Origin of the sequence: Streptomyces sp. NPDC004126, assembly GCF_050275515.1 — a bacterium.
Lineage (GTDB): Bacteria > Actinomycetota > Actinomycetes > Streptomycetales > Streptomycetaceae > Streptomyces.
Genome location: NZ_JBNNPF010000045.1, coordinates 1 through 56,777 on the forward strand (window position 1 = coordinate 1; position 56,777 = coordinate 56,777).

Annotated in this window: 49 protein-coding genes (1 of these 49 running past the window's edge); 14 read left to right on the forward strand and 35 right to left on the reverse strand. The window is 72.7% G+C overall.

The window, feature by feature from the left end; translation table 11 throughout:
* Positions 1-853: urease subunit alpha (locus ACQKM2_RS31435; protein ID WP_427715846.1), on the reverse strand; the 853-nt coding region annotated here is incomplete at its 3' end.
* Between the two features lie 59 nt (positions 854-912).
* Positions 913-1,641, reverse strand: coding sequence for an urease subunit gamma (gene ureA / locus ACQKM2_RS31440; RefSeq protein WP_427715719.1), 729 nt, complete (start codon positions 1,639-1,641; stop codon positions 913-915).
* Positions 1,642-1,798: 157 nt separating this feature from the next.
* Between ureA and ACQKM2_RS31445 the strand changes: the two genes are divergently transcribed.
* Entirely contained in the window at positions 1,799-3,229 is a 1,431-nt protein-coding gene (locus ACQKM2_RS31445) for a cytosine permease (protein ID WP_427715722.1), read from the forward strand.
* A 36-nt stretch (positions 3,230-3,265) separates the two neighbouring features.
* Positions 3,266-3,421 (forward strand): hypothetical protein, encoded by a 156-nt coding sequence (locus ACQKM2_RS31450; RefSeq protein ID WP_427715724.1) that lies wholly within the window; start codon positions 3,266-3,268, stop codon positions 3,419-3,421.
* 79 nt (positions 3,422-3,500) lie between these two features.
* Here ACQKM2_RS31450 and ACQKM2_RS31455 read toward each other — a convergent pair whose 3' ends face one another.
* From ACQKM2_RS31455 to ACQKM2_RS31470, 4 genes are all read right to left on the reverse strand, one after another.
* Positions 3,501-4,586, reverse strand: coding sequence for a branched-chain amino acid aminotransferase (locus tag ACQKM2_RS31455; protein ID WP_427715727.1), 1,086 nt, complete (start codon positions 4,584-4,586; stop codon positions 3,501-3,503).
* Between the two features lie 225 nt (positions 4,587-4,811).
* Entirely contained in the window at positions 4,812-5,852 is a 1,041-nt protein-coding gene (locus ACQKM2_RS31460; RefSeq protein WP_427715730.1) for a 3-isopropylmalate dehydrogenase, read from the reverse strand.
* Positions 5,853-5,979: 127 nt separating this feature from the next.
* Positions 5,980-6,111, reverse strand: coding sequence for a hypothetical protein (locus tag ACQKM2_RS31465; RefSeq protein WP_260614121.1), 132 nt, complete (start codon positions 6,109-6,111; stop codon positions 5,980-5,982).
* Between the two features lie 264 nt (positions 6,112-6,375).
* Positions 6,376-7,260 carry a LysR family transcriptional regulator gene (locus tag ACQKM2_RS31470; protein ID WP_427715734.1) on the reverse strand — a complete coding sequence of 295 codons (885 nt, stop codon included), beginning with the start codon at positions 7,258-7,260 and terminating at the stop codon, positions 6,376-6,378.
* Between the two features lie 99 nt (positions 7,261-7,359).
* On the opposite strand from ACQKM2_RS31470, the gene ACQKM2_RS31475 reads away from it, so the two are divergent.
* Entirely contained in the window at positions 7,360-8,373 is a 1,014-nt protein-coding gene (locus tag ACQKM2_RS31475; protein WP_427715737.1) for an NADP-dependent oxidoreductase, read from the forward strand.
* Between the two features lie 119 nt (positions 8,374-8,492).
* A complete protein-coding gene (locus tag ACQKM2_RS31480) occupies positions 8,493-10,523 on the forward strand; it encodes a phosphocholine-specific phospholipase C (protein ID WP_427715740.1) in 2,031 nt (676 codons plus the stop codon).
* Here ACQKM2_RS31480 and ACQKM2_RS31485 read toward each other — a convergent pair whose 3' ends face one another.
* The gene (locus tag ACQKM2_RS31485) at positions 10,524-11,072 is read right to left on the reverse strand and encodes a GNAT family N-acetyltransferase (protein WP_427715742.1); all 549 of its coding nucleotides are present in this window, start codon (positions 11,070-11,072) and stop codon (positions 10,524-10,526) included.
* The gene (locus ACQKM2_RS31490; protein WP_427715744.1) at positions 11,069-11,782 is read right to left on the reverse strand and encodes a tyrosine-protein phosphatase; all 714 of its coding nucleotides are present in this window, start codon (positions 11,780-11,782) and stop codon (positions 11,069-11,071) included. Before ACQKM2_RS31490 ends, ACQKM2_RS31485 begins: the two co-directional genes overlap by 4 nt.
* A gap of 81 nt (positions 11,783-11,863) precedes the next feature.
* On the opposite strand from ACQKM2_RS31490, the gene ACQKM2_RS31495 reads away from it, so the two are divergent.
* Complete coding sequence (locus tag ACQKM2_RS31495) at positions 11,864-12,565, forward strand: nitroreductase family protein (protein ID WP_427715747.1); 702 nt, start codon at positions 11,864-11,866, stop codon at positions 12,563-12,565.
* Positions 12,566-12,572: 7 nt separating this feature from the next.
* Here ACQKM2_RS31495 and ACQKM2_RS31500 read toward each other — a convergent pair whose 3' ends face one another.
* The 4 genes from ACQKM2_RS31500 to ACQKM2_RS31515 form a co-directional block, all read right to left on the reverse strand.
* Complete coding sequence (locus ACQKM2_RS31500; RefSeq protein WP_427715749.1) at positions 12,573-12,803, reverse strand: hypothetical protein; 231 nt, start codon at positions 12,801-12,803, stop codon at positions 12,573-12,575.
* The gene (locus tag ACQKM2_RS31505) at positions 12,803-13,723 is read right to left on the reverse strand and encodes a hypothetical protein (protein ID WP_427715751.1); all 921 of its coding nucleotides are present in this window, start codon (positions 13,721-13,723) and stop codon (positions 12,803-12,805) included. Before ACQKM2_RS31505 ends, ACQKM2_RS31500 begins: the two co-directional genes overlap by 1 nt.
* A 265-nt stretch (positions 13,724-13,988) precedes the next feature.
* Complete coding sequence (gene pruA / locus ACQKM2_RS31510) at positions 13,989-15,620, reverse strand: L-glutamate gamma-semialdehyde dehydrogenase (RefSeq protein ID WP_427715754.1); 1,632 nt, start codon at positions 15,618-15,620, stop codon at positions 13,989-13,991.
* 30 nt (positions 15,621-15,650) lie between these two features.
* Positions 15,651-16,577, reverse strand: coding sequence for a proline dehydrogenase family protein (locus ACQKM2_RS31515; RefSeq protein WP_427715757.1), 927 nt, complete (start codon positions 16,575-16,577; stop codon positions 15,651-15,653).
* Between the two features lie 199 nt (positions 16,578-16,776).
* Here ACQKM2_RS31515 and ACQKM2_RS31520 point away from each other — a divergent pair, with 199 nt between their 5' ends.
* Positions 16,777-17,976 carry a PucR family transcriptional regulator gene (locus tag ACQKM2_RS31520; RefSeq protein ID WP_427715760.1) on the forward strand — a complete coding sequence of 400 codons (1,200 nt, stop codon included), beginning with the start codon at positions 16,777-16,779 and terminating at the stop codon, positions 17,974-17,976.
* Between the two features lie 80 nt (positions 17,977-18,056).
* On the opposite strand, the gene ACQKM2_RS31525 is transcribed toward ACQKM2_RS31520, so the two are convergent.
* Positions 18,057-18,641, reverse strand: a complete 585-nt coding sequence (locus ACQKM2_RS31525; protein WP_427715762.1) for a TetR/AcrR family transcriptional regulator — start codon at positions 18,639-18,641, stop codon at positions 18,057-18,059.
* 103 nt (positions 18,642-18,744) lie between these two features.
* Here ACQKM2_RS31525 and ACQKM2_RS31530 point away from each other — a divergent pair, with 103 nt between their 5' ends.
* On the forward strand, positions 18,745-20,283 hold the full coding sequence (locus ACQKM2_RS31530) for an MFS transporter (RefSeq protein ID WP_427715765.1): 1,539 nt from the start codon (positions 18,745-18,747) through the stop codon (positions 20,281-20,283).
* An 86-nt stretch (positions 20,284-20,369) separates the two neighbouring features.
* On the opposite strand, the gene serA is transcribed toward ACQKM2_RS31530, so the two are convergent.
* The 6 genes from serA to ACQKM2_RS31560 all read right to left on the reverse strand — a co-directional run bounded on the left by serA (position 20,370) and on the right by ACQKM2_RS31560 (position 30,205).
* Positions 20,370-21,959, reverse strand: a complete 1,590-nt coding sequence (gene serA / locus ACQKM2_RS31535; RefSeq protein ID WP_427715767.1) for a phosphoglycerate dehydrogenase — start codon at positions 21,957-21,959, stop codon at positions 20,370-20,372.
* A 293-nt stretch (positions 21,960-22,252) separates the two neighbouring features.
* Positions 22,253-23,254, reverse strand: coding sequence for a ketol-acid reductoisomerase (gene ilvC / locus ACQKM2_RS31540; RefSeq protein WP_405978458.1), 1,002 nt, complete (start codon positions 23,252-23,254; stop codon positions 22,253-22,255).
* Between the two features lie 141 nt (positions 23,255-23,395).
* The gene (ilvN, locus tag ACQKM2_RS31545) at positions 23,396-23,920 is read right to left on the reverse strand and encodes an acetolactate synthase small subunit (protein ID WP_007266740.1); all 525 of its coding nucleotides are present in this window, start codon (positions 23,918-23,920) and stop codon (positions 23,396-23,398) included.
* A 32-nt stretch (positions 23,921-23,952) separates the two neighbouring features.
* A complete protein-coding gene (locus tag ACQKM2_RS31550; RefSeq protein ID WP_427715771.1) occupies positions 23,953-25,845 on the reverse strand; it encodes an acetolactate synthase large subunit in 1,893 nt (630 codons plus the stop codon).
* A 228-nt stretch (positions 25,846-26,073) separates the two neighbouring features.
* The gene (locus ACQKM2_RS31555; protein WP_427715774.1) at positions 26,074-28,950 is read right to left on the reverse strand and encodes a putative bifunctional diguanylate cyclase/phosphodiesterase; all 2,877 of its coding nucleotides are present in this window, start codon (positions 28,948-28,950) and stop codon (positions 26,074-26,076) included.
* Between the two features lie 307 nt (positions 28,951-29,257).
* On the reverse strand, positions 29,258-30,205 hold the full coding sequence (locus ACQKM2_RS31560; RefSeq protein ID WP_427715777.1) for a 2-hydroxyacid dehydrogenase: 948 nt from the start codon (positions 30,203-30,205) through the stop codon (positions 29,258-29,260).
* Positions 30,206-30,289: 84 nt separating this feature from the next.
* Here ACQKM2_RS31560 and ACQKM2_RS31565 point away from each other — a divergent pair, with 84 nt between their 5' ends.
* The 3 genes from ACQKM2_RS31565 (at position 30,290) to ACQKM2_RS31575 (ending at position 32,965) form a co-directional block, all read left to right on the forward strand.
* Positions 30,290-31,297 carry an aldo/keto reductase gene (locus ACQKM2_RS31565; RefSeq protein ID WP_427715780.1) on the forward strand — a complete coding sequence of 336 codons (1,008 nt, stop codon included), beginning with the start codon at positions 30,290-30,292 and terminating at the stop codon, positions 31,295-31,297.
* Between the two features lie 217 nt (positions 31,298-31,514).
* Entirely contained in the window at positions 31,515-32,723 is a 1,209-nt protein-coding gene (locus tag ACQKM2_RS31570; RefSeq protein ID WP_427715849.1) for a PQQ-dependent sugar dehydrogenase, read from the forward strand.
* A gap of 50 nt (positions 32,724-32,773) precedes the next feature.
* Entirely contained in the window at positions 32,774-32,965 is a 192-nt protein-coding gene (locus ACQKM2_RS31575; RefSeq protein ID WP_427715783.1) for a DUF6191 domain-containing protein, read from the forward strand.
* Here ACQKM2_RS31575 and ACQKM2_RS31580 read toward each other — a convergent pair.
* The 6 genes from ACQKM2_RS31580 to ACQKM2_RS31605 all read right to left on the reverse strand — a co-directional run bounded on the left by ACQKM2_RS31580 (position 32,962) and on the right by ACQKM2_RS31605 (position 40,590).
* Complete coding sequence (locus ACQKM2_RS31580; RefSeq protein WP_427715851.1) at positions 32,962-36,030, reverse strand: helix-turn-helix transcriptional regulator; 3,069 nt, start codon at positions 36,028-36,030, stop codon at positions 32,962-32,964. The two genes, ACQKM2_RS31575 and ACQKM2_RS31580, sit on opposite strands and share 4 nt — an antisense overlap.
* Positions 36,031-36,110: 80 nt before the next feature.
* A complete protein-coding gene (locus tag ACQKM2_RS31585; RefSeq protein ID WP_427715785.1) occupies positions 36,111-36,305 on the reverse strand; it encodes a hypothetical protein in 195 nt (64 codons plus the stop codon).
* A gap of 158 nt (positions 36,306-36,463) precedes the next feature.
* Positions 36,464-37,072, reverse strand: a complete 609-nt coding sequence (locus tag ACQKM2_RS31590) for a hypothetical protein (RefSeq protein WP_427715787.1) — start codon at positions 37,070-37,072, stop codon at positions 36,464-36,466.
* A gap of 100 nt (positions 37,073-37,172) precedes the next feature.
* The gene (locus ACQKM2_RS31595; protein ID WP_427715789.1) at positions 37,173-37,727 is read right to left on the reverse strand and encodes a GNAT family N-acetyltransferase; all 555 of its coding nucleotides are present in this window, start codon (positions 37,725-37,727) and stop codon (positions 37,173-37,175) included.
* A 27-nt stretch (positions 37,728-37,754) separates the two neighbouring features.
* Positions 37,755-39,989, reverse strand: a complete 2,235-nt coding sequence (locus ACQKM2_RS31600; protein WP_427715791.1) for an MMPL family transporter — start codon at positions 39,987-39,989, stop codon at positions 37,755-37,757.
* Between the two features lie 208 nt (positions 39,990-40,197).
* Positions 40,198-40,590 carry a signal peptidase I gene (locus ACQKM2_RS31605; RefSeq protein WP_125822593.1) on the reverse strand — a complete coding sequence of 131 codons (393 nt, stop codon included), beginning with the start codon at positions 40,588-40,590 and terminating at the stop codon, positions 40,198-40,200.
* Between the two features lie 61 nt (positions 40,591-40,651).
* Between ACQKM2_RS31605 and ACQKM2_RS31610 the strand changes: the two genes are divergently transcribed.
* Both ACQKM2_RS31610 and ACQKM2_RS31615 read left to right on the forward strand, forming a co-directional pair.
* Complete coding sequence (locus ACQKM2_RS31610; RefSeq protein WP_427715854.1) at positions 40,652-41,464, forward strand: GNAT family N-acetyltransferase; 813 nt, start codon at positions 40,652-40,654, stop codon at positions 41,462-41,464.
* Between the two features lie 17 nt (positions 41,465-41,481).
* The gene (locus ACQKM2_RS31615) at positions 41,482-41,991 is read left to right on the forward strand and encodes a DinB family protein (protein WP_427715795.1); all 510 of its coding nucleotides are present in this window, start codon (positions 41,482-41,484) and stop codon (positions 41,989-41,991) included.
* A gap of 83 nt (positions 41,992-42,074) precedes the next feature.
* On the opposite strand, the gene ACQKM2_RS31620 is transcribed toward ACQKM2_RS31615, so the two are convergent.
* Positions 42,075-42,809 carry a siderophore-interacting protein gene (locus tag ACQKM2_RS31620; RefSeq protein WP_427715796.1) on the reverse strand — a complete coding sequence of 245 codons (735 nt, stop codon included), beginning with the start codon at positions 42,807-42,809 and terminating at the stop codon, positions 42,075-42,077.
* Positions 42,810-42,881: 72 nt separating this feature from the next.
* Here ACQKM2_RS31620 and ACQKM2_RS31625 point away from each other — a divergent pair, with 72 nt between their 5' ends.
* Positions 42,882-44,954: a penicillin acylase family protein gene (locus tag ACQKM2_RS31625; protein WP_427715799.1), complete on the forward strand. Its 2,073-nt coding sequence runs from the start codon at positions 42,882-42,884 to the stop codon at positions 44,952-44,954.
* A complete protein-coding gene (locus ACQKM2_RS31630; RefSeq protein WP_427715801.1) occupies positions 44,951-45,565 on the forward strand; it encodes a GNAT family N-acetyltransferase in 615 nt (204 codons plus the stop codon). Before ACQKM2_RS31625 ends, ACQKM2_RS31630 begins: the two co-directional genes overlap by 4 nt.
* Here ACQKM2_RS31630 and ACQKM2_RS31635 read toward each other — a convergent pair.
* From ACQKM2_RS31635 to ligA, 9 genes are all read right to left on the reverse strand, one after another.
* The gene (locus ACQKM2_RS31635) at positions 45,543-46,352 is read right to left on the reverse strand and encodes an alpha/beta fold hydrolase (protein ID WP_427715804.1); all 810 of its coding nucleotides are present in this window, start codon (positions 46,350-46,352) and stop codon (positions 45,543-45,545) included. The two genes, ACQKM2_RS31630 and ACQKM2_RS31635, sit on opposite strands and share 23 nt — an antisense overlap.
* Positions 46,353-46,420: 68 nt before the next feature.
* Positions 46,421-47,089, reverse strand: a complete 669-nt coding sequence (locus ACQKM2_RS31640; RefSeq protein ID WP_427715806.1) for an isochorismatase family protein — start codon at positions 47,087-47,089, stop codon at positions 46,421-46,423.
* 81 nt (positions 47,090-47,170) lie between these two features.
* Entirely contained in the window at positions 47,171-48,163 is a 993-nt protein-coding gene (locus tag ACQKM2_RS31645; protein ID WP_427715809.1) for a GlxA family transcriptional regulator, read from the reverse strand.
* A gap of 144 nt (positions 48,164-48,307) precedes the next feature.
* The gene (gene gatB / locus ACQKM2_RS31650; RefSeq protein WP_427715811.1) at positions 48,308-49,819 is read right to left on the reverse strand and encodes an Asp-tRNA(Asn)/Glu-tRNA(Gln) amidotransferase subunit GatB; all 1,512 of its coding nucleotides are present in this window, start codon (positions 49,817-49,819) and stop codon (positions 48,308-48,310) included.
* Between the two features lie 16 nt (positions 49,820-49,835).
* Complete coding sequence (locus tag ACQKM2_RS31655; protein ID WP_427715812.1) at positions 49,836-50,081, reverse strand: hypothetical protein; 246 nt, start codon at positions 50,079-50,081, stop codon at positions 49,836-49,838.
* Entirely contained in the window at positions 50,078-51,577 is a 1,500-nt protein-coding gene (gatA, locus tag ACQKM2_RS31660) for an Asp-tRNA(Asn)/Glu-tRNA(Gln) amidotransferase subunit GatA (RefSeq protein ID WP_427715814.1), read from the reverse strand. The genes ACQKM2_RS31655 and gatA overlap by 4 nt, the downstream gene beginning before the upstream one ends.
* Before the next feature lie 5 nt (positions 51,578-51,582).
* Positions 51,583-51,879 (reverse strand): Asp-tRNA(Asn)/Glu-tRNA(Gln) amidotransferase subunit GatC, encoded by a 297-nt coding sequence (gene gatC / locus ACQKM2_RS31665; protein WP_007266718.1) that lies wholly within the window; start codon positions 51,877-51,879, stop codon positions 51,583-51,585.
* Between the two features lie 310 nt (positions 51,880-52,189).
* Entirely contained in the window at positions 52,190-54,385 is a 2,196-nt protein-coding gene (locus ACQKM2_RS31670) for a putative bifunctional diguanylate cyclase/phosphodiesterase (protein ID WP_427715819.1), read from the reverse strand.
* 383 nt (positions 54,386-54,768) lie between these two features.
* A protein-coding gene (ligA, locus tag ACQKM2_RS31675) for an NAD-dependent DNA ligase LigA (protein WP_427715822.1) crosses the window boundary here: on the reverse strand, positions 54,769-56,777 show its 3' portion. It continues 199 nt past the right edge of the window; only the last 2,009 of its 2,208 coding nucleotides appear in the window; the start codon falls outside the window, past its right edge — the gene reads right to left on this strand; it ends in the stop codon at positions 54,769-54,771.

The following is a 56,777-nucleotide window of genomic DNA, read 5'->3' on the forward strand; positions in this document are numbered from 1 at the left end:
CGCCCGCCATCTTCAGCACGTTGGGCACGTGCCCGCCGCCGCAGCCCTCGATGTGGAAGGCGTGGATGGTGCGGCCTTCCAGGACGCGGAGGGTGTCCTCGACGGAGAGGCACTCGTTGAGGCCGTCGGAGTGCAGGGCTACCTGGACGTCGTGCTCCTCGGCGACGCGCAGCGCCGTGTCCAGGGCCCGGGTGTGGGCGCCCATGTCCTCGTGCACCTTGAAGCCGGACGCGCCGCCCTCGGCCAGGGCCTCCACCAGCGGAGCGGCGTCCGAGGAGGAACCGCGCGCCAGGAAGCCGATGTTCACCGGCCAGGCGTCGAACGCGTTGAAGGCGTGCTTCAGCGCCCAGGGGGAGTTGACCCCGACGCCCCAGACAGGCCCGAACTCCTGGCCGATGACGGTGGTGACACCGGCGGCGAGGGAGGCCTCCATGATGCGCGGGGAGAGCAGGTGGACGTGGGTGTCCACGGCGCCGGCGGTGGCGATCAGACCCTCGCCGGAGACGATGCTGGTGCCGGTGCCGACGACCACGTCGACCCCGTCGAGGGTGTCGGGGTTGCCGGCCCGGCCGATCGCGTGGATGCGGCCCTCGCGGATCCCGATGGACACCTTCCTGATGCCGAGGACGGCATCGATGACGAGGACGTTGCTGATCACGACGTCGCAGGTGTCGCGGACGGCGGCGCCCTTGAGGTGCAGGCCGTCGCGGGCGGTCTTGCCGAAGCCGGCCAGGAACTCGTCGCCGGGCTTCTGGGCGTCGTACTCGACGCGGACGGTCAGCCCCGAGTCGCCGAGCCGGACCCGGTCCCCGGCCCGGGGGCCGAAGACGGAGGCGTACTCGTGCGGGTCGATGTGGCGGCTGCTGCCGGGGGCGCAGTGCGCACTGTGGTCGGTGTGGGGGGTCTGGCGGCTCACGCCTGGTCTCCCTTCGGGTCGTCTTCGGTGGTGGCGGTGGTCGCGGTGGCGCCGAGGTAGCCGCAGGCGGCGGCGCGGGCCAGGGCCTGCTCCTTGGCTCCGGGGGCGTCCAGGGGTCCGTCCACCAGGCCGGCGAAGCCGATGGCGATCCGCTCGCCGCCGATCGGGACGAGACCCACCTCGCCCTCGCCGTGCGGGTCGAAGCGGACCGAGGAGCCGGCCGGCACGCACAGCCGCATGCCGTAGGCGGCGGCGCGGTCGAAGTCGAGCCGGGGGTTCGCCTCGAAGAAGTGGAAGTGGGAGGTGACGCTGACCGGCACGGACGCGGTGTTGCGCACCCGCAGGCGCAGCAGCGGTTCGGGCTGCGGCGCGCCGGGGCCGGGGACGACCGCGCCGGGGGCGTCGGCGCCGAGGGAGACGGCGCCCTGGATGGGCGCGGAGACCACCGCGAGGCGGGACCCGTCGTCGAAGACGGCCTCCACGTGCACCTCGGTGACCACGTCCGAGACGCCGGGCAGTACGTCGTCGGGGCCCAGGACGCTCCGGGCCTCCTCGATGGCCTCGGCCAGCCGCTTGCCGTCGCGCGCCGCCTCGCAGACCGTGTCCGCGATCAGCGCGGTGGCCTCGGGGACGTTGAGCCTGAGGCCCCGGGCCCGACGGGCCCTGGCCAGTTCCGCGGCGCTGCGCAGCAGCAACCGGTCGCGCTCCGTAGGGGTCAGCCGCACGCCGATCCACCACCTTTTGACTCGATGGGTTAGAGCATCACTCTAACTCTTCATTTCCGCGCAATGAAGCATTGACCTGGGACCAGGCCCTAGGTCACATTGAATGTCGCTCAAACGAATGCGCAACCACCCCCCGCCCTGCCAAGGGAGTCCCCCCATGCCCATCGAACAGCGCGGAGTCGACACCATCCCGGAGGAGGAGCGGACGAGCGGTCCCCGTGACCTGATCTCGATCCTCCTCGGCTCCAACCTCTGCCTCGGTGTGATCGTCTTCGGCTGGCTGCCCCCGTCCTTCGGGCTCGGGCTGGTGCCCTCCGTCACCGCCATCGTGACCGGCACTCTGGTCGGCATCGCCTTCACCGCGCCGCTCGCCCTGGTGTCGCTGCGCACCGCGACCAACCTGTCCACCTCCAGCGGCGCCCAGTTCGGCGTACGGGGGCGGCTGGTCGGCTCGGTGGTCGGCCTGCTGCTCGCCCTCGGCTACACCGCGCTCACCCTGTGGATCGGCGGCGACGTGATGGCCGGGACCCTGTCCCGGCTCACCGGACTGCCCGACACCGGCCTCACCCGGGCCGTGATGTACGGCGTGCTCGCCGCGTTCACCGTCGTCGGAGCCGTCTTCGGCTACCGGCTGCTGCTGCGCATGAGCAAGGTGCTGTCCGTCGCCATGGTGGTCCTGCTGGCCGTCGGCGTCATCGCCTACGCCCCCCACTTCACCACCGCCGCCCCGGCGGGCACGGAGTACCTGCTCGGCTCCTTCTGGCCGACCTGGCTGCTGGCCGCCGTCGCGGCCGGGCTCAGCGGGCCCGTCGCGTTCATCACCCTGCTCGGCGACTACACCCGCTACGTCTCCCCGCGCCGCCACGGCTCCCGCAAGGTGTTCTGGGCCACCTGTCTCGGGCTGCTGGTCGGCCTGCTGGTCCCGCAGCTCTTCGGCACGTACACCGCCCTCGCCGCCGGCGCCGGCACCGACTACGCCGGGCCGCTCGTGGCGGCCTCGCCCTTCTGGTACCTGGTCCCGCTGCTGGTGGCCGCCGCGGCCGGCTCGGTGGGCAACGCGGGGCTGATGCTCTACTCCATGGGCCTGGACCTGGACGCCATCGTCCCGAAGGCCACCCGCACGAAGGCCACCGTGATCGCCGCCGCCGTGGCCACCGCGTTCGTCTTCTTCGGCTCCTTCGAGTGGGACGTGCAGTCCGCGATGACCTCCTTCGTGCTGCTGCTCACCGCGATCGGCACCCCGTGGGCCGTGATCACCCTGATCGGCTTCGTACGCTGCCGCGGGGTCTACGACGCGGACGCCCTCCAGGTGTTCAACCGTCGGGCCCGCGGCGGCGTCTACTGGTACAGCGGCGGCTGGAACCTCCGCGCCACCGCCTCCTGGGCGGCGGGCGCGGTCGTGGGACTGGCGGCCGTGTCGACCCCGGTGTACGAGGGCCCTCTGCTGGCACTCACCGGCGGGGTGGACTGTAGTTTCATCCTGTCGGGGCTGGTCGGAGGCGCGGTGTACGCCGCGCTGACCGTCCGGCCGAAGGCGGCACCGGCCGCCGCACCGGCGGCGGAAGCAGTGATGGCGGCGGCCGACTAGGACAGGGGTCGCCGCGTACGACACGGGGAGAACGTCGTGGAAGAGCTCGCATACGTGGCGACGAAGTTCGTCAAGGGGATGGCCGGCCTGGCCTACCTGATAGGCGACGGCCTGTCGGCCCTGACCGGCTCGGAGGGCCAGTTCCAGCGCAGCGACAAGAAGACGGAAGACAAGAAGGACGAGGAGCGCTGACCACGCTCCTCCCCCACCGCAAGGCCGAAGGCCCCCGCGCAGCAGCGCGGGGGCCTTCGGGCGTCTCGGGGGATGCCCCTCAGCCGAGCGGGTGCATCCAGCCGTGGGTGTCGGCGGTGTGGCCGGTCTGGAGCTCCAGGAGCGCCTTGCGCAGCTTCATGGTGACCTCGCCGGGCTGCCCGTCGCCCTGGGTCCAGTTGGCGCGCTCGGACTTGACCGAGCCGACCGGGGTGATGACCGCGGCGGTGCCGCAGGCGAACACCTCGGTGAGGGTGCCGTTCTCGTTGTCGCGCTTCCAGTCCTCGGTGGTGATCCGGCCCTCCTCGGCGGTGTAGCCGAGGTCGCGGGCGATGGTCAGGAGGGAGTCGCGGGTGATGCCGGGGAGGAGCGAGCCGGTCAGCTCCGGGGTGACGATGCGGTCGCCGTACACGAAGTACAGGTTCATGCCGCCCATCTCCTCGATCCAGCGGTGCTCGACGGCGTCCAGCCAGACGACCTGGTCGCAGCCGTGCGAGGCGGCCTGGGCCTGGGCGACGAGGGAGGCCGCGTAGTTGCCGCCGGTCTTGGCGGCGCCGGTGCCGCCCTTGACGGCGCGGACGTACTCCTCGGAGAGCCAGACCGAGACGGGCTTGACGCCACCGGGGAAGTAGGCACCGGCGGGCGAGGCGATGACCATGAAGAGGAACTCGTTGGCCGGGCGGACGCCCAGGCCGACCTCGGACGCGAACATGAACGGGCGCAGGTACAGGGAGGCCTCGCCGGAGTCCGGAACCCAGGCGCGGTCCTGCTTGATCAGGGCGTCGCAGGCCTCGATGAAGAGGTCGGCCGGCAGCTCCGGCATCGCCATGCGGCGGGCGGACGCCTGGAAGCGCTCGGCGTTGGCGCGCGGGCGGAAGGTGGCGACGGTGCCGTCGGGCTGGCGGTAGGCCTTGAGGCCCTCGAAGATCGTCTGCGCGTAGTGCAGGGTCATGTTCGCGGGGTCGATCGCCAGCGGGGCGTACGGGACCAGCTCGGCGTCGTGCCAGCCGCGGCCCTCGGTCCACTTGATCGTCACCATGTGATCGGTGAAGTGGCGGCCGAAGCCGGGGTTGGCCAGGATCGCCTCGCGCTCCGCGTCGGACAGCGGGTTCGAGGAGGGCTTGAGCTCGATCGTGGGCGTCGTCATGAGTGCTTGTCCTTCACCGGTTGGGTATGGCGGACCGCGCTCATGCGTACTAGGACGTCCGAGCTTCCCCGTATTCCGCGGCCTCGCGTTCGATTATCGCGCGCGGGCAGGCTTCGGAGAAACGGGGCTTTAGCGGCCCAGGAGAGATGGTGGCACCGGGGGCCGCGCAGGAGAAGCCGCCAGGTCCCTTTGTGACCTGGCGGCTTCCTGGGTGGAACGGCCGGGTCAGCCGGCTACTCGCGCGGCGAGGGCGTCGCCGATCGCGTCGGTGGAGCGGAAGGTGCCGTCGCGCTCTGCCAGGTCGGCCGAGACGGCGTCCTCGATGCGGACGGCCTGGTCCTCGTAGCCGAGGTGGCGCAGCAGGAGGGCGACCGAGAGGATCGTCGCGGTCGGGTCGGCCTTGCCGGTGCCCGCGATGTCGGGCGCCGAGCCGTGGACGGGCTCGAACATGGACGGGAAGGCGCCGGTCGGGTTGATGTTCCCGGAGGCGGCCAGGCCGATGCCGCCGGTCACGGCCGCGGCCAGGTCGGTGAGGATGTCGCCGAAGAGGTTGTCCGTGACGATGACGTCGAAGCGCTCGGGCTGGGTGACGAAGAAGATCGTCGCGGCGTCGACGTGCAGGTAGTCGGTGGTGACCTCGGGGTACTCCTGGCCGACCTTGTCGAAGATGTTCTTCCACATGTGGCCCGCGTACACGAGGACGTTGTTCTTGTGGACGAGCGTCAGCTTCTTGCGGGGCCGGGCGTTGGCCCGCTCGTACGCGTCACGGACGACGCGCTCGACGCCGTACGCGGTGTTGATGCTGACCTCGGTGGCGACCTCGGCGGGGGTGCCGGTGCGCAGGCTGCCGCCGTTGCCGGTGTACGGGCCCTCGGTGCCCTCGCGGACCACGACGAAGTCGATCTCCGGACGGCCGGCGAGCGGGGTGGCCGTGTTCGGGAACAGCTTCGAGGGGCGCAGGTTGATGAAGTGGTCGAAGGCGAAGCGGAGCTTCAGCAGCAGGCCGCGCTCCAGGACGCCCGACGGGACCGACGGGTCGCCGATGGCGCCCAGCAGGATCGCGTCGTGCTGCTTGAGGGCCTCCAGCTCCGCGTCCGGGAGGGTCTCACCGGTGCGGTGCCAGCGCTGGGCGCCGAGGTCGTACTCCTTGGTCTCCAGCTTCACATCCTGGGGCAGGACCGCGGTAAGGACCTTGAGGCCCTGAGCCACGACTTCCTGGCCGATGCCATCACCGGGGATCACTGCGAGATTGATGCTGGTCGACATGTCGGAACCGTACTCCGTGTCCCAGCCCTCAGACATATGGCGTCCAGCATTTGGACCAACGGGGGTCCGCTGCGGGCGCGGTGCGCCGGGTGCGGGCGGGCTGGGCGGCGGAGCTGCCGTAGGCCGGTCAGTGGCCGGTCGAGCCGCCGTTGTCGCGGCGGTCCAGGGCGCGCTGGAGGGCGGCGGCGGCGTTCTTGCGGTCGGCGTCGGCCGGGGAGGTGTGGCGGACGCGGCGGGAGGCGGCGGTGGTGGGGGTCATGGTGATCGACTCCTTGGGATCACGGCGTGGCGTGGCCACGGATGAGGGGTGTTCCTTCAAGGCGCCGGAAGAGGCGGGGGGCGGTGCGCCGCAGGGGTTGCCTGCCAGTGGGCGCGCGCCCTCGACCGCCATTCGCAGGATCAGCGAGACGTTCGGCTCCTACAAAGCTAGGACAGGTCCGGCTGTATGTCTCCGCAATTACTCGGACTTCCTAGTATCTGAGACGGGAAACCCCCCGAAGGGACCCTTCCGAAGGTTCCGTTTTCAGGCCCTTGCAGCCCTGAGTTCCCTGATCAGAGCCCTGACAGCGAGAGTCGACGCCAATTCCGCCGTGGTGACGTATCCCACCTGCCTCACCGGCCTCCGGGGCCCCAGGGCGGTGATCTCGACGGTGTCCGGGGCCTCCCGCAGCGACAGCTCCGGCATGATCGCCATGCCCAGGCCCCGGCCGACCATCGTCAGCACCATGGCGTCGTCCTCCGCCTTCACGGTGGCCCGGGGGATCCAGTCCTGGGACCGCCACCAGGCCCGGGTGTAGGAGCCGCAGTTCTCGTCCCAGTCCAGCAGCGGCAGCGCCTTGGGGTCCGGGTGCCCGGCCGGGTGCACCAGGGCGTACGCCTCCTCCGCGAGCACCCCGGTCAGCAGCCCCGGCGGTACGTCCTCCCGCGCGCCCAGCGTCGCGATGCCCAGGTCCGCCCGGCCCGCGGCCACCTCCCCCGCCGTGCCTGCGCCGATCTCGCGCACCACCCTGACCTCGGGCCGGATGCCGGGGTGCAGCGCGGCGAGCCGCTCCAGCGCGGGCGGCAGCAGGTGCAGGGCCGCGCTGCGGAAGGCCGCGACGCGCAGCACCCCCTCCACCGCCTCCCGCCCGGCGGGGGCCCGGGCCGCGCCGCGCGCCTCCGCGCCCAGCACCTCGTACAGCCGCAGGATGCGCCGGCCCAGCGCGACGGCCCGCTCGCCGGCCGGGGTGGGCGAGGCCCCGGTGCGGCCGCGCTCGAAGAGCACCGCGCCGACCTTGCCCTCGCTGCCGCGCACCGAGTGCGAGACCGCCGACTGGCTGACCCCCAGCACGGCGGCCGCGGCGGAGAAACCGCCCGTGTCGGCGACGGCGACCAGGACCCGGAGTTCCTGCGGGGCGAGCTCGGTCACTGGTTCCCACCTCGGTGTATGAGCGGCGTTCATGGATGCGCGGCTTCCATGAGGGCAACCCCCTGCCCGGCTGCGGGATTCCTTCCTAGGTTCATGGCCATGAGCACCGACACCGCCTACGCCGTCCACCAGATCGCCCGCCCGACCGGCTTCCCGGTCGCCTCCGACTTCGCGTACGCCTCCTCCCCCGTCCCCGAACCCGCCCCCGGCACCGCCCTGGTGGAGAACCTCCTGCTGTCGGTGGACCCGTACCACCGCGGGCTGATGGACGGCGGCGAGGGCGGCTTCGAGCTGAACGCCCCGCTGGAGGGCCGCACGGTGGGCCGGGTGACCGCCTCCCGCGACCCGGGCCTGGAGGAGGGCGACCTGGTCTTCCACCGCGCCGGCTGGCGCACCCACTCCCTGGTCACCCTGGGCGCGGACGGCACCCGCAGGCTGCGGGGCCACGAGGGCGTCCCGCTGGAGGCCTACCTGTCCGTCCTCGGCGGCACCGGACTCACCGCCTACGCCGCCCTCACCCGGACCGCGGCCCTGCGCGAGGGCGAGGACCTCTTCGTCTCCGCCGCCGCCGGCGGGGTCGGCACCGCCACCGGGCACATCGCCCGGCTGCTCGGCGCCCGCCGGATCATCGGCAGCGCCGGCTCGGCCGCGAAGGTCGCCCACCTCACCGGGACCCTCGGCTTCGACGCCGCCTTCGACTACCACGACGGGCCCGTCGGCGAGCAGCTGGCGCAGGCCGCGCCGGACGGCATCGACGTGTACGTGGACAACGTGGGCGGGGAGCACCTGGAGGGCGCGATCGACTCCCTGCGCGAGTACGGCCGGATCGCCTGGGTCGGCGCGATCTCGATGTACAACGCGGACCGCTCCCCCGCCGCGCCCCGCAACCTCTTCGAGGTGGTCCACAAGTCGCTGCGCCTGGAAGGCGTATTGGTTCGAAACCACACCAATCTCCAGGACGAGCTGGAGGACTTCCTGGTCCCCCACCTGCGCAGCGGCCGGATCGGCACGGACACCACCGTTGTCCAGGGATTCGACCGCACGGTGGAGGCCTTCCTGGGCATGCTCCACGGCGAGAACACGGGCAAGATGCTCGTACGGACCGGGAGCTGAATCCGGCCATCCGGATGTTCACCGAGTTCTTACCGCACGGATGTAGACCTTTGCAGCGGCTGCCGCCACCCTTGCCGTCGATGTGCCAGAGGGGCACTTGAGTTGGAGGCGAGCAGCCAGTGACACCCATCAGCCGCAGGGGTTTCGTGGGGATCGGCGCCGGGCTCGTGGCGGGGGCGGCCCTGCCCACCGCCCTGCCGGGGACGGCGGCGGCCGCCGCCGCGACGGGCACGATCACCGACGTGAAGCACGTGGTGGTCCTGATGCAGGAGAACCGCAGCTTCGACCACTACTTCGGCAGGCTGAAGGGCGTACGCGGCTTCGGCGACCGCGCCGCAGGCAACATCCCCGGCGGCTGGGGCACCTTCAACCAGCCGAACTGGGGCGGCCGCCAGTACCCGTGGAAGCTGTCCGCCACCCCCTCGGCCGGCGGGGCCGACGGCCAGACCCTGGCCCAGTGCACTGGGGACCTGCCGCACAGCTGGACCTCGCAGCACGCCGCCTGGAACAACGGGCGGATGGACAACTGGGTCGCCGGCGTCGGCAAGACCCACACCCTCGGCTACCTGGAGCGGGGCGACATCCCCTTCCACTACGGCCTCGCCGACAACTACACGATCTGCGACGCCTACTTCTGCTCCACCCTCAGCGCCACCGGCCCCAACCGCACCTTCCTGTGGAGCGGGAAGATCGACGCGGGCAGCAAGGACGGCGGCGAGGAGTCCGGCCTGACCTGGGAGTCGTACGCGGAGGCCCTCCAGCGGGCCGGGATGAGCTGGAAGGTCTACCAGAACGCCCAGGACAACTACGGGGACAACGGACTGGCCTACTTCAAGAAGTTCACCGACGCCCGGCCCGGCGACCCGCTGTGGGACCGGGGCATGGCCTCGGTCCCCAAGGCCACCGGCTCCACCCCCGACGACATCGCCGCCGCGATCCGCGCGGACGTCGTCGCCGGGACCCTGCCCCAGGTGTCCTGGGTGGTGGCGAACGAGGCCTTCTCCGAGCACCCGTACGCCCCGCCCGGCGACGGTGCGCACTTCGTCGACCTGGTCTACCGCGCGCTCGCCGCGGACCCCGAGGTCTTCGACTCCACCGTCCTCTTCCTCAACTACGACGAGAACGACGGCTTCTTCGACCACGTCCCGCCGCCGGTCGCCCCGCCCGGCACCCCGGACGAGTACATCGACGGCGTCCCGATCGGGCTCGGCTTCCGCGTCCCCATGCTCGTCATGTCCCCCTGGACGCGGGGCGGCTGGGTCAGCTCCGAGGTCTTCGACCACACCTCGGTGCTGCGCTTCATGGAGAAGTGGACGACCGCGATCGGCACGCCCGCCCTCTGCCCGAACATCAGCGCCTGGCGCCGCAAGGTGACCGGCGACCTGACGGGCGTCTTCGACTTCGCGCACCCGGTGTACGGGGTCCCGGCGGGCCTGCCGTCCACGGCGAAGGTCATCGGCCAGTCCACCTGCGGCCCGCTGCCCAACCCGGTGCCGCAGAACAACGCCCAGCCGGCGCAGGAGCCCGGCACGCGGCCGGCGCGGGCCCTCCCCTACCAGGTGAACGGCAACCTGGACCGCTTCGAGTTCGGCCCGACGGGCAAGATCCTGGCCTGGTTCTCGATGACCAACGAGGGCCCGCAGGCGAAGCAGGCGGCGCACTTCTCGATCCACCCGCACCAGTACCGGGACACGGCCGCCTGGCAGTACACGGTCGAGCCGGGTGCCACCTCGGCGGACTGGTTCTCCATCGGCCTGGGCGCCGGCTCGGGCAAGTACGACATCTCCATGTACGGCCCGAACCGGTTCCTGCGCCGCTTCATCGGCGACGCGACCAAGGCCGGCAAGGACCTGGAGGTGGCCGCCCGCTACGCGGTGGAGTCCGGCACCGGCAAGATGGCCGTCTGGTTCAAGATGACGAACTCCTCCGCCTCCCCGGTCACCTTCACCATCCGCTCCAACGCCTACCGCACGGACGGCCCCTGGACCTACACCGTGCCGGCGAACTCCTCGCGCGAGGACTTCTTCAACGCGGTGGCGTACAGCAAGGGCTGGTACGACTTCACGGTCCTGGCCGACGCCGACGGCACCTGGTCGCGCCGCTACACGGGCCACATCGAGACGGGCGCCCCCAGCGTCTCCGGCTCCTAGCTACACCACGTCCCCGTCCCGCCAGTCGAAGTCGAGCCGCCCGGCGGAGACCGGCGCGACCCCGCCGGGCGGCGTCCACACGTAGGTCGAGCCCTCCTCCTCGGGCAGCCGCTCGGGGCCGGCCGGGCCGAGCACGCCGACCTGCCCGGGGTACGGCTTCCAGCCCCGGCTCTCGTACAGGGCCGCCCCCTCCTCGGACGCGGAGAGGGCGCCCAGTACGTAGGCCCGGGCGATCACGCCCTCCAGCGCGGCCATCACCGCCGCGCCGAGCCCGCGCCGGCGCCGGTCGGCGCGGACGGCCACGGCCTCCACGTAACCGGTCCGCAGGGCCCTCCCCTGGTGCAGCACCCGGCGCTGGACGAGGCTGCCGTGCGCGACGAGCGCGCCGTCCTCGTACACCAGGGCGTGCATCCCGCCGAGGGCGTGCTCGAAGTCCTCGTCGCCGAAGTCGCCGTCGAAGGCCCCGTCGAGCAGCTCCCGGACGGCGGCGAGGGCGTCCCCGTCGAGCTGGGAGGTGTGCGCGAGGCGGGTCCGCGTATCGTCGCTCATGCCCCCAGTCTGCCCCTCAGCCCCTGCAGTTCGGCGGCCGTCAGCCCGGCCCCGCGCAAGTAGGCGTCCGCATCCAGCCACTCCGCGGTCTCCCGGGCGAGGGCGTGCACGGTGGTGCCGAGGCCGGCCGTGTACCCATCGATCTCGGTGGCGTCGTAGGACCTGCCCCGGGCCGCGTACCGGGCCCGGACCCGCGGCTCGCTCAGCGCGTGGTCGTCGGCGATCTGCTCCGGGCCCGCCCCGGCCAGCCGCAGCAGGACGAGCGCGATGATCCCCGTACGGTCGCGGCCCAGACCGCAGTGGAAGACGACCCCGCCCGGCGGGGCTCCTGCGACGGCGCGGGCGACGGAGGCCACGCGGTCGGGGAAGCGCTCCAGGAAAGGCCGGAAATACGCGGGGGTGCCGAAGCCGGGAGTGCCCCACCACACGTCCCAGAAGTCCCGGTGCTCGATGCCGTCGAGCGGGATCCGCAGGGTGGTCAGCCCGGCCGGGCGCGGGGCGTGGTCCACCTCGGCCTCGCCGTCGTTGCGCAGGTCGATGACGGTCCGCACCCCGTGACCGGACAAAGTGGTCCAGCCCCGGGCGGTGAGCCCGTCCAGGCTGTCCGCCCGTATCAGCACCCCGGGCCGCAGCGCTCCCAGACCGCCGAGGTCGCGGGCGTTGAAGCAGCCCTCCCAGTCCACGAATCGACCGACGTTCGACACGGTCATAGCCCCCCTGTCAGTACACAACGGACATTGGTTCATGACGTTCCGCTGGCCTCGGGAGTTCCCCCGCTGGAAGATCTGCGCATGTCGCCTGAGACCCAGCAGTGGACCCCCACCCATGGCCAGCCCTACCGGCCCGTCGCCTACCGTCCCGCGCGCATGCCCGGCCCCGAATCCCTGGCCCGGGCGGCGGAGTTGCGGGCCCGGATGGACGAACGGCGGACCGTGCGCCACTTCTCCCCCGAACCCGTCCCGGAGCAGGCCGTCCGCGACGCCATCGCCTGCGCGGCCACCGCCCCCTCCGGTGCGCACCAGCAGCCGTGGACCTTCGTCCTGGTCAAGGACCCGGCCGTCCGGCAGCAGATCCGCGCCGCCGCCGAGCAGGAGGAGCAGATCTCCTACGACGGCCGCCTCGGCGACGAGTGGCTCGCGGCCCTGCGCCCCATCGGCACGGACGCGGTCAAGACCCACCTCACGGACGCGCCGGCCCTGATCGTGGTCTTCCAGCAGCGCTACTGGCTCGGCCCGAACGGCACGAAGCGCAAGCACTACTACGTCGACGAGTCGGTCGGCATAGCGGTCGGCATGCTCCTGTCGGCCCTCCACCTGTCCGGCCTGGCCGCGCTCATCCACACCCCGAGCCCGATGCGCTTCCTGGCGCACGTGCTGAACCGCCCGGAGAACGAGAAGGCCTTCGCGGTCATCCCGGTGGGCTACCCGTCCGACGACTGCGAGGTCCCTGACCTGATCCGCAAGTCCCTGGACCAGGTCCTCTTCGAGGTCTGAACGCCCGTCACGGCTCGGCAGTCGGCGATCCGGCCGCCGAGCCGCGCTCCGGCAGCGCCTGCTGCTCCGCCGAGGCCCCGCGCAGCACGGTCGCGAGCAGAAGGCAGACCTGCATCCTGTCTTGTGGTGTGCTGTCCGCCAGGAACGCCCTGAGCTGGCGGAGAATAAGGTAGTCGCGGGTGGTTTTGGCAACGATGGCAACTGCGGCAAACGCGAGGACGACGGCAAGGGCGGCCATCAGGCGTACCGCCGCTCGATGGACTCGGCAATTCGGCTGACCCAGTCACCCGAGAGCTCGGTGTGCGTGAGGTGGAGGCACCGCACGTAGACCTCTGCGCCCCCGAGGCGGATGACGCCCGGAATGCGCGGGTGCGGAGCGGCTACGCGCCCTGCGCCTTCCGCCACGGCGGCGTCCAGGCCACTGCGCATCAGTTTCTCCGTCACCGCAGACGCGGTCGGCCCGCAGCACCACTCAAGGACGAGATCCTGGTACTGGTGACAGTACGAGTTCACCCAGCCGTGTGCCTGTGCCGTGAGGTTGACCAGCTGGGGCCGCCGCAGCAACCGGCTGAGCAGGTAGTCCCTCGACCGAGGGTCCGGGCCGGCCATGGGGGTCCCCGTCCAGTAGGGCAGTTCCCCGCGCTCCGTCGCGTGCAGCGACCGGGTGGCGAACCGGCCAACGTACCGCAGGCCGTCGCCGTCCTGCGGCAGGCGTGCACTCGCGTTCGCGCCTTCAAGGCGGACGCGCCCGCCACCGACGACGTCCCGGAGGACCAGGCGCCCGTCCTCGGCTCCGACACGCAGGCCCGGCACTCCGCGCAGACCGCCGTAGTCCTCGTCGTAGCGCGGGAGCAACGCTCCCAGGACGCGTCGCGCCATGCGCTCATGCAGCTTCAGGGTGAGCCCCTCCGGTGCGGGTACGGCTGCCTTGACCCCGAGCACTGCTCCGTCGAGCTGGCTGTCGCGGAGGGCTTCGCCCACGGTCAGGGCGATCCGCGCCTCGAAGGCGCGCTGAGCGGGGTCCGCCGCGTCGGGCACGGGCTGGCGGCGGGTGATCAGGCCTTCGGCGGCCCATCGCCGCGTGGTGCGAAACGAGACTCCGGTGGCTTCGCTGCACAGCTCCGCGACACGATCCCTGTTCCGGCTGGTTCCGGGCATACGTCTCCTCCTGCGCCCCGCCCGGCTCGGCGACGTGAAGGTCCGACGTACCGCATGAATCCCCTGATACCGCTCGTACGGGGTCTCGTGAGAGAGCTTGGCTCCCCTCGGGCATGCCGGGGCCCGAGGACGCGGAGGCGGGTCGCCGTACGCGACAACTGGCAGCAGATTAGCAGCGTTTGGGTTCCCCATAGGGGAAATGGGACCGCCCCCGCTCCGGACTTGGGGGTACCGGAGCGGGGGCGGGGTTCAGCTGGGGGCCGGATCAGCCCATGTGCGGGTAGCCGTACTCGGTCGGCGGGACCAGGGTCTCCTTGATGGAGCGGGTCGAGGTCCAGCGGAGCAGGTTGGACGCCGCCCCCGCCTTGTCGTTGGTGCCCGAGGCGCGGCCGCCGCCGAAGGGCTGCTGGCCGACGACGGCGCCGGTCGACTTGTCGTTGATGTAGAAGTTGCCCGCCGCGAAGCGGAGCTTCTCCATCGTGTCGGCGGCCGCGTAGCGGTCCTGGGCGATGACGGCGCCGGTCAGGGCGTAGGCCGAGACGTTCTCCATCTGGGCCAGCATCGCGTCGTAGTCGGCGTCGTCGTACACGTGGATCGCGAGGATCGGGCCGAAGTACTCGGTCGTGAAGACCTCGTTCTCCGGGTCGGTGCACTCGATGACGGTCGGGCGGACGAAGTAGCCCTCCGAGTCGTCGTACGTGCCGCCGGCGACGATCGTGCAGGTCGGGTCGGCCTTCGCGCGGTCGATCGCGGCCTTGTTCTTCGCGAAGGAGCGCTCGTCGATGACCGCGCCGATGAAGTTGCCCAGGTCGCGGACGTCACCCATGGTGATGCCGTCGACCTCGGCCGCGAACTGCTCCTTGAAGCCGTCGTTCCAGATGGAGGCCGGGACGTAGGCGCGGGAGGAGGCCGAGCACTTCTGGCCCTGGAACTCGAAGGAGCCGCGGGTCAGGGCGGTCTTCAGGATCGCGCGGTCCGCGGACGGGTGCGCGACGACGAAGTCCTTGCCGCCCGTCTCGCCGACCAGGCGCGGGTACGAGCGGTAGTTCTCGATGTTGTTGCCGACCGTCTTCCACAGGTACTGGAAGGTCTTGGTCGAGCCGGTGAAGTGGATGCCGGCCAGCTCGGGGTGGTTCAGGGCCACCTCGGAGACCGCGATGCCGTCGCCCGTCACCAGGTTGATGACGCCCTTGGGCAGGCCGGCCGCCTCCAGGAGCTCCATGAGGAGGACCGCGGAGTGGGTCTGCGTCGGGGACGGCTTCCACACGACCACGTTGCCCATCAGGGCGGGGGCGGTCGGCAGGTTGCCGGCGATGGCCGTGAAGTTGAACGGCGTGATCGCGTAGACGAAGCCCTCCAGCGGGCGGTGGTCGCTGCGGTTCCACACGCCGGCGCTGTTCGCGGCGGGCTGCTCGGCCAGGATCTGGCGGGCGAAGTGGACGTTGAAGCGCCAGAAGTCGACGAGCTCGCAGGGGGTGTCGATCTCGGCCTGCTGCGCGGTCTTGGACTGGCCCAGCATCGTGGAGGCGGCCAGCTTCTCGCGCCACGGGCCGGCCAGCAGCTCGGCGGCGCGCAGGATGATCGCGGCGCGGTCGTCGAAGGACATGGCGCGCCAGGCCGGGGCGGCGGCCAGGGCGGCGTCGACGGCCTCCTGGGCGTCGGCCTGGGTGGCGTTGGCGTACGTGCCGATGACCGACTTGTGGTCGTGGGGCTGGACGACGTCGAAGCGCTCGCCGCCGCCCATCCGCTTGACGCCGTTGATCGTCATCGGGAGGTCGATCGGGTTCTCGGACAGCTGCTTCAGCTGGATCTCGAGGCGCGCACGCTCGGCACTGCCGGGGGCGTACGAGTGGACCGGCTCGTTGACCGGCGCGGGGACCTGGGTCACAGCATCCATGGGGCGATAACTCCTTGACCTGGTTCTTGGCTAGTTCTTGGTGATCATCGAGCGGAGGAAGAAGAGCAGGTTGGCCGGCTTCTCCGCGAGACGGCGCATGAAGTAGCCGTACCAGTCGGTGCCGTAGGCCGTGTAGACCCGCATGCGGTGCCCCTCGGCGGCGAGCCGCAGGTGCTCCTCGCTGCGGATGCCGTAGAGCATCTGGAACTCGTACTCGTCCAGCTTGCGCCCGGCCTGGCGGCCGAGCTCCTGCGCGATGGCGATCAGGCGCGGGTCGTGGGACCCGATCATCGGGTAGCCCTCGCCGTCCATCAGGATCTTCATGATCCGGACGTATGCCTTGTCGATCTCCGCCTTGTCCTGGATGGCGACCTCGGCGGGCTCCTTGTAGGCGCCCTTCACGATCCGGACGCGGCTGCCGGCGGCGGCCAGGCGGCGGGCGTCGGCCTCGGTGCGGAAGAGGTAGGCCTGGATCACGCAGCCGGTCTGCGGGAAGTCCCGGCGCAGCTCCTCGTGGATGGCGAACATCGAGTCGAGGGTGGTGTGGTCCTCGGCGTCCAGCGTCACGGTCGTGCCGATGGCGGCGGCGGCCTCGACGACCGGGCGGACGTTGGCGAGGGCCAGCTCGTGGCCGCCCTCCAGGGCCTGGCCGAACATGGAGAGCTTGACCGACATCTCGACGGTCTCGCCCAGCTCCAGCTCCTTGAGGCGCCCGATGAGCTCCAGGTAGGCGTCCCGGGCCGCGTGGGACTGCTCCACGGCGGTGATGTCCTCGCCGACGACGTCGAGGGTGACCTCAAGGCCCTTGCGGGTGAGCTCCTCGACGATCGGGATGACCTGGTCGACCGTCTCGCCGGGGATGAACCGGTTGACCACCGGCTTGGTCACCGGGGCGGCAGAGACGATTCGGCGCATCTTGTCGCTGCGCGAAGCGGCGAGGATCGCGGGACCCAGCACGGGGCACCTCCAACGGGTGGCAGAAGCGGACGAACGGACGCCGCAGGGGTGGGCCGCGACCGTAAGGAAAACGCAAGTAAAACCACCGTGAAACCTAAGGATCTCCACGATCCTCTGCCATCGACAGCTGTCACGCATCCGTGGCCCGGATCTCATACATCTGTCTGAAGGGCCCGTCGCGGGGTGGGAGAATGTCCGCGTGAAGGGCGATTACCAGGACCTGGTGGACGAGATCTCGGCGCTGCTCGGCGCCCCGGCGACGCTGGAGAACCGGGACTTCCGCCTCATCGCCTTCGGTGCGCACGACAGCGAGGACGACCTCGTGATGGACCCGGTGCGCACCCGCTCGATCCTGACCCGGCAGTCGACGGCGGCCGTCCGCTCCTGGTTCGAGGGCTTCGGCATCGCCCGCGCCACCGGCCCGGTGCGGATCCCGGCGGCCCCTGACGCGGGGGTCTTCCGGGGCCGGATCTGCCTGCCGGTGCGGTACCGGGGCATCGTCCAGGGCTACGTGTGGCTCCTCGACCAGGACCCCGGCCCGGAGCCGGCCGCCCTGGAGGCCGCCATGGAGGTGGCCCAGCGGATCGGGGTGCTGCTCGCCGAGGAGGCCAAGGCGGGCGCCGACCTCTCGCGGGAGTTCCTGGCGGTGCTCACCGCCGGCCGGGGATGGCAGCAGGACATGGCGGTGGCCGCGCTGCGGGTGGCGCTGGGGCCGGGGGCCGAGGGGCCGCACGCCGCCGTGTGCGTGGCCCCGTGGTCCGGGGAGGCTCCGGGGTCGGTGCCGGGGGCGGCGGCGGTGTGCGTGGTCCCGGCGGGCTCCGAGGACCGGGACGGCCCGGGCCCGGGGACGGGGGTGCTGGCGGTGCTGGTGCGGCTGCGGTCGGGGGACGCGCTCGGTCCGGCCCTGGCCGCGGTCGGGCGGCTGCTGCCCCGCGCGGCGGCGGGCTCCCCCGGGGGCCCGGGCCCCGCCACCGGGGGCGCCGGCGTCACCGCCGGGCTCTCCGACCCGGTCCGGGCGCTCGCGGAGCTGCCCGCGGCGTGGGCGCAGGCCACGGCCGCCGCCCGGGCGGCGGCGGCGCAGCCGGGTCTGGGCCCGGTGGCGCAGTGGTCGGGGATCGGGCCGTACCGGATGCTGGCGGCCCTGGGCGCCGGGCCGGCGGACGACCCGGCGACGCGCGCCCTGCTGGGCCCGGCCCACCGGGAACTGGCCCGCACGGCGGAGGTGTTCCTCGACTGCGCGGGACAGGCGGGCCGCGCGGCGGCGGAACTGGGCATCCACCGCCAGACCCTGTACTACCGGCTGGGCCGGGTGGAGCAGCTGACGGGGCTCGACCTGGACCTCGGCGAGGACCGGCTGCTGCTGCACATGGCCCTCAAGGCCGCCCGCCTGCGGGCCTGAGGCGCCCGCCAAGGCGCCGGGGGGGTGCCCCCTCAGGCGCCGGGGGGGGTACCCCCTCAGGCGCCGGGGGGGGTACCCCCTCAGGCGCCGGGGGGCGCCGTCACGGCTCCCGCGAGGCGGCGCAGCCCCTCGGTGAACTCCTCGGCGGAGGAGGCGGTTCCGGGGTCGAGCAGCCACTGGATCATCAGGCCGTTGAGCAGCGCCTGGACCACGGAGCCGAGGGTGCGCTCGTCGCGTTCGGTGAGCTCCTCCTCCGGGGTGCCGGTGAGGAGCGCGATCAGGCCCCGGCGGCCCTCGGCCTGGGAGGCGGCGAGCATCCCGCGCAGCTGCGGCAGCCGTTCGCCGCTCAGCGCGACCTCCATGCTGGCCGCCCAGACGGGGGCCGAGGCGTCGTGCTGCGCGAGGACGCCGTCCCACATGGCGCGCAGGCGCTCCAGTGAGCCGTCCTCACCGGGCAGGCCGGCCTGGAAGGCCGTCTCGCCCCACTCCTGCATCAGGGCGATGAACGCCTGGGTGAGCAGGGCGTCCTTGGAGCCGTAGTGGTAGCCGATGGACGCCAGGTTCGTACCGGAGGCGCCGACGATGTCGCGCGCGGTGGTGCGTACGAACCCCTTCTCGACCAGGCACTTCTTGGCACCTTCGAGCAGATCCTCTTTGTGTCCCATGACCGCCACCGTAGCAAGACAACCGTCCTAGACGAAGGTCCCACACGAATTTTCCATACACGCGTCATAGACAGTCGTTCCATACGCTTGTACGTTCCTGCTCATGACGAACCCCGCCGCCACGGCACCCCTCGCCGGCCGCCGCGAATGGACCGCCTTCACGGTCCTGCTGCTGCCCCTGCTCCTGGTCTCGATGGACGTCTCCGTCCTCTACTTCGCCGTCCCGGCCATCACCCGGGAGCTCGACCCGAGCGCCACCCAGCAGCTCTGGATCTTCGACAGCTACGCCTTCGCCCTCTCCGGCCTGCTGATCACGATGGGCTCGCTCGGCGACCGGATCGGCCGCCGCCGGCTGCTGCTGATCGGCGCCACCGCCTTCGGCCTCGCCTCCGTCGCCGCCGCCTTCGCCACCAGCGCCGAGATGCTCATCGCGGCCCGCGTCCTGCTCGGCGTCGGCGGCGCCACGCTGATGCCCTCCACCCTGGCCCTGATCCGCAACCTCTTCCAGGACGCCGGGCAGCGCGGCAAGGCCATCGGGATCTGGTCCGGCGCCATGACCGGCGGGATCGCCCTCGGGTCGGTGCTCAGCGGGGTGATGCTGAAGCACTTCCACTGGGGCTCGGTCTTCCTCGTCAACGTGCCCGCGATGCTGCTCCTGCTGGTCCTGGTCCCGGTCCTGGTACCGGAGTTCAAGGACCCGGCCCCCGGCCGCTTCGACCTGCTGAGCGTGCCGCTGTCCATGGCCGCCGTGCTCCCGGTGGTCTACGGGCTGAAGGAGATCGCCGCCCAGGGCTTCGAACCGCCGTACGCCGCCTGCCTGCTGGCCGGCCTGGCCTTCGGGTACGCCTTCGTCCGCCGCCAGCGCGGCCGCGAGGACGCGATGGTGGGCCGGGCGCTGTTCCGGGACCGCCGCTTCGGGGCGGGCATCGGCCTCAACTCCGTCGCCGCCTTCGCGATGATGGGCTCCGCCTACTTCACCACCCAGTACCTGCAGTCCGTGCTCGGCATGGGCACCCTGGAGGCCGCCCTGTGGAGCCTGGCGCCCTCGCTCCTCATCGGCGCGGCCGCACCCGTCTCCGCGGCCCTGGCGGCGCGGACGGACCGGTCCGAGGTCATCGCCGGCTCCTTCGCCGTCGCCGCCGCCGGGTTCGGGCTGATCTCCCTCGTGGGCACCGACTCCCTGTGGCTGCTGCTGGCCGGCGCCGGGGTGCTCGCCTGCGGCATCGTCAGCGTGATGTCGCTGGTCTCCGACATGGCCCTCGCCACGGCCCCGGCCGAGAAGGCCGGTTCGGCCGCCTCGCTGCTGGAGACGGGCCAGGAGTTCGGCGGAGCGCTCGGGATGGCGCTGCTGGGCAGCCTCGGCACCGCCGTCTACCGCGCCGACCTGGCGGGCGAGCCCGCCGCCGTACGGGAGACCCTGGGCGGCGCCGTCGCCGCCGGGCAGGCCGGGGGCGAGGCCGGCGGGCAGCTGCTGGCCCTGGCCCGGGAGGCCTTCGTGCACGGGATGCAGTACGCCGCCTGGGGCGGTGCGGTGCTGCTCCTCGCGGCGGCGGGGCTCGCCCTGGCCCTGGCCCGGGGCGCGGCGGGCCGGGCTCCCGCCGCGGCGGAGGGGGCCCCGGCCGAACCGGTGCGGGCGCGCTGAGCCGCGTACGGCTCGGACGGGGCGCGGGGCGCACGCGCGAGGGCCCGGGGTCGGCGACCCCGGGCCCTCTCACCTGTGTGCGACGGTCAGCCGAGGTTGACCGTACGGGCCGAAGCGGCGCCGATCTCCTCGGAGATGGCCGCGAGGACCTCCACCGGGACCTCCGCGTCGACGGTGAGGACGACGAGCGCCTCGCCGCCTTCCTCGGCACGGGCGACCTGCATGCCCGCGATGTTCAGACCGGCCTCGCCGAGCAGCTGGCCGACCTTGCCGACCACGCCCGGGCGGTCGGTGTAGCGCAGCACGATCATGTGGTCGGCCAGGGCCAGGTCCACGTCGTACTCGCCCACGCCCACGATCTTCTGGAGGTGCTTCGGGCCCGCCAGGGTGCCGGAGACCGACACCTCCTGACCGTCCGACAGGGTGCCGCGGACGGTCACCACGTTGCGGTGGTCCGGGGACTCCGAGCTGGTGGTCAGCCGGACCTCGACGCCGCGCTCCTGCGCGAACAGCGGGGCGTTGACGTAGGAGACCGTCTCGTCGACGACGTCCTCGAAGACGCCCTTGAGGGCGGAGAGCTCCAGCACCTTGACGTCGTGCTGGGTGATCTCGCCGCAGACCTCGACGTCGAGGCGGACCGCGACCTCGCCCGCGAGGGCGGTGAAGATGCGGCCGAGCTTCTCGGCGAGGGGCAGACCGGGGCGCACGTCCTCGGCGATGACACCGCCCTGGACGTTGACCGCGTCCGGCACGAGCTCGCCAGCGAGGGCGAGGCGCACCGACTTGGCGACCGCGATGCCGGCCTTCTCCTGGGCCTCGTCCGTGGACGCGCCGAGGTGCGGGGTGCAGACGACCTGGTCGAGCTCGAAGAGCGGGGAGTCCGTGCAGGGCTCCTTCGCGTACACGTCGAGGCCGGCGCCGGCGACGCGGCCCTCCTTGATGGCCGAGTACAGCGCGGCCTCGTCCACGATCCCGCCGCGCGCGGCGTTGACGATGCGGACGGAGGGCTTGACCTTGTGCAGGGCCTCGTCGCCGATGAGACCGAGGGTCTCGGGGGTCTTGGGGAGGTGCACGGTGATGAAGTCGGCGACCTCCAGCAGCTCGTCCAGCGTCAGCATCTTGACGCCCATCTGGGCGGCGCGCGCGGGCTGCACGTAGGGGTCGTAGGCGACGATCTTCATGCCGAAGGCCGACATGCGCTGGGCGACCAGGACGCCGATGCGGCCGAGGCCCACGACGCCGAGGGTCTTCTCGCTGAGCTCGACGCCCGTGTACTTGTTCCGCTTCCACTCGCCGTTCTTCAGGGCGGTGTTGGCCTGCGGGATGTTGCGGGCGGTGGCGACGAGCAGGCCGCAGGCGAGCTCGGCGGCGGTGACGATGTTGGAGGTCGGGGCGTTCACGACCATGACGCCGGCCTTGGTGGCGGCGGAGACGTCGACGTTGTCGAGGCCGACACCGGCCCGGGCGACGACCTTCAGCTTCTTGGCGGCGGCGATGGCCTCGGCGTCCACCTTGGTGGCGGAGCGGACGAGGATCGCGTCCACGTCGACGATCGCGGGGAGCAGCTCGGCGCGGTCGGCGCCGTTGACGTGCCGGATCTCGAAGTCCGGACCGAGCGCGTCCACCGTGGCGGGCGACAGCTCTTCGGCGATGAGTACGACAGGTTTCGAGCTCACGTGGGTCCTCACAAGTCCAGTGCGGACGGCCGTCCCGACGGCCGCAGGCGGTGGAGGGGGTAGCCGCGTGGAAGACGCACGACACTGTGGGCCTGACGCGTTGTGTTGAGCAGTGTAGTGGCGGATCGGGCGCTGATTTCCGCCTGTACGGAAGGATCACCCGTCCGGGATTGTCCGGGGTGGACAATCCGTCCTATCCGAGGGCTACATTCCGGTGATCTCCGGCGGTGCCGGAGGGGAGCGCGTGTGCGGCGGGGCCGGGACTCACCGTCCCGGCCCCGCCGTTCACGAGATCAGCTCTCGTCGCTGTCGACCCAGCTCATCAGCTTGCGCAGCTTCTTGCCGGTGGTCTCCAGCAGGTGCTCGGAGTCGGCCTTCTTGTACTCGTTGTACTTCGGCAGACCGGCCTTGTACTCGGCCATCCACTCCTCGGCGAACTTGCCGCTCTGGATCTCCTCCAGGACCTTCTTCATCTCGGCCTTGGTGGCGTCGGTGATGACGCGGGGGCCGGTGATGTAGTCGCCCCACTCGGCGGTCTCGGAGACCGACCAGCGCATCTTCTCCAGGCCGCCCTCGTACATGAGGTCGACGATGAGCTTCAGCTCGTGCAGGCACTCGAAGTAGGCGATCTCCGGCTGGTAGCCGGCCTCGGTCAGGGTCTCGAAACCGGCCTTGACCAGGGCGGAGGCGCCACCGCAGAGGACGGCCTGCTCACCGAACAGGTCGGTCTCGGTCTCCTCGGTGAAGGTGGTCTTGATGACGCCGGCGCGGGTGCCGCCGATGCCGGCCGCGTACGACAGGGCCAGGGCGAAGGCGCTGCCCGAGAAGTCCTGCTCGACGGCGGCGATGCACGGAACGCCGCGGCCCTCCTCGTACTGACGGCGGACCAGGTGGCCCGGGCCCTTCGGGGCGACCAGGGCGACGTCCACGTTGGCCGGGGGCTTGATGAAGCCGTAGCGGACGTTGAAGCCGTGGCCGAAGAAGAGCGCGTCGCCCTCCTTCAGGTGGTCCTTGATGGACGCCTCGTAGATCTCGGCCTGGAGCGGGTCCGGGGTCAGGATCATGATGACGTTCGCCCACTCGGCGGCCTCGGCGACCGGGAGGACCTTCAGGCCCTGCTCCTCGGCCTTGGCCTTGGAGCCGGAGCCCTCCTTGAGGCCGACGACGACGTCGACGCCGGAGTCACGGAGCGACAGCGCGTGGGCGTGGCCCTGGCTGCCGTAACCGATGACCGCGACCTTGCGGCCCTGGATGATGGACAGGTCGGCGTCGTTCTCGTAGAACAGCTCGGCCACTGGGATATCTCCTTGGTGCGCTGGTGTTGCTCCCACCGTACGGCGGGGAACGGAATAAGAGTTTCTCGGTCTCGCTATGCGGGCCGGCGTGTCAGCCGCCATGTCGTGGACCTGGCGCGGCCGGCCCGGCCGCCGCGGGGCTCAGGCGCTGCGTTCGAGCGAGCGCAGGCTGCGGTCCGTGATGGACCGGCCGCCACGCCCTATGGCGATGGTGCCGGACTGCACGAGCTCCTTGATGCCGAAGGGCTCCAGCATCTTGAGCATCGCGCCGAGCTTGTCGGCGCCGCCGGTGGCCTCGATGGTGACGGCCTCCGGGGAGACGTCGACGGTCTTGGCGCGGAACAGCTGGACGATCTCGACGATCTGCGAACGGGTCTCGTTGTCGGCGCGGACCTTCACCAGGACGAGTTCGCGCTCGATGGCGTTGGACGGCTCCAGCTCGACGATCTTGAGCACGTTGACCAGCTTGTTGAGCTGCTTGGTCACCTGCTCCAGCGGGAGGTCCTCGACGTTCACGACGATGGTGATGCGGGAGATGTCGGGGTGCTCGGTGACGCCGACCGCGAGGGAGTCGATGTTGAACCCGCGGCGGGAGAACAGCGCGGCGATCCGGGCGAGGATGCCGGGCGTGTTCTCGACCAGGACGGAGAGCGTGTGCTTGGACATGTGAGGCGTTCTCTCTCTCAGGCTCTCTCGGCTCAGTCGTCTTCGTTGTCGCCGAAGTCGGGGCGGACGCCCCGGGCTGCCATGACCTCGTCGTTGGAGGTGCCGGCGGCGACCATCGGCCACACCATGGCGTCCTCGTGGACGATGAAGTCGATCACGACCGGGCGGTCGTTGATCGCGTTGGCCTCGGCGATGACCTTGTCCAGGTCCGCCGGGTCCTCGCAGCGCAGCGCGACGCAGCCCATGGCCTCGGACAGCTTGACGAAGTCCGGGACGCGGGTGCCCATGCGGGGGGCGGCGGACTCGCCGAGCTGGGAGCCGACGGCCGTGTCGGTGCCCGTCTCGCCCGCGTGCAGGACGGTGTTCGAGTAGCGCTGGTTGTAGAACAGGGTCTGCCACTGGCGGACCATGCCGAGGGCGCCGTTGTTGATGATGGCGACCTTGATCGGGATGTTGTTCAGCGCACAGGTGGCCAGTTCCTGGTTGGTCATCTGGAAGCAGCCGTCGCCGTCGATCGCCCAGACCGTGCGCTCCGGCATGCCGACCTTGGCGCCCATCGCGGCGGGGACCGCGTAGCCCATGGTCCCGGCGCCGCCGGAGTTCAGCCAGGTGCGGGGCTCCTCGTAGTTGACGAAGTGCGAGGCCCACATCTGGTGCTGGCCGACACCGGCCGCGTAGATGGTGCCCTTCGGCGCGAGCTGGCCGATCCGCTCGATGACCTGCTGCGGCGAGAGGCTGCCGTCCTCGGGCAGGTCGTAGCCCAGCGGGTAGGTCTCGCGCCAGCGGTTGAGGTCCTTCCACCAGGCGGTGTAGTCGCCGGTGTTGCCCTCGTTCGCCTCCGCCTGGACGGCCTGGATCAGGTCGGCGATGACCTCGCGGGCGTCACCGACGATCGGGACGTCGACGGCGCGGTTCTTGCCGATCTCGGCGGGGTCGATGTCCGCGTGGATGACCTTGGCGAAGGGGGCGAAGCTGTCCAGCTTGCCGGTGACGCGGTCGTCGAAGCGGGTGCCGAGCGCGATCAGCAGGTCCGACTTCTGGAGCGCGGTCACGGCGGTGACGGCACCGTGCATGCCCGGCATGCCGACGTTCTGCGGGTGGGTGTCCGGGATGGAGCCCAGGGCCATCAGGGTGGTGACGACCGGGACGCCGGTGAGCTCGGCGAGGACCTTCAGCTCGGCGGTGGCGCCGGCCTTCATGACGCCGCCGCCGACGTAGAGGACCGGCCGCTTGGCGGCGGCGATCATCTTGGCGGCCTCGCGGATCTGCTTGGCGTGCGGCTTGGTGACCGGCCGGTAGCCGGGCAGGTCCTGGGAGGGCGGCCACGAGAAGGTGGTCTTCGCCTGGAGGGCGTCCTTGGCGATGTCGACGAGGACCGGGCCGGGGCGGCCGGTGGAGGCGATGTGGAAGGCCTCGGCGATGGTCTTCGCGATGTCCTCGGCCTTGGTGACCAGGAAGTTGTGCTTGGTGATCGGCATGGTGATGCCGACGATGTCCGCCTCCTGGAAGGCGTCGGTGCCGATCGCCTTGGAGGAGACCTGGCCGGTGATCGCGACGAGCGGGACGGAGTCCATGTGCGCGTCGGCGATCGGGGTGACCAGGTTGGTGGCGCCCGGGCCGGAAGTGGCCATGCACACGCCGACCTTGCCGGTGGCCTGGGCGTAGCCGGTGGCGGCGTGGCCGGCCCCCTGCTCGTGGCGGACCAGGATGTGACGGACCTTCTTGCTGTCCATCATCGGGTCGTACGCCGGGAGGATGCAGCCGCCCGGGATACCGAAGACGGTGTCGCACCCCACCTCTTCGAGAGAGCGGATGAGGGACTGCGCGCCCGTGACGTGCTCAACTGCGGTGGGCTGGTTCTGCCCACCCGTACGGGGCCGCGGCTGCGGATGGTGGGCCCCGGAGGCCTGCTCGGTCATCGGCATTCTCTTCTCGAAGCTGAGGGTTTTACGAGGAGCGGGGGGTGATCCGGATCTGGTCCGGACGCGTGTGCCAGTGCAACAAAAAACCCCTCGTGCCAGGTGGCAAGCGAGGGGAGCGCGTCGGTGGTGTCGAGCGGGGACATGCAGGCCCCAGCTTCAGCCGACGCGCTTTCCAAGTACGAGAATTCGGGTGCGCATGGCACTGACCCTCCCTCCGGCGGGAGGTTGATGTCAAGCGGGTGGGACGGGCGTCTCATTATTTGAGCCTCTACGGATGACCATCGAGCCACCGGACGAGCCGCCGGCCAAGGCGGGCTGGGCCGTACCGCCCGGTACTGGGAACGTACCCCGCACGAGCGCGCGCCGCAGCCTGTATTCGTCAAGCGGTCCGGAGAACGCCGCTCCCTGGCCGTGGGTGCACCCCATCGCGCGCAGCGCCAGCACCTGCTCGGGGAGGTCCACCCCGTCGGCCACGGACTGCATGCCCAGGTCGTTTGCGATACGCAACAATCCGGCCGTGATCTTGTGCAGCCTGGCCGATTCGACCACCCCTTCGACCAGGCCCCGGTCCAGCTTGAGCAGGTCCACCGGGAGCCTGCGGAGGGCACTGATGGCCGCGTAGCCGCTGCCGAAGCCGTCCAGGGCGATCCGTACCCCGAGCCGGTGCAGGGCCGTCAGACGGCGCTCCAGCTCGTCGAAGGGCACCCTGGGGTCGGAGGCGGCCAGTTCGAGCACGAGGGACCCGGAGGGCAGCCCGTGGCGGGTCAGCAGGGCCTCCACGCTGCTGCCGGGCGAGGAGCGGTCCAGCAGCCGCTGGGCGGTCATCCGGACGGCCACTGGTACGTCGCGCCCGGCGCGGTGCCGCTCGGCGGCCTGCTCGACGGCCTCCTCCAGGAGCCAACGGCCCAGTTCGGCGGTGCGCGAACCGTCCGGCCCGGCCGCCGGACCGCCCTCGCTGTGCTCGGCCACCCGGAGGAACTCGGCCGGGGTGAAGAGGATCCCCTGGGCGGAGCGCCAGCGGGCCTGCGCGGCGACGGCGGTCACCTCGCCGGTGGCCAGGCAGACCACGGGCTGGTGCAGCAGCGCGAACTCGCCCTCGTGCAGCGCGGTGCGCAGCCGCCCGGCCAGCTCGGCCTTGCGGACGACCTCGGCCTGCATCTGGGGCGCGTACAGCTCGACCCGGTCCTTGCCGCCCGCCTTGGCCCGGTACATCGCGAGGTCGGCGTTGCGCATCAGGTCCGAAGGGGTGATGCCGGGGTCGGCGAAGGCGACGCCGATGCTGGCGGCGACCCGGACCTCGCTCCCGGCGATGCGGTACGGCTGGGAGAGGGTGGCGCGCAGCCGGTCGGCGATGTCGTGGACCTGGCACTCGCGGGCACTGCGGTCCCGGCCGCCGTCGCCGAGGATCAGCGCGGCGAACTCGTCGCCGCCGAGGCGGGCGGCGGTGTCGCCGGCCCGGACGGCGTCGTGGAGGCGGCGGGCGGCCTCGACGAGGAGCTCGTCGCCGGCCTGGTGGCCGATGGTGTCGTTGACGGCCTTGAAGCCGTCGAGGTCGATGAAGAGCACGGCGGTGCTGTGGTCGCCGGCCCGGCGGCCGGTGAGGGCCTGGCGGACGCGGCGGGTGAACAGGGCCCGGTTGGGCAGGTCGGTCAGCGGGTCGTGCTCGGCGCTGTGCTGGAGCTGCGCCTGGAGGCGGACCCGCTCGGTGACGTCGCGGCTGTTGAGGATGAGGCCGCCCTGGTGGCGGTTGACGGTGGACTCCACGTTGAGCCACTCGCCGCCGCCCGACTCGAACCGGCACTCGATGCGGGTGGTGGGTTCCTCGGTGGGCGGGGCGGCCAGGAAGCGGCGCACCTCGTGGACCACCCGGCCGAGGTCGTCGGGGTGGATCAGGGCGGCGAGCTCGGTGCCGACCAGCTCCTCCGCCTCGCGGCCGTAGACCCCGGCGGCGGCGGGGCTGACGTAGCGCAGGGTGCCGGTGGGCGCGGCGATCATGATGACGTCGCTGGAGCCTTGGACCAGGGAGCGGAAGTGGTTCTCCTTCTGGGCCAGTTCCTGGGTGAGCGCGATGTTGTCGAGGAGCATGATGCCCTGCCGGATGACGAGGGCGAGGACGACGGTGCAGCCGGTGAAGACCACCATCCGGTCCACCTTCCGGCCGTCCACGACGTTGTAGAGGATGCCGAGGGTGCAGACGGCGGCCGCGAGGTACGGGGTGAGCGCGGGCAGCGAGCCGGTGATGGGGCGGCTGTGCGGGCGCTCCGGGCGCGGCGGGGCGGGGCGGGGCGCGGGCTCCGGCCGGCGGGCGCCCCAGGGGGCGTAGGCGAGCAGCAGCGAGCCCGCGAACCAGCCGGCGTCGAGGATCTCCCCGGAGCTGTAGGTGGTGTTGAGCAGCGGCGAGGTGAACAGGGCGTCGCTCAGGACGGTCAGGGCGAGGGCGGCGATCGCCGTGTTGACCGCCGAGCGGTTGTTCGCCGAGCGCCGGAAGTGCAGCACCAGGACCATGGAGACCAGCGCGATGTCCAGGAGCGGGTAGGCGAGCGAGAGTGCGGCGCGCGGCACGCTGCCGGGGGCGCCCGACTGGGCGGTGCGGGCGGCGTTGGCGAGGGCCAGGCTCCAGGACAGGGTCAGCAGCGAGCCGCCGATGAGCCAGGAGTCGAGGCCGAGGCAGACCCATCCGGCCCGGGTGACCGGGCGTTTGGCCAGGACGAGCAGGCCCACGATGGCGGGGGGCGCGAAGCAGAGGAAGGCGAAGTCGGCGAGCGAGGGCTCGGGGACCTTCTGGCCGAGGACCACCTCGTACCAGCCCCAGACCGCGTTCCCCAGGCCGCCCATGAGCGAGGAGAAGGCGAACATCAGCCAGGCGGGGCGTTCACGCCGGTCGATCGCGCGGGCGTAGTGGTAGCAGGAGACGGCGGCCAGTAATCCGGCGGCGCTGAGTCCGAAGTCGCCCATGATCTTGGCGAGTTCGTCCGACCCCCAGCCGAGGGCGGCTCCGACCGCGTAGCCGCCGCTGACCAGTGCGAGGAGGAGTTGCGCCGCGAGGCCCCGGCCGCCTCCGCCGGTGACCGGCGGCCGGGTCAGCAGCGCCGCCCCCGGGGCGCTCACCGGTGCCCCTCGCCGGCCGGTTCGGGTGCAGTCCAGTCTCGGCAGCGTCGCCTCCGGCGGCCCTGCCGCAGCGGATCCTTCGTCCATTGGCCGTGCATCGCCCGTCGCCCCCCAAAGTGTCCGATCACTCCCCAGCGCCAGACGTACGTGGCGCAGCCCCTTGTTCCGGACGATACACCACTTTCGTCACTCAGCGACATAGCTGCTCTACGCTCCGTCACCAAGAGGGGGGTCCTGGCCACCGGTCGCGCACGCTTCGTCGCCCAGCGTAGCGACGCGTGGCCCGGGAGTGCGGGACGCGCCGGCCTCAGTCCTTGATCAGGACGGTGTTGTGGACCTCCTCCCCCGCGGCGAACCGGGTGAGCTGGCGGGCCAGCAGCCGCTTCGCCCGGGGCTCGAACGCCGAGCTGCTGCCGCCCACGTGAGGGGTGATCAGGAGGTTCGGGGCGTGCCAGAGGGCGTGGCCGGCGGGCAGCGGCTCCGGCTCGGTGACGTCGAGCGCGGCGCGCAGCCGGCCGGACTCCAGTTCCGCCAGCAGGGCCGCGGTGTCGACGACCGGTCCGCGCGAGACGTTCACGAGGAGGGCGCCGTCCTTCATCCGCCCGAGGAAGGCGGCGTCGACGAGTCCCCGGGTGTCCTCGGTCAGCGGGGTGGTCAGGACGACGACGTCCGCGGCCGGGAGGAGTCCGGGGAGGTCGGCGAGGGCGTGGACCGGCCCGTGCGGGGCGGTGCGGGCCGAGCGCGCGACGCGGGTGACCGGCCCGCACTCGAAGGGGACGAGCCGGTCCTCGACGGCCGCGCCGATCGCCCCGTAGCCGACGATCAGGACGGACCGGTCGGCCAGGGCGTCGTAGAAGCCGCCGCGCCACTCCTCGCGGTCCTGGCCGCGCACCATGCCGGGGATGCCGCGCAGGGAGGCGAGGACGAGGGTGAGGGCGAGCTCGGCGGTGCTGGCCTCGTGGACGCCGCGGGCGTTGCACAGCCGTACGCCCGGGCGGAGGTCGCCGAGGCCGGGCAGGACGTGGTCGATGCCGGCGGTGAGGGTCTGCACCACCCGCAGGGCGGGCATCCGGGCGAGCGGGCGCAGGGTCACCTCCTGGGACTTCATGTAGGGGGTGACGTAGAAGACGCAGTCGGCCGGGTCGGCCGGAAAGGTGTCCTCGCCGTCCCACTGGCGGTAGCGGAAGCGGTCGGGGAGGCCGTCGATCTCTCCGGGCGGGAAGGGGAGCCAGACGTCCCCGGTCGTTGCAGTCATGATCCCGAGGCTATGCGAAGGGAATTGGATCAAGCCGTTAGTTTGAGGGCCGGACCGGGAGCGGGCCGGAAGGGGGACGCAGGGGTGGAGCGCAGGTCGATCGGGTCGGGACCGCTGACGGTGGGCGCCATAGGACTCGGCTGCATGCCGATGAGCTGGGCCTACGCGCCTTCGCGGCGGCGGGGCGAGGATTCGCTGCGGACCCTGCACACGGCGCTGGACCTCGGGGTGAACCTGCTGGACACGGCCGATCTGTACGGGCCCTACACCAACGAGCTGGTGCTGGGCCGGGTGCTGCGGGAGCGGCGGGCCGAGGCCTTCGTCTCCGCCAAGGTGGGGCTGCGGGCGGGCGAGGGGCACGTGGTGGCCGACGGGCGGCCGGGGTACGTGCGGCGGGCGTGCGACGCCTCGCTGCGGCGGCTGCGGACCGACGTCATAGACCTGTACCAGCTGCACCGGGTGGATCCGGAGGTGCCGGTGGAGGAGACCTGGGGCGCCATGGCGGAGCTGGTGCAGGCGGGGAAGGTGCGGGCGCTGGGCTTCTGCGCGCTGGGCGCGGGGGCCGGGCCGGGTGCGGGACGGCGCGGGGACCGGGGGTACCGGACGACGCTGCGGCAGCTGGAGCGGGTCCAGCAGGTGTTCCCGGTGACGGCGGTGCAGGCGGAGCTGTCGGTGTGGTCGCCGGAGGCGGCGTGGCAGCTGCTGCCGTGGTGCGCTGCGCGGGGTGTGGGGATGCTGGCGGCGATGCCGCTGGGCAGCGGGTTCCTGACCGGGACGCTGACGCCGGGGCAGGGTTTCGAGGAGGCGGACGTACGGGCGCGGCACCCGCGGTTCACGGCGCACGCGATGGCCTCCAACCAGGTGCTGGTGGCGGGGCTGCGGCGGGTGGCCCGGCGGCACGGGCCGGAGGTCACGGCGGCGCAGGTGGCGCTGGCCTGGGTGCTGGCGCAGGGGCCGCACGTGGTGCCGGTGCCGGGCGCGGAGCGGGCGCACTGGGCGGCGGAGAACGCCCGGGCGGCGGAGGTGCGGCTCACGGGCGCGGAGCTGGCCGAGATAGCGGCGCTGCCGACGGCGGTGGGAGCCTGGGACTAGGTACCCGTTTCCGCTGCCCGCCCCTCGGGTCCACTCGATCGGGTGTACGAGGGGCGGAACTTCGGGACCGGCCGGGTCTGTTGAGTGGGGTGAAGGGCAGGACTGGAGGCACCGGACAGGGGACGGACGACCGGAGGGGAGCGGGACGATGCGGTACGGGCAGTACGGGGATGACGGGCACGACGGGCAGTACGGGCGGTTCCACAGGGGCGGGGCGCTGCGGGGCCGGCCGGGGTACGGGGAAGGCCGCGCGCGGCGCCGGGGCGTGCTGGCGGGGCTCGCGCTGGCCGGGTGCGGCGCCCTGCTGGCGGCGGGCTGTTCCCCGCCGGGCGGCGAGCGGGCCGGGCCGGGCGGTTCCCCGCCGGGATCGCCCGCGGCCGGGGCGGCGTCCCCGGGGGCGTCGGGGCCGGCGGACGCGTCGGGGGCTCCCGCGAAGGGGTCGGTGACGGTGTCGGGCGAGGTCGCCAAGGGCCTGGAGTCCCCCTGGGGCGTGGCACCGCTGCCCGGCGGGGACCTGCTGGTCGCCTCCCGCGACAAGGGCACGGTCAGCCGGGTGCGGACGGACACGGGCGCGGTGACGCAGGTCGGCGAGGTGCCCGGGGTGGCCCCGGGCGGGGAGGGCGGCCTGTTGGGTCTCGCACTGTCCCCGGACTTCGCCTCGGACCGGATGGTCTACGCGTACTTCACGACCGAGTCCGACAACCGCATCGCCCGGATGCGGTACGACGAGCAGAGACCGGCCGGTCAGCAACTGGGCGCGCCCGACACGGTGTTGCGGGGGATCCCGAAGGGACTCATCCACAACGGCGGCCGGATCGCCTTCGGCCCCGACCGGATGCTCTACGCCGGCACGGGCGAGACGGGGAACACGGGGCTGGCCCAGGACAGGAAGTCGCTGGGCGGGAAGATCCTGCGGATGACGCCGGACGGGCGGCCGGCGCAGGGCAATCCGGAGGCCGGGTCGGTCGTCTACTCCTACGGGCACCGCAATGTGCAGGGCCTCGCCTGGGACAAGGACAAACGGCTCTGGGCGTCCGAGTTCGGCCAGCGCACCTGGGACGAGCTGAACCTCGTCGAGCCCGGGGGCAACTACGGCTGGCCGGAGGCGGAGGGGAAGGCCGGGAAGGCGGGGTTCCGTGATCCGGTGGCGGTGTGGAAGACGGACGAGGCCTCGCCGAGCGGGATCGCCTGGGCGGAGGGCTCGATCTGGATGGCCGGGCTGAAGGGCGAGCGGCTGTGGCGGATCCCGCTGAAGGGTGCCGCCGCCGCGGCGGAGCCGGAGGCGTTCCTCCAGGGGAAGTACGGCCGGCTGCGCACGGTGGTGCCCCTCGAAGGGGACCAGTTGCTGCTGGTCACGAGCGAGACGGACGGGCGCGGGTCGCCGGAGCCCGGCGATGACAGGATCCTGAGACTGACGGTGCGGTGACCTGAGCGGCTCCGGAGGGGGCGGAAGGCAGGGCGAGCGCGGTGTTCAACATGATCGAGGAACTCTTCAACCCGGGACGCAAGCACGCGCACGAGGAGAAGAAGCGGCTGGAGCTGTCCCGGACCGACGTCGGTGACGGCGATCCGGGACGGGGTCCCATAGACCTGGACTCCGGCAAGGTGCTCATACGCCCGGCCGACGCCCCCGAGCCGGGCGGGGCCGACGGGGGCGGGGAGCCCTAGCGGCGTCCTCCCGGGGCCGCGGGGGACGCCGCCGGGGCGAGCGGCGCGGTGAAGAGGTGCAGCCGGTGTGCGAGGGCCGCGGCCTCGCCCCGGCTCGCGACGCCGAGCTTGGCCAGGATGTTGGAGACGTGCACGCTGGCCGTCTTCGGGGAGATGAAGAGTTCCTCCGCGATCCGGCGGTTGGTGCTGCCGGCCGCGACGAGCCGCAGGACGTCCCGCTCGCGGCTGGTGAGCCCCAGGGCCTCGATGGGGTCGGTGTCCGGGACCGGTGCGGCCGGGTGGGCCTCCTCGGCGGTCAGCGGGAGCCGGGCGCGCTGGGCGAGCAGGGCCAGGTCCTCCCGGAGCCGCCGGGAGCCGAGCCGGTCGGCGGCGGCGTGGGCGTCGCGGAGCAGGTCGGCGGCGGTCTCGCGGTCCCCTCCCGAGACGAGCAGCGCCTCGGCGAGCCGGTGGCGGGCGCGGGCGAGCAGGTACGGGCGCTGGAGGGGGCGTGCGGCGGCCTCGACCGCGGTCCAGTCGGCGACGGTGTCCCGGGCCTCGGCGCGGAGCAGTTCGGCCCGCAGGTACTCGGCGTGCGCGACCCAGACGGGGACCGGGGTGGCCAGGGTCCGGGCGGCGGTGCGCAGCACTTCCAGGGCGGCGTCGCGTCCGGCGTCGGCCACGGGCAGGCCCCGGGCGTCCGCCTCGGACGAGGCGGAGGCCAGCAGCAGCGGCCAGGCGTAGCGGTGCTGGCCGAGCGGGAAGCCGTGGGCCACGGCGTCGGCGGTCTCGGCGCGGACGTCGGCGATGCGGCCCTCGCCGTCGGCCAGGCCGATGGCCAGCCGGTAGAGCGGGAGCCGGTGCTGGGGCTGGCGGTCGTGGGTGCCGAAGTGGGCGTGGGCGGCGGCGAGCTGCTGGGCGGCCTCGGCGAGTTCGCCGCGGGCCAGGGCGAGGTAGGCCAGGCGGGCGGAGGCGGAGCCGCGCGGGGCGGCGCTCTGGCCGACGCGCAGGGTGCGGCGGGCGGCCTCGGCCGCCTCGTCCCAGCGGCCGAGGCTGTACAGGCTCTCGGCCATGTTCCCGCAGACCCAGGCCTCGGTGTCCAGGAGCCGGGACCTGCTGACGAGTTCGACCCCTTGTTCGGCCAGTTCCACGGCTTCGCGGGACCGGCCCATGGCTTCGAGTTGAGAGGTGATGTTGACGTGAGCGCGACCCGCGACCACGGTGAGCCCGAGTTCGGTGGCGCGGTCCTTGACCGCGTGCAGTTCGGCGAGGCCGGTGGTGCCGTCGCCGGAGTCGGTGAGCAGGCAGCCGTAGGTGATCCGGGCGTTGAGTTCGGTCTCCTCGGCTCCGATCATGCGGGCGTACTCCACGGCCCGTTCGGCGGCGGCGAGGTTGCCGGGGCCCGGGTTGTGGAGCATGCCCCAGCCCGCGGCCCGGACGAGGACGTCGGCGTGCACCTGGGACGGGGGCAGCCCCTTGACCAGTTCCTGGGCCGTGGCGATCTCGTGCCAGCCGTCGCCCCGGCCGAGGTTGGCGACGAGGCGGGAGCGCTCGGTCCAGAACCAGGCGGCGCGCAGCGGGTCCTCGCCGTCCTCGTCGAGGGTGCGCAGGGCCAGTTTGGTGAGTTTCAGGGCGCGTTCGCGTTCGCCGCCGAAGCGGGCGGCGACGGTGGCCTCGGCGAGCAGGTCGAGGCGCTGGAGCGGGGTGGTGGCGGGGTCGCAGCCGCAGGGCGGGTAGACCTCGGTGTAGTCGGCGGGGCGCAGGCCGGCGCGGACCTCGCCGGGGGTGCTGTCCCACAGGTCCATGGCCCGTTCCAGCAGGCTGAGCTGCTCGGAGTAGGCGTGCCGGCGGCGGGCGGTGACGGAGGCGGCGAGGACCGCGGGCAGGGCCTTGGCGGGGTCGTTGGCCGCGTACCAGTAGTTGGCCAGCCGGATGAGCCGCTCTTCGGCGCGAACCAGGGACGCGTCGTCCTCCACGGCCTCGGCGTAGCGGCGGTTGACGCGGGCGCGCTCGCCGGGCAGCAGGTCGTCGCTGACGGCCTCGCGGACCAGCGAGTGGCGGAAGCGGTAGCCGTCGCCGTCGCTGGTGGCGAGGAGGATGTTGGCGCCGACCGCGGCGCGCAGGGCTTCGATGAGTTCGTCCTCGCCGAGCCGGACGACGGCGCGCAGCAGGGCGTACTCGACGGTGGAGCCGCCTTCGGCGACGATGCGCACCACGCGCTGGGCGGCGTCGGGCAGTACCTCGACGCGGACGAGCAGGAGGTCGCGCAGGGATTCGGTGAGGCCGGTGCGGCAGCCGCTCTCCTGGGAGGCGACGAGTTCCTCGACGAAGAAGGCGTTGCCGTCGGAGCGGTCGAAGACGGAGTCGACGAAGCTCTCCTCGGGCTGCGAGGCGAGGATCCCGGCGAGCTGGCGGCGCACCTCGGCCCGGTTGAAGCGGGGCAGTTCGATGCGGTGGACGGTGCGGAGCCGGTCGAGTTCGGCGAGCAGCGGGCGCAGCGGGTGGCGGCGGTGGACGTCGTCGGCGCGGTAGGTCGCGACGAGGACGAGCCGGCCGCGGGCGAGGGTGCGGAAGAGGTAGGCGAGCAGGTGCCGGGTGGAGGTGTCCGCCCAGTGGAGGTCTTCCAGGACGAGCACGACGGTGCGGTCGGCGGCGAGGCGTTCCAGCATCCTGGCGGTGAGTTCGAAGAGCCGGGCGGTGCTCTCCTCGTCGTGGGGGCCGCGGGGGGTCTCGCCGAGTTCGGGGAGGATGCGGGCGAGTTCGTCCTCCTGGCCGGCGGCGGCTTCGGCCAGTTCGCCGGGGAGCAGGCGGAGCAGGGTGCGCAGGGCAGTGGAGAAGGGGGCGAAGGGAAGTCCCTCCGCCCCGATCTCCACACAGCCTCCGACCGCCACCACGGCGCCGCGGCGGGCGGCCTCCGTGAGGAACTCCTCGGTCAGGCGGGTCTTGCCGACTCCGGCTTCTCCGCCGATGAGCAGGGCCTGCGGCTCCTGGGCGGCGGCGCGCCCCAGGGCGTCGACGAGGGCGGCCAGTTCGTCGGCTCGGCCGACGAACACCGGGCTGACAGATCTGGTCTCCACGCCGCCGAGCATCGCACACAGGTCCGGTCCGGCGGCAGTCGTTATCGCTGCGCTTGTCATCTCGCCTCGGCTCCCGTGGTCCGCGACGCGGGTTACGCGGCGCGGGTGAAGAGGCCGCGGTGGCGACTCACCGTCCTTTCGGATTCCTGGCTCCGAGAGGTGCGGGCGGCCTTCTTGGCCTCCCTGACGGCCCGGTACCGGTCGGCCTCGCGGATGAGGTCGGCGCGGCGGGCGGTGGCGATCTCGTACTCGAACATCTCGTTCTCCCTGGTTGCTTTCTCGGGCACCTCGTTCGGTGTGATCCAAGATTCGCGTCCCAGAGGGGTGCGGCACATGGGGCTCATGCCGCATCTCCGCGGTGCCGGGGGCCTTAGGCCGGGGTCCGGGGGGCCTGAGTCGGCCTGGGGCGGCCTAAGGCGGGGCGGGAGATCGCGTAAGGCGGTGCCTACTGGGCGGCCGTGGGGAGCGGGAAGAGCAGGTCGAAGTACATGAGGCCGAAGAGCAGGACCCCGAGGAGGCCGAGGGCCACGGCGGCCCAGGAGACGGAGCGGACCCAGGCGGGGTGGACCCGGCCGGGGGTGCCGAAGGCGGGCCCGGCGAGGACGAGGGTGGCGAGGAGGAGGGCGAGGGTGGACAGGACACCGTTGACGAGGGCGGTGGTGTGCCAGGCGTCGCCGTACAGGGCGGCGATCTTCTCCTTGGCGGTGGTCGCGCTGACCGACTCGATCTGGCCTATGAGCGTCTGGCGTTCGGCAGCGACGCGCGAGACCCAGCTGCCGCTGAGGGCGACGAGGCCCAGGCCCGCGGCGACGACGGCGGATGCGGCGGCTCCGACGCCGGTGCTCCGCTCGGGGAGGTCCTCGGCGTCGTCGTCCGTCTCGTCGGCGTCGTCGGCCTCTTCGGCGCCGGCGGTGTCCTCGGCGGTGCGGGCCTGCTCGGCGTCGAGGTCCGCGGCGGGTTCGGCGGCTGCCGTCCCGGGGGTGGCCGCCTTGTCCTCGGGGGCGTCCGCGTCCGCGTCGGGGGCGGTCGGGACGGGGGTCTTCGTGGTGTCCATGCCGGGCACCGTAGGCGGCGTTTCTGAGAGGTTCCTGAGAGGTGGGGGCGGGCTCCGGCGCCGGTGGGCCGCGGGCCCCGGGCGGGGCCCGCGGCGGTGGCTACGCCTGGCGGGCGGCGGCCCGTTCGTGGGCGAGGACGGCCCAGACCTCGGTGTCCTGGCGGACGCCGCGGTGGAGGTGGTTCTGCCGCATGACGCCGTCCCGGGTCAGTCCGAGGCGCTGGGCGGCGGCGATGCTCTTCTCGTTGCCGGCGGCCACGTGCCATTCCACGCGGTGCATGCCGCGTACGTCGAAGGCCCAGTCGATCAGGATCCGGCAGGCCTTGGTGACCAGGCCCCGGCCGGCCCCGGCGGGCTCCAGCCAGCAGCCGACCTCGCAGTTGCCCGCGTCGGCGTCGAAGGTCCGGAAGAGGACCCCGCCGACGAGGGTGCCCTCGACGCGGATGCCGTAGAGCCGGGCGCCGTCCCTGGCGGCCTCCTCCGCCTTGGAGCCGAGCAGGTGCCGCGCCGACGCGAGGTCGGTGACGCGGTCCGGGAGGCCGATGAACCGGCCGATGAACTCGCGGCCCCGGTCCATGTGCGCCAGGAACTCCTCGGCGTGCCACACCTCCAGCGGGAACAGCTGGGCGTCGTCGGCCAGGTCTATCGCGAACATCTGTGCTTCCTTACGGCTCGTGACCGGTCAGCGGGGCGTGCGGGCCGGCTCGGCGTGGTCCGCCTCCGGCCGCTGCGACGGAAGTGTCGCACGGGGTGCGACCCGCTCCGGCGGCTCGATGCTGATGCGGGGCAGCCGGCGGTCGAGCCAGGCGGGGATCCACCAGTTGGCGCCACCGAGCATGTGCATGAGGGCGGGGACGAGCAGGGTGCGCAGGACGAAGGCGTCGAGCGCGACGGCGGCGGCGAGCGCGATGCCGAACATCGCGATGAGCCGGTCGCCGCTGAGGACGAAGGCCAGGAAGACGGAGATCATGATGACGGCCGCCGAGTTGATCACCCGGCTGGTCTCGGCGAGGCCCACGCGGACGGCCCGCCGGTTGTCGCCGGTCTCCAGCCACTCCTCGTACATCCGGCTGACCAGGAAGACCTGGTAGTCCATGGAGAGCCCGAAGAGCACCGACACCATGATCACCGGCAGGAAGGGCTCGATCGGCCCGGCGCTGCCCAGGCCCAGCGGCTCGCTCCCCCAGCCCCACTGGAAGACCGCGACGACGACGCCGAAGGAGGAGGCGACGGCGGCGACGTTCATGGCGGCGGCCTTGAGCGGTATGCCGATGGACCGGAAGGCGAGCAGCAGCAGGACGCAGCCGAGCGCGATGACCACCCCGACGAAGAGCGGCAGCTTGCCGACGATCACCTCGGCGAAGTCGTCGTAGCCGGCCGTCACCCCGCCGACGTGGGCGTCCATGGTGCTGCCGTGGGCGGCGCGGGGGATGACGTCCCGGCGCAGGGTGTCGACCAGTTCGCTCGTGGCCCTGGACTGGGGGGCGGAGTCGGGGACGACGGTGAGGACGGCGGTGTCCCCGCTGCGGTTGAAGGCGGCCGGGCCGGCGGAGGCGACGCCCTCGGTGCCGTGCAGGGCTTCCGTCAGCCGTTCGAAGGCGACGCGGTCGCCCGCGCCGTCGAGCCGGGCGACGACGCTGAGCGGGCCGTTCATACCGGGCCCGAAGCTGTCGGCCAGCAGGTCGTAGGCCTTGCGGGTGGTGGAGGCGGCCGGGTTGTTGCCCTGGTCGGAGGTGCCGAGGTGGAGCGAGAGGGTCGGCAGTGCGAGCACGGCCATCACCAGGGCCGCGACCAGTCCGAGCAGTTTGGGGTGGCGCTCGACGAAGGCCGACCAGCGGGCGGCGAAGCCGGTGGGCGGCTGGGGCCGGGGGCCCTCGGCGGCGAGCCTGCGCCGTTCGCGGCGCGAGAGGGCCCGCATGCCGATGTACGAGAGGAGGGCGGGCAGCAGGGTGACGGAGGCCGCCACGGTGAGCACCACGGTGAGGGAGGCGGCTATCGCGACGCCGTCGAGGAAGTTCAGCCGCAGCACCAGCATGCCGAGCAGGGCTATGCAGACGGTGGCACCGGCGAACACGACGGCCCGGCCGGTGGTGGCGACGGCGTTCGCGGCGGCTTCCTCGACGGTGAGGCCGCGCGCCAGTCCCTTGCGGTGCCGGGTGACGATGAACAGGGCGTAGTCGATGCCGACGCCGAGGCCGACGAGGGTGCCCAGCATCGGGGCGAAGTCGGCGACGGGCATGGCGTGCCCGAGGAGGGTGATGCCGAAGTAGGCGCTGCCGACGCTGACGAGGGCGGTCGCGATGGGCAGCAGGCTCGCGGCGAGGGAGCCGAAGGCGAGGAAGAGGACCACGGCGGCGATGCCGACGCCGATGACCTCGGCGAGGTGGGCGCTGGGCGCCTCGGTGAGGCCGATGGCGCGGCCGCCGAGTTCGACCTGGAGGCCGTCGGCCTGGGTGGCGGGGTTCTTCGCGGTGTCGACGACGGCCTTGGCCCGGGCCTTGGGTACGGAGTCGGCCGGCCGGTCGAAGGTGACCACCGCGTAGGCGGTGCGGCCGTCGGGGCTGATCTGCGCGGCGCCTGCGGGGCCCGGTTCGTAGGGGCCGGCGACGGATGCGACCCCGGGCAGGGCGGCGACGGCGTCCAGGGCGCGGGTCATGCGCTGTTGTATCTCGGGGGTGCGTACCGTCCGGTGGTCCGGGGCCCGCCACACGATGGTGTCGGTGTCGCCGCCCTGGCCCGGGAAGCCCTCGCGCAGCAGGGTGTGGGCCTTGGCGGACTCCGTGCCGGGGACCTCGTAGTCGTTGGAGAACGCATTGCCGGCCGCTCCGGCCGCCGCGGCGGCCCCGCCGAGGGCGAGCAGCCAGATCAGGACGGTCACCAGCCGGTGCCGCAGGCACCACCGTGCGATTGCTGCCAACGGACGTGCTCCCTGGTGGTTCGGATCTTCACCGGGAGGTAGCCCGACGCAAAGAACTCATGAACTCGTGAACTCGTGAAGGTTCGGCCGCGAGGTCCACCGCGGCCAGGGTGGTCTACACCTCGATTGACACGATTCCAGCCTTTCGTGATCGTTGGCTGGTTTCGTGTGCATCGTCACAGGCATGTGGCGGGATGGGGGACCTTGGTCACTGGTGCTCGGGGGCGGAAGGCTCGTCGGCCCGGTAGCCGGGGAGCGAGGGCCAGCGCACGGTGAGGACCACCGAGTCCTCCTCCGCGTACCAGGAGTGGTCGACCCCGCGCCCCCAGACCACGTAGTCCCCCTGCTCGGCGAGGACCACGGTGCGGCCGGGGAACTCCAACCGGAACCGGCCGCTGACGAGCACCTGGAGGGCGGTGCGGCGCTCGCCGGTCACCCACCGGTCGCGCTCCTCGCCCTTGGGGTGGACCCCCCACTTGATCTCGACGTCCTCGCTGTGGCGGGGATCGCCGGGGCTCTTGAAGTGGCCGAGCAGCCAGCCCCGGTCGGCGGCGGCGTCGGGAGTGGCCTTGCCCGTGTAGATGGCGGAGTCGTCAGTCACGGTGTGAGGCTAATGCAGTTGTACGCACGACCCCTCAGCTGGTCAGCTGGCCGGCATGACGATGGATCACGATGCACTGCTGAAGGTGCGCGACCGCTACGACGCCGAGATGCGGCGCGACGCGCAGCCCGACGCCGCGCACGCGCGGGTGGAGCGGGCGGGCCGGGTCGTACGCCAGACCGTGCCGGGGCTCGGCTGGAACGGCGTGCTCTGGTCGGACCTCGACGAGGACACGGCGGACGCGGAGATCGCGGCGCAGGTCGCGCACTTCGGGGCGCGCGGGGAGGAGGACGGCGGGCCGGAGTTCGAGTGGAAGCTGTACTCCCACGACCGCCCGGCGGACCTCGGGGACCGGCTGCGCGCGGCGGGCTTCGTGCCGGAGGCACCGGAGACGCTGGTGGTGGCGCGCACGGCCGACCTCGCCGCCCTGCCGGTGGAGCCGCCGGAGGGGATCACCCTGCGAGTGGTGACGGACGAGGCGGGGGTGGACCTGATGATGGAGGTGCACCACCGCGCCTTCGGCACCGAGCGCCCCCGGATCCGGGAGCAGATGCTGACGCTGCTGCGGGACGAGCCGGACACCATCGAGGCCGTGCTGGCGATGGCCGGGGACGTCCCGGTCAGCGCGGCCCGGATGGAGATGCGGCCGGGCAGCGCCTTCGCCGGCCTGTGGGGCGGCGGCACCGCACCGGAGTGGCGCGGCCGCGGGATCTACCGCCTGCTGGTGGCCCACCGCGCCCGGGTCGCGGCGGCCCGGAACATCCCGTACCTCCAGGTCGACGCCTCGGACGACAGCCGCCCGATCCTGGAGCGCCTGGGCTTCGGCGTGCTCGGCGTGACGACCCCTTACATCTGGCAGGGCACCCACTCCTGATCCGGGAGGATCTCGGCATGCAGAACACAGAACGCGTCGCGCCGCCGCTGACCGGCGGGGAGCGCGAGACGCTCCGGGCCTATCTCGACTTCCAACGGGCCACCCTCGCCTGGAAGTGCGAGGGCCTCGGCGACGAGGAGTTGCGACGGCAGGCGTCGCCGCCGTCCACCCTGTCCCTGCTGGGGCTGGTGCGGCACATGGCCGAGGTGGAGCGGCAGTGGTTCCGGCGCACGCTGGGCGGCGCCGACGTGCCGCACCTGTGGTCCGACGACCACGACTTCCAGGCCGCGTACGACGCCACGACCGCGACCCGCGCCGAGGCGTTCGCCGCGTGGGAGGCGGAGGTGGAGCACTCCCGCGCGGTCGAGGCCGCCGCCGAGTCCCTGGAGGTGACGGTGCACGTCGCCAGGTGGGAGCAGGAGGCCTCGCTGCGCCTGGTGATGCTCCACATGATCAACGAGTACGCCCGCCACAACGGCCACGCGGACTTCCTCCGCGAGGCCGTCGACGGCACGGTCGGCGCGTAGGCCCTGCCCGGGCGGTCTCCGCGGGCCCACGCCGCCCCGACAGGGCCGGCCGGGCGGCACACCGGACGGGGCGCGGGAGGGTCCTAGGCCGCGCGCCAGTAGCCCAGGCTGTTGACGCGCTGCTTCGGCAGGCCCAGTTCCTTCTTGAGGTATCCCGCCAGGTCCCGGGTGGTGGCCGTGTCGCAGGCCAGCCAGACGTACGCGTCGGCCGGGTCCGGGCCCAGCAGCTCCGGCAGTTCGGCCCGCACCCGCCGGGCCAGCGCCGACCCGTCGCGCGCCACCCGCCGGACGTCGTGCCGGTCCGGGTCGGCGCGTACGGGCAGGTCGGCGTCGGAGTCGTGCTGGGTCTCGAACCAGATGACGGCCGGGGTGCGCGGGTAGGCGTCCAGCAGGGAGTTGACGGCCGGCAGCGAGGCCGGGTCGCCGATCACCAGCAGCCGCTCCGGCTCCGGGTCCGGCGCCGTGAAGCCGGTGCCCTGGACGGTGGCCTCCAGGGTGTCCCCCGGCGCGGCCGTGCGCGCCCACCGGCTGGCCAGCCCGTCGTGGAGGGCGAACTCGAAGGCGAAGGTCCCGGCCGCCGGGTCGGGGTCGACCAGCGTGTAGGCCCGCTGGTGCGGGCGGCTGCCGCCCTGGAACCAGACCCGGACCCACATGGTCGGGTGCAGGGAGGGGCCCGCGGCGGCCAGCAGCCCGCCGTCGCTGAAGCGGATCCGGCGGAAGTGTTCGGTGACCTCCTCCACCCCGGTCACCGTGAACGTGAAGTCCTTGCCGCGCAGCAGCTTGAGGACCACGCCCTCCCAGCCCTTGCCGACCGCCATGTCCGACCCTCCCCCTGACACCCTTATAGTAAGGCCAGCCTAACCTAAGACGCCCGGGGAGACGTGAGCAGCGTGACTACAGAGCCCTATGAGGTCTACCGCGACAGCTGGGGCATCCCGCACCTGCGCGCGTCCGACCCGACCCGCCTCTCCTACGCCCAGGGCCGGACCACCGCCCTCGACCGGGCGTGGCAGCTCGAAGTGGAACGGCACCGCGCCCAGGGCTCCAGCGCCGCCTTCCTCGGCGCCGACTGCGTCCCCTGGGACCGCTTCGCCCGCCAGGCCCGCCTCGACGACACCGCCCGCCGCTGCCACGAGGCCCTCGACCCCGAGACCGCCGCCTGGCTGCGCGCCTACGTCGACGGCGTCAACTCCGGTCTCGCCGAAGGCGCGGCCCGCGACGAGCGCTTCGCCCGCACCGGCCACACCCCCGCCCCCTGGGAGCCCTGGGTCCCGCTGTCGATCTGGATCGCCACCCACATCCTCTTCGCCGGGTTCGCCACCAAGCTCTGGCGCGAGCGCGCCGCCCGCGTCCTCGGCGACGGCGCCGCCACCCTCTTCGCCACCGACGGCCCCGGCACCGCCGGCAGCAACGGCTGGCTGGTCCCGGGCGACCGGACCGCCACCGGCGCGGCGATCATCGCGGGCGACCCGCACCGGTTCATCGAAGACCCGGGCGTCTACCAGCAGATACGCCTCTCCTGCCCCGAGTACGACGTCCTCGGCCTGGCCGTCCCCGGCGTCCCCGGCCTCGCGCACTTCGGCCACACCGGCAGCGCCGCCTGGGCCATCACCAACGCCATGGCCGACTACCAGGACCTCTACGCCGAGCGGCTGCGCCCGGCCGGCGACGGCCTGGAGGCGCTCGGCCCCGACGGCTCCTGGGAGCCCGTCGCCCGGCACACCGAGACCATCGCCGTGGCCGGCGCCGCCGACGTCGAGGTGGAGGTCCTGGAGACCCCGCGCGGCCCGCTCGTCGTCCACGGCGACGCCGACGGCCTCGTCCCCGACGGCGCCGACGCCCTCGCCCTGCGGTACCCGCCGCGCGTCCGCCGCGACCTGGGCTTCGCCGCACTGCCCGCCCTGCTCCGCGCCCGCACCGTCGCCGACGTCGACCGCGCCCTCGACGGCTGGGCCGAACCGGTCAACGTCGTCCACGCCGCCGACTCCGAGGGCGGCCTGCTGCACCGCGTCGCCGGAGCCGTCCCGCTGCGCGACGCCGCGAACCGGCTCCGTCCGGTGCCCGCCTGGGACGCCCGGCACGCCTGGCAGGGCTGGGCGGCCACCCCCGCCGAGCCGGTCCAGGGCTTCGCGGTCATGGCCAACGCGCGCGGGATCGCGTCCCCGCTCGGCGTGGAGTTCGCGCCCCCGCACCGCGCCGACCGGATCCGCGAGCTGCTCAGCGGCTCGGCGGACTGGTCCCCGAAGGCCATGGCCGACGTGCACGCCGACACCTACCTGGCCTCCGCCGGACCGCTGCTCGCCCTGCTGCCCGCCCCCGAGGGCCTCTCCCCCGCCGCCGCCCGGCTCCGGGAGCGGCTCCTCGCCTGGGACCGGCACATGGCGGCCGACAGCACCGACGCCGCCGCCTTCGCCGCCTTCCGGAGCGCGACCGTACGCCGCCTGGCCGCCGACCCCGTCTTCGCCGGCCTGGCCCCGGCCCCCGCCGGCCCGGAGGTCTTCCACCCCTGGCTGTACCTCCTGCCCCGCGTCGGCTACGCCCTGGAGGGCCTGCTGACCACCCCCCTCCTCCCGGGCCTCGACCGCGCCGCGCACGTGCGCGCCGCCCTGGAGGAGACGGCCGGGGCCGGCGCCCACGACACCCCCTGGTCCCGCCTCCACCTCCTCGCGCCCTGGTCGGCGCTGCCGGACCCGGACGCCGAGTGGCCGGGCCTGGGCGGCGACCACGACTGCGTCAACGCCACCTCCTCCGTGCCCGGGTTCACCGACCGCGCCGCCCGCGCCTCCGCGGCCCGCTACGTCTGGGACCTGGCCCGCCGCGAGGACAGCCTCTGGGCGGTCCCGCTGGGCGCGGACGGCGTCAACGGCTCCCCCCACCACCGCGACCAGCTGCCCCTCTGGGCGCGCTGCGAACTCGTCCCCGTCGTCACCGACTGGGCCCGCCTCACCAAGGAATCCGCATGAGAACCGGCTCCGCCGCCGCCCCCGCGTCCACCCGTACGCCCGTCCACACGCAGCACGTCGAGGGCTTCGGGACGGTCACCATCACCCCCGTCGACCCCGCCGCCGACTCCGCACTGCTCCACTCCTGGGTCACCGAGGAGCGGGCGCGCTTCTGGGGCATGGCCGAGGCCAGCCGCGAACTGGTCCAGGAGATCTACGAGGACGTCGACCGCCGCACCACGCACCACGCGTTCATGGTCCGCCGCGACGGCGAGCCCGTCGCGCTCTTCCAGACGTACGAGTGCGCCGAGGACCGGGTCAGCGAGTGCTACGAGGTCCAGCCCGGGGACGTCGGCGTGCACCTGCTGATCGGCCCCAGCCAGGGCGGGGTCCAGCACGGCTTCACCGGCGCCCTGATGACGGTCTTCATCGCCTACGTGTTCTCCGACCCGGCCGCCCGCCGCGTCGTCGGCGAGCCGGACGCCCGCAACGCCAAGGCCATCGCCCTGCTGGAGCGGACCGGCTTCGAGCTCGGCCCCGAGGTCGAACTGCCGGAGATCGACCTGCCCGAGGTCTACCTCCCGGCGAAGCCGGCCCGCCTCGCCTTCCTCAGCGCGCCGGACGCCCGCTGAGGAACTCCGTGACCAGGGCGGCCCATTCCGCCGGGCGCTCGGCGAACGGGAGGTGCCCGGTGGGCAGTTCCGCGCGCCGGGCGCCCGGCAGGGCGTCCGCCAGCTCCCGCTGGGCCGCCCTCGGCACGAGCCGGTCCCGGGTCGTCTCGACGACCAGGACCGGTACGCCGATCCCCGCGAGTTCCGCGCGCAGGTCCGCACCCTTGATCAGGGCGGCCTGGTCCCCGCTCCCGGGCGGCACCGTGGACGCGGTCCCCCGCACCGCGTCCTCCAGCTGCCCGGGGCTCAGCGCCTCCAGCTGCTCCTCACTGAGCACGAGCGGTACGAGGAGCCGCGCGAGCAGCTCGTTCTCCCCGCGCCGGCCGAGCTCCGACCACAACTCCCCCACCAGCCCGAAGCCGTGCCCGGCCCGCGCGAAGCTCGCGGTGAGCACGAGCGCGGTGACCCGCTCCGGGTACCGGGTGGCGACCCGGACGGCCACGTTCCCGCCGAGCGAGTAGCCGAGCACCGCGAACCGCTCCAGCCCTTCGGCGTCGGCGGCGGCCACCAGCTGGTCGGCCAGCTCGTCGAGGCTCAGCGGCTCCCCGGACTTCGGGGTGGCCCCGGCCCCGGGGTAGTCGACGCCGACGACGCTGTGCCGGGCGGCGAGCGCGTCCAGCAGCGGCCCGAAGTTGGCCTCCACAGACCCGCCCGCCCCGTGGGCCAGCAGCAGGCCGGGCCCGCCGCTCTCCGTGCGGACGGTGCGGGCGTAGTGGGCCCGGTGGGCCGTGGACGTGGTCGCGGACATGTCGATCCCCCAACTCTTTCCGTAGCGGTCGCTACAGAAAGAAACCTACCCGATTTAACTAGCGAGCGCTACAGAAGTTCGCCCGCCCCGGACACCACCACGCCGAAGAGGTCCGCGATCGTGGTGAGGGCGGCCGCCTGAAGGGTCCCGGCGGGCAGGACCGTCCCGTCCGGGGCGGCCAGGGCGCGGGTGGCGGTGGCCTCGGCGACCACGGTGGGCCGGTAGCCGCGGTAGAAGGCGCCCTCCGCGGTGAAGGTGACGCACATGTGCGTCATGAACCCGGCCAGCACCAGGTCCTTCCCGCTGCCCGCGCCGAAGCCCAGGCCGGTGAGGACCTTCTCCAGCTCGGTGCCGTGGAAGGCGTTCGGAGCCTGCTTGACCACCACCGGCTCGCCCTCGGCCGGGGCGACCTCGTCGCTGATGGCGCCGATCCGGGCGCGGATGTCGTAAGGGGTGCCCTCGCCGCCGTCGTTGACGACGTGCACCACCGGCGCACCGGCCGCCCGGGCGCGCTCCAGCAGCCGGGCGCCCGCGGCGAGCGCCTCCTCCGCGCCGTCCAGGGTCATCACGCCATCCCGGTAGGTGTTCTGGAAGTCGATCATCACCAGGACGGAGTCCGCCAGCCGGGCCGGGCGCCCGTCCAGCCCGCTCACCTCGCGCAGGGTCGCGGAAGAGACGCTCGCGCTCGCGTTCGCATTCGTGCTCGCGTTCGTGGTCGTGGTCGTGTTCGTGCTCATGGAAAACCTTCCTGAAGGGATGAATTGCACGGAAGAGGGCATGGCGGAGCCGCCCCTCCTCCTCCAACGGGTCGGGTGCGCTCAGCCGGCCTGCGTACGGAACCGGCGGCGGTAGGCCGCCGGGGTCGTGGCGAGCTGCCGGCGGAAGGCCCGGTGCAGGGTCTCCGCCGAGCCGAGACCGGCCGCGGCCGCGACCTGGTCGAGCGGGCTGTCGGTGGTCTCCAGCACGCGCCGGGCCACCTCGATGCGGGCCGCTTCGACGTAGGCGGCGGGACTGGTGCCGGTCTCCTGGGTGAAGACGCGGGCGAAGTGCCGCTCGCTCAGGCACATCCGGGCCGCGAGGGCCGGTGCGGACAGGTCCGCGTCGAGGTGGTCGGCGATGTACAGCCGCAGGTCGTCGATGTCGCGCCGGCCGGCGGCCGGGCGGCTGAGCGGCACCGAGAACTGGCTCTGGCCGCCCTGCCGCTTGAGGTACATCACCAGCTGCCGGGCCACCGCCAGCGCGGTCTGCTCGCCCAGGTCCTCCGCGACGAGGGCCAGCGCCAGGTCCAGACAGGCGCTGATCCCGGCCCCGGTCCACAGCCGGCCGCGGTCGGTCCGTACGAAGATCGGATCGGGGTCGACCGCGACCTCCGGATGCTCGGCCGCCAGCTGGGCGGCGGTCGACCAGTGGGTGGTCGCCGTCCGCCCGTCCAGCAGCCCGGCCGCCGCCAGCAGGTGCGCCCCCACGCACACCGACGCCACCCGCCGGGCGTGCGGGGCGGTCTCCCGCACCCACGCCACGACGGCGTCGTCGATCCGGGCGACCGGTCCGGCCTCGGTCATGTCGACCGCGCCGGGCACCAGCAGGGTGTCCACCCGCCCGCCGACCTCGCCGAAGGCGGTGTCGGCGAGCAGCCGCACCCCGGCCGAGGTCCGCACCGGTCCGGCCGCGGGCCCCGCGAGGGTGACCTCGTAACCGGCCCGCCCGCCGGTCTCCCGGTTGGCCAGGGCGAAGACCTCGGCCGGGCCGGTGACGTCGAGGAGGTCGACATCGGGGAAGACCGCGATGACGACCCGGTGCTCAGTGGGCATGACCCCATCCTCACGCGGCCCCGGCATGGCGGCAATGACGATTCCCCGTCACATCCGGACACGGCGCCGGCGGCCGCGCCCGGACACGGCGAAGGCCCCGCACCGGCATCCGGTGCGGGGCCTTCGTCAGCGACTGGCCGGGGGTCAGCCCTCGACGCCGAGGCGCTCCAGGATGAGCTCCTTGACGCGGGCCGCGTCGGCCTGGCCGCGGGTGGTCTTCATGACCGCGCCGACCAGGGCGCCGACGGCGGCGACCTTGCCGCCGCGGATCTTGTCGGCGATGGCCGCGTTGCCCGCGATGGCCTCGTCCACGGCCGCGCCCAGCGCGCCCTCGTCCGAGACGACCTTCAGGCCGCGCTTGTCGACGACCTCGTCCGGGGTGCCCTCGCCGCCGAGGACGCCCTCGATGACCTGGCGCGCCAGCTTGTCGTTCAGGTCGCCGGCCGCGACCAGGGCCGCGATCCGGGCCACCTGGGCCGGGGTGATCGGCAGTTCGTCGACCGAGACGCCCTGCTCGTTGGCGTTGCGGGCCAGCTCGCCCATCCACCACTTGCGGGCGGCGGTGGAGTCGGCGCCCTCCTCGATGGTGGCGACGATGGAGTCCACCGCACCGGCGTTGAGGATCGACTGCATGTCGTGCTCGCTGACGCCCCACTCCTCGCGGAGGCGGTTGCGGCGCACGCGCGGCATCTCCGGCAGCCCGGCGCGCAGCTCCTCGACCCAGGCACGGGCCGGGGCGACGGGGACCAGGTCCGGCTCGGGGAAGTAGCGGTAGTCCTCGGCGTTGTCCTTGATGCGGCCGGCCGTGGTGGAGCCGTCCTCCTCGTGGAAGTGCCGGGTCTCCTGCACGATCGAGCCGCCCGACGAGAGCACCGCCGCGTGGCGCTGGATCTCGAAGCGGGCCGCGCGCTCGACGGAGCGCAGCGAGTTGACGTTCTTCGTCTCCGAGCGGGTGCCGAATTCCTTCGTCCCGTTCGGGCGCAGCGACAGGTTCACGTCGCAGCGCATCTGGCCCTTGTCCATACGGGCCTCGGAGACGTCGAGCGCCTTGATGACCTCGCGCAGCTCGGCCACGTACGCCTTGGCGACCTCGGGGGCCCGCTCGCCCGCGCCCTCGATGGGCTTGGTGACGATCTCGATGAGCGGGATGCCTGCGCGGTTGTAGTCCAGCAGGGAGTGGGACGCGCCGTGGATACGGCCGGTGGCGCCGCCGACGTGCAGCGACTTGCCGGTGTCCTCCTCCATGTGGGCGCGCTCGATCTCCACGCGGAAGATCTCGCCGTCCTCCAGCTGGACGTCCAGGTAGCCGTTGAAGGCGATGGGCTCGTCGTACTGGGAGGTCTGGAAGTTCTTCGGCATGTCCGGATAGAAGTAGTTCTTCCGGGCGAAGCGGCACCACTCGGCGATCTCGCAGTTCAGCGCGAGGCCGATCTTGATGGCGGACTCGACGCCGATCGCGTTGACGACCGGGAGCGAGCCGGGCAGACCGAGGCAGGTCGGGCAGGTCTGCGAGTTGGGCTCGGCGCCCAGCTCGGTGGAACAGCCGCAGAACATCTTGGTCTTGGTGCCGAGCTCGACATGGACCTCAAGGCCCATGACGGGGTCGTACGACGCGAGGGCGTCCTCGTACGACAGCAGTTCGGTGAAGGTGGTCACGGTGAAACTTTCCCTCTCAGCCCAGCAGGACGTCGTCGTCGCCGAGGCGCTTCAGCTCGCGGTACAGGATCGCGAGGCCGGTGACGATGGCGGCGGCGGACACAACGGCGTCGACGAGCTTCAGCGTGTCGTGCTCGGTGCGGGCCTTGCGGGCCTGCTTGATCACGCTGACGGCACCGAAAGCGGTGGTGCCGATCGACAGGTAGGTGCCGGACTTGGACTTCTTGAAGCCCTTGGCCTTGGACAGTGCACTGGAACTCACAGGGACGGAGCCTCCTCAAGCAGCGGGTGGCCCCAGCGCTCGACGAAGGCTGCCTCGACGGCGGCACCGACCTTGTACAGGCGGTCGTCCTTCATCGCCGGGGCGATGATCTGCAGCCCGACCGGGAGACCGTCCTCCGGTGCCAGGCCGCAGGGCAGCGACATGGCGGAGTTGCCGGCCAGGTTGGTCGGGATGGTGCACAGGTCCGCGAGGTACATCGCGAGCGGGTCGTCGGTGCGCTCACCGATCGCGAAGGCGGTGGTCGGGGTCGTCGGGGAGACGATCACGTCGACCTGCTCGAAGGACTTCTCGAAGTCCTTGGTGATGAGCGTGCGGACCTTCTGGGCGGAGCCGTAGTACGCGTCGTAGTAGCCGGAGCTGAGCGCGTACGTGCCGAGGATGATGCGGCGCTTGACCTCGTCGCCGAAGCCGGCCTCACGGGTCAGGGCGGTGACGTCCTCGGCGGACTTGGTGCCGTCGTCGCCGACGCGCAGGCCGTAGCGCATGGCGTCGAAGCGGGCCAGGTTGGAGGAGGCCTCGGACGGCGCGATCAGGTAGTACGCGGCCATGGCGAGGTCGAAGGACGGGCAGTCCAGCTCGACGATCTCGGCGCCGAGCTCCTTGAGGAGCTCCACCGACTCGTTGAACCGCTGGACGACGCCGGCCTGGTAGCCCTCGCCGGCGAACTGCTTGACCACACCGACGCGCATGCCGGCGACGGAGCCGTTGCGGGCCGCCTCGACGACCGGCGGGACCGGGGCGTCGATGGAGGTGGAGTCGAGCGGGTCGTGGCCGGCGATGACCTCGTGCAGGAGCGCCGCGTCCAGGACCGTACGGGCGCAGGGGCCGCCCTGGTCGAGGGAGGAGGAGAAGGCCACCATGCCGTAGCGGGAGACGCCGCCGTAGGTGGGCTTCACGCCGACGGTGCCGGTGACGGCGGCGGGCTGGCGGATGGAGCCGCCGGTGTCCGTGCCGATGGCGAGCGGGGCCTGGAAGGCGGCGAGCGCGGCCGCGGAACCGCCGCCGGAGCCGCCGGGGATCCGGGTGAGGTCCCAGGGGTTGCCGGTGGGGCCGTAGGCGCTGTTCTCGGTGGAGGACCCCATGGCGAACTCGTCCATGTTGGTCTTGCCGAGGATGACCACGCCGGCTTCCTTCAGCTTGCGCGTCAGGGTGGCGTCGTACGGCGGGATCCAGCCTTCGAGGATCTTCGAACCGACGGTGGTCGGGACCCCGACGGTCGTGAAGATGTCCTTGAGGGCGAGCGGGACGCCGGCCAGCGGGCCGAGCTCCTCGCCGGCCGCGCGCTTGGCGTCGACGGCCGCCGCCTGGGCGAGCGCGCCCTCGCGGTCGACGTGCAGGAAGGCGTTGACCTTCTCGTCCGTCGCCTCGATGCGGGCGAGGTGGGCCTCGGTGACCTCGACGGCCGTGAGTTCGCCGGAGGCGATCTTCTCGGCAGTCTGGGCGGCCGTGAGCTTGATGATGTTGGTGTCAGCCATGGTGATTAGTCCTCCCCCAGGATCTGCGGCACCTTGAAACGCTGCTGCTCCTGGGCGGGAGCGCCGGAAAGCGCCTGCTCGGGGGTGAGCGAGGGACGGACCTCGTCCGCGCGCATGACGTTCGTCAGCGGCAGCGGGTGGGAGGTCGGCGGGACGTCTTGGTCGGCGACCTCGGAAACGCGGGCGACCGCGCCGATGATGTCGTCGAGCTGTCCGGCGAAGTGGTCGAGCTCTTCGCTCTTCAGTTCCAGACGTGCCAGCCGAGCGAGGTGGGCGACCTCCTCGCGCGTGATGCCAGGCATGCAGCGATCCTCTGGGGGTGAGTGTGTAGGTTTCGGCCCCAATCCTATGGGGCCTGGCCCCGGACCCGGTAAACGGTTTGCCCGGGGCCTGCGGCACGGTGCGGGGGCGGCCGCTGCGCGGGGCCGTTCCCTGGGGGCTCCGCCCCCAGACCCCCGCGCCTCAAACGCCGGCGGGGCTGGATTTCGCGCAGCGAAATTCCAGCCCGCGCGGCGATTGAGCGCAACGGGGTCAGGGGCGGAGCCCCTGGGAACGGGCGAAGGGCGGGTAGGGGACTCCGCCCGCGCAGCGGCAGCCGCCCGGGCACCCGCGTCAGGGACCGGCCGGGGTTTCGGCGGCGGCGGCCAGCTCGGCCGTGATGTCGGCCGGGCGGCGCCAGCCGCGCTCGCCGCGGGCCAGCAGCCAGGCGGTGGCCTCCTGCGGCGGCATGGCGGCGGCGACCAGCCACCCCTGCACGGCGTCGCAGCCCAGGTCCCGCAGCCGCTCCCAGGTCTCGTCGTCCTCGACGCCCTCGGCGACCACGAGCAGGCCCAGCGAGTGGGCCAGGTCGACCGTGCAGCGGACGATCTCCGCGTCCTGGGCGTCCACCGCGAGGCGTGCGACGAACGACCGGTCGATCTTCAGCTCGCTCACCGGCAGCCGCCGCAGGTGCACCAGCGAGGAGTAGCCGGTGCCGAAGTCGTCCAAGGACATCTTCACCCCGTGGCCCGTGAGGCCCGCCATGGTGTCGGCGGCCCGCTGGGGGTCCTCCAGCAGGACGTGTTCCGTTATCTCCAGCTGGAGGCCGCTGGCCGGGACCCCGTGCCGGGCCAGCCGGGCGGCGACGGCTCCCGCGAAGCCGGGGGTGTGGACGTCGCGCGGCGAGACGTTGACGGCGACGGGGACCTTCAGGCCCTGGGCCCGCCAGCGGGCGACCTGGGCGAGGGCCGTCTCCAGGACGTACTCCGTCAGGTGCGGCATCAGCCCGGAGGTCTCGGCGATCGCGATGAACTCGTCCGGCGGGACCCGCCCGCGCTCGGGGTGCACCCAGCGGACCAGCGCTTCCAGGCCGGCCACCTGCCCGTCGAAGCGGACCTTCGGCTGGTAGTGGAGTTCCACCTCGCCGGCGTCGAGGGCGCGGCGCAGGTCGCCGAGGAGGCCGAGCCGGTCGGGAGTGTTGCTGTCGCGCTTGGACTCGTAGACCTCGACGCCGGTGCGGTCCCGCTTGGCCTGGTACATGGCCACGTCCGCGCGGCGCAGCAGGCCCTCCGCGTCCAGCGCGTGGTCGGGGAAGACGGCGAGGCCGGCGCTGGCCTCCAGGACGAGGGTGAGGCCGTCGAGGTCGAGCGGGGAGCTGAGCTCGGCGACCAGGTTGCGGGCGACGCGCTGGGCGCTGGTGGTGGAGTCGGTGGTGGGCAGGAGGACGGCGAACTCGTCGCCGCCGAGCCGGGCGGCCTCGGCGTCGGCCGGCAGCGCCTGGCGCAGCCGCTCGGCGATCTGGAGCAGCAGCCGGTCGCCCGCGAGGTGGCCGAGGGTGTCGTTGACGGCGCGGAAGCGGTCCAGGTCGATCAGTACGAGGGCCGACCGGGTGCCCTGGCGTTCGGCGTCGTCCAGGGCGGACCAGGCACGCTCCAGCAGCCACTGCCGGTTCGGCAGCCCGGTCAGCGGGTCGCGCAGCTGTTCCTCGGCGCGGGCCCGGGCGATCCACAGGGTGGAGTCGAGGGCGATGAGCGGTACGGCGAACAGCGGCAGCAGGACCGGCTGGGTGCTGGCGACCACGCAGATCAGCGGGGCGATGCCGAGCAGGGCCGCGGCGACCAGGGCCTGGCGCAGGATGGTCGCGCGGGCCACGGTGGGCAGCCCGCCGCCGCGCGGGGTGAGCGCGAACCACAGCAGGATCCGGGTGACGAGCAGGTAGGCGAGGGCGACGAGGACCACCTCGGGGGCGGCCGCGAGGTCCCAGTCCATGGGCAGCCACGGGCTCTCGACGCTCGGCGCGTCGCCGAAGGCCGCCAGTACGAGGGCCCCCGCGCCGATGCCGAGGATGTCGACGGAGCCGTGCAGCAGGCCCTGGCGCCAGCGCTGCCGGCGCGCGGCCCCGACGAGGGAGACCACCGCCAGGGAGACGAGTCCGGCGGGGATCCAGCCGTAGAGGATCAGGACGCCGAGGGTGAGCGCCGCGCCGGATCCGGTGCCGCCCCACCAGCGGTCGCGGCCCAGGGCCACGAGGTGGCCGACGATGATGCCGGTGAGCAGGGCGAGCCCCCATCCCACGGAGCCGCCGGGGAACAGCGCCTGACGGTTGGTCAGTGCGAAGGCGATGCCGGCGGCGAGCACCACGGCGGCGAGGCCGACGAGGGCGAGGGGCAGCACGGTGCGCCGCCGCTCGTGTCCCGGTGCACCCGCTCCGGTGTCGAGGGCGCGGGTCTCCGGTGTCCTGGCACCCAGGACACCGAGCCGGCCCGCCCGCACGGGCGGGATCTCCCCGCCGAATTCAGGTGACGGGTCGGCGCTTTCGGTGGGTTTCATGCCCGTCCCTCTCACAGCCGGCGATGCCGATGCCACGCGATGGCCCCGATGTCATGCCATCACGGCTGAAAGCGCATCAGGCAGCCGCGCACGACAGGCGCACCCCACAACAGTAGGCCGCGAGAGGCTCCCAGGGGCAGCGGTCGGCGGTGGTTGCCCGAATGCGGCCCAGCCATCCTCATCAGTACGGTATCCGCCGAACGGGTGAGTTTGGACCAGGACCCCCTTGTCACCCGTCCGATGATCCGACAGCTCATGGCCCTTCGACCAGCCGTCCACCGGCCGTTTACCACCGGGAACCGCGCCGGGCGTGCGCCCGCCCGTACGGCCGGGCGCCATGCATCCGTTCGCCTCCGCCGCCCCCTGGACGGCTCCCGTGCGGGTTACTCCCCGCCCTCGGCTCCGGCGCCGTCCAGCGGGAGCGCGGCCTCGCGCGCGGCGTCGGGCCCCTGTTCGAGGAGCACCTCGAAGCCCGCGTCGTCGAGGATCGCGAGCTTCAGCTGGACGGCCTTGTCGTACTTCGAGCCGGGGTTGTCGCCGACGACGACGAAGGAGGTCTTCTTCGACACGGAGCCGGTGACCTTGGCCCCGCGGCTCTGCAGCGCTTCCTTGGCCCCGTCGCGGGTGTGGTTCTGGAGGGTGCCGGTGACGACGACGGTCAGGCCCTCCAGCGGGCGCGGCCCCTCCTCCTCGGCGGAACCTTCCTCCTCCATCCGCACACCGGCCGCCCGCCACTTGCGCAGGATCTCCTGGTGCCAGTCGACGGCGAACCACTCCTTGAGGGAGGCGGCGATGATCGCCCCGACGCCCTCGGTGGCCGTCAGCTCCTCCTCGGTGGCCTGCTCGATGCGCTCGATCGAGCGGAACTCGCGGGCGAGCGCCTCGGCGGCGACCGGGCCGACGTGCCGGATGGACAGGCCGTTGATGATCCGGGCCAGCGGGCGCTGCTTGGCGGCCGCGATGTTCTCCAGCATGGCCAGGGCGTTCTTCTTCGGCTCGCCCTTCTGGTTGGCGAAGACCGTGACGATCTTCTCCTCGCCGGTCTTCGGGTCCCGCTTGGGCAGGCCGCTGTCGGGGTCCCGGACGTACGCCTTGATGGGGAGGATGTCCTCGATGGTGAGGTCGAAGAGGTCGCCCTCGTCCAGCAGCGGCGGCTGCGCCGGCTCCAGCGGTCCGGTCAGGGCGGCGGCCGCGACGATGCCGAAGTTCTCGATGTCCAGGCTCTGCCGGCCGACCAGGTAGTAGACCCGCTCCCGCAGCTGCGCGGGGCAGGTCTGCCCGTTGGGGCACCGGACGTCGATGTCGCCCTCCTTCATCGGGCGCAGCTCCGTCCCGCACTCGGGGCACAGGGCCGGCATGACGAACTCGCGCTCGCTGCCATCCCGCAGGTCCACGACCGGGCCGAGGATCTCGGGAATGACGTCGCCGGCCTTGCGCAGGACGACGGTGTCCCCGATGAGGACGCCCTTGGCCTTGACGACCTCCTGGTTGTGCAGGGTCGCGAACTCGACTTCGGAGCCGGCCACCGTCACCGGCTCCACCTGGGCGTAGGGGGTGACGCGCCCGGTGCGCCCGACGCCGACCTTGATGTCGACGAGCTTGGTGTTGACCTCTTCGGGGGCGTACTTCCAGGCGATGGCCCAGCGGGGGGCGCGGGCGGTGGAGCCGAGGCGGCCCTGGAGGGCGATCTCGTCGAGCTTGACGACGACGCCGTCGATCTCGTGCTCCACCGAGTGCCGGTTCTCGCCGAAGCGGGCGATGAACCCGCGGACCTCGGCGAGGGAGGAGACGACCTCGTTGTGCCGGGCGGTGGGCAGGCCCCATTCGCGCAGCAGCTCGTACGCCTGCGACTGGCGCTCGATCTCGAAGCCCTCGCGGGCGCCGATGCCGTGCACCACCATGTGCAGCGGGCGGCTCGCGGTGACCTTGGGGTCCTTCTGGCGCAGCGAACCGGCCGCCGCGTTGCGCGGGTTGGCGAAGGGCTTGCCCTGGGCCTCGACGAGCCGCGCGTTGAGCTCCTCGAACTTCTCCATCGGGAAGTACACCTCGCCGCGGATCTCGACGAGGGCCGGGACCCGGTCCCCCTTGAGGCGGTCCGGGATCTCGGCGATGGTGCGGACGTTGGGCGTGATGTCCTCGCCGGTGCGGCCGTCGCCGCGGGTGGCGGCCCGGGTGAGGCGGCCGTTCTCGTAGGTGAGGTTGACGGCGAGGCCGTCCACCTTGAGCTCGCACAGGTAGTGGTAGTCCGGGGTGTTCACGTCCCGGGCCACCCGGTCGGCCCAGGCGGACAGTTCCTCGTCGTCGAAGGCGTTGTCGAGGGAGAGCATCCGCTCGCGGTGCTCCACGGAGGCGAAGTCCGTCTCGTACGCCCCGGCCACCTTCTGGGTGGGCG

What these genes read in the sequence shown, in the direction of transcription:
- ACQKM2_RS31615 (WP_427715795.1), top strand. Translation starts at nt 41,482, where the DNA reads ATGCAGAACACAGAACGCGTCGCGCCGCCGCTGACCGGCGGGGAGCGC.
- ACQKM2_RS31525 (WP_427715762.1), bottom strand. Translation starts at nt 18,641, where the DNA reads ATGGGACACAAAGAGGATCTGCTCGAAGGTGCCAAGAAGTGCCTGGTC.
- ACQKM2_RS31610 (WP_427715854.1), top strand. Translation starts at nt 40,652, where the DNA reads ATGGATCACGATGCACTGCTGAAGGTGCGCGACCGCTACGACGCCGAG.
- pruA (WP_427715754.1), bottom strand. Translation starts at nt 15,620, where the DNA reads ATGGATGCTGTGACCCAGGTCCCCGCGCCGGTCAACGAGCCGGTCCAC.
- ACQKM2_RS31550 (WP_427715771.1), bottom strand. Translation starts at nt 25,845, where the DNA reads ATGCCGATGACCGAGCAGGCCTCCGGGGCCCACCATCCGCAGCCGCGG.
- ACQKM2_RS31640 (WP_427715806.1), bottom strand. Translation starts at nt 47,089, where the DNA reads ATGAGCACGAACACGACCACGACCACGAACGCGAGCACGAATGCGAAC.
- ACQKM2_RS31460 (WP_427715730.1), bottom strand. Translation starts at nt 5,852, where the DNA reads ATGTCGACCAGCATCAATCTCGCAGTGATCCCCGGTGATGGCATCGGC.
- ilvN (WP_007266740.1), bottom strand. Translation starts at nt 23,920, where the DNA reads ATGTCCAAGCACACGCTCTCCGTCCTGGTCGAGAACACGCCCGGCATC.
- gatA (WP_427715814.1), bottom strand. Translation starts at nt 51,577, where the DNA reads ATGGCTGACACCAACATCATCAAGCTCACGGCCGCCCAGACTGCCGAG.
- ACQKM2_RS31445 (WP_427715722.1), top strand. Translation starts at nt 1,799, where the DNA reads ATGCCCATCGAACAGCGCGGAGTCGACACCATCCCGGAGGAGGAGCGG.
- ACQKM2_RS31495 (WP_427715747.1), top strand. Translation starts at nt 11,864, where the DNA reads ATGTCGCCTGAGACCCAGCAGTGGACCCCCACCCATGGCCAGCCCTAC.
- ACQKM2_RS31560 (WP_427715777.1), bottom strand. Translation starts at nt 30,205, where the DNA reads ATGACTGCAACGACCGGGGACGTCTGGCTCCCCTTCCCGCCCGGAGAG.
- ACQKM2_RS31575 (WP_427715783.1), top strand. Translation starts at nt 32,774, where the DNA reads ATGATCGAGGAACTCTTCAACCCGGGACGCAAGCACGCGCACGAGGAG.
- ACQKM2_RS31485 (WP_427715742.1), bottom strand. Translation starts at nt 11,072, where the DNA reads ATGAGCGACGATACGCGGACCCGCCTCGCGCACACCTCCCAGCTCGAC.
- gatC (WP_007266718.1), bottom strand. Translation starts at nt 51,879, where the DNA reads ATGCCTGGCATCACGCGCGAGGAGGTCGCCCACCTCGCTCGGCTGGCA.
- ACQKM2_RS31635 (WP_427715804.1), bottom strand. Translation starts at nt 46,352, where the DNA reads ATGTCCGCGACCACGTCCACGGCCCACCGGGCCCACTACGCCCGCACC.
- ACQKM2_RS31670 (WP_427715819.1), bottom strand. Translation starts at nt 54,385, where the DNA reads ATGAAACCCACCGAAAGCGCCGACCCGTCACCTGAATTCGGCGGGGAG.
- ACQKM2_RS31590 (WP_427715787.1), bottom strand. Translation starts at nt 37,072, where the DNA reads ATGGACACCACGAAGACCCCCGTCCCGACCGCCCCCGACGCGGACGCG.
- ACQKM2_RS31500 (WP_427715749.1), bottom strand. Translation starts at nt 12,803, where the DNA reads ATGGCCGCCCTTGCCGTCGTCCTCGCGTTTGCCGCAGTTGCCATCGTT.
- ACQKM2_RS31580 (WP_427715851.1), bottom strand. Translation starts at nt 36,030, where the DNA reads ATGCTCGGCGGCGTGGAGACCAGATCTGTCAGCCCGGTGTTCGTCGGC.
- ACQKM2_RS31505 (WP_427715751.1), bottom strand. Translation starts at nt 13,723, where the DNA reads ATGCCCGGAACCAGCCGGAACAGGGATCGTGTCGCGGAGCTGTGCAGC.
- ACQKM2_RS31645 (WP_427715809.1), bottom strand. Translation starts at nt 48,163, where the DNA reads ATGCCCACTGAGCACCGGGTCGTCATCGCGGTCTTCCCCGATGTCGAC.
- ACQKM2_RS31630 (WP_427715801.1), top strand. Translation starts at nt 44,951, where the DNA reads ATGAGAACCGGCTCCGCCGCCGCCCCCGCGTCCACCCGTACGCCCGTC.
- ACQKM2_RS31595 (WP_427715789.1), bottom strand. Translation starts at nt 37,727, where the DNA reads ATGTTCGCGATAGACCTGGCCGACGACGCCCAGCTGTTCCCGCTGGAG.
- ACQKM2_RS31530 (WP_427715765.1), top strand. Translation starts at nt 18,745, where the DNA reads ATGACGAACCCCGCCGCCACGGCACCCCTCGCCGGCCGCCGCGAATGG.
- ACQKM2_RS31455 (WP_427715727.1), bottom strand. Translation starts at nt 4,586, where the DNA reads ATGACGACGCCCACGATCGAGCTCAAGCCCTCCTCGAACCCGCTGTCC.
- ACQKM2_RS31490 (WP_427715744.1), bottom strand. Translation starts at nt 11,782, where the DNA reads ATGACCGTGTCGAACGTCGGTCGATTCGTGGACTGGGAGGGCTGCTTC.
- ACQKM2_RS31475 (WP_427715737.1), top strand. Translation starts at nt 7,360, where the DNA reads ATGAGCACCGACACCGCCTACGCCGTCCACCAGATCGCCCGCCCGACC.
- ACQKM2_RS31620 (WP_427715796.1), bottom strand. Translation starts at nt 42,809, where the DNA reads ATGGCGGTCGGCAAGGGCTGGGAGGGCGTGGTCCTCAAGCTGCTGCGC.
- ACQKM2_RS31465 (WP_260614121.1), bottom strand. Translation starts at nt 6,111, where the DNA reads ATGACCCCCACCACCGCCGCCTCCCGCCGCGTCCGCCACACCTCCCCG.